Consider the following 55,621-nt stretch of genomic DNA (forward strand, 5'->3'; position numbering starts at 1 on the left):
AGCAGATCTGCGCCGAAGTGCGCGCGCTGGACATTCCCAACGAACGCGCCGCCGGCGGCCGGATCACGGTCAGCGTCGGCGGCGCCACCGCGATGCCGGCGCCGGGTACGTCCTACAAGCCCTTGCTGGAAGTCGCCGACGCCGCGCTGTACGAGGCCAAGCACGCCGGCAAGAACCGCGCGATGCACCGCCAGCACGGGTGAGCGCGCACCGCGGGGAACTCGACGACAGCCAGCCCCGGCGCCGCTGCGCTCAGTCCTCCGGCAGCACAATCTTGGCGCAGTCTGGACCGCTCAGCATCGGATCGTCGACGCAGGGCAAGCCGCCGGGCACGCGCTGCGGATAGCGCGCCGGCGCGTGGCCGCCGCCCCAGCCGGGGAAGTAGGCCGCGGTGCGCGAGGGCCGGCGGTCGATCACGGTGGTGGTCTGGACGAAGTCGCCGCCGCCGTAACGTTCGATTCGGTAGCCGTGCAGTTCGCTGTAGCCGTAGGCCGGTATCGCCGCGTCGATCCGCACCGAAGGCCGGGCGTAGTGCAGATAGACGCCGTCCCGCGCCGGCGGATACGCCCGGTAGCCATGACCGTACCGGCCGCCGCGATAGCCGTCGTCGCCGCGGTCGCGATAGCCGTCGCGGTAACCGTCGCGATAGGCGCGGCTGTCGCCGCCCGTGGAGCGATACGGCGACGCCGTGGTCCGCGGCCGCACCGTGTCGTAAGGCGCGACCGTCTGCCCCGGCCCCGGAGTGAAACCGTAGACCTGCACCGCACTGCGCGACTGCGCCGCTGCCGGCATCGCGACCGCGCACAACCAGACCGCGCCGGCCATCGCCAGAATTCGTCGTGTGCTGCTCATCGCTCGCTCCGCTGTCCGCCGCTAGGGGCCGCCACGCGGCCGGTGGCGGCGCGGCGACAGGCCGATGGTAGCGCCGCCGGCCGCGTCGATCCGCGCGACGCCTGGCGAAACCCGTCGGCATTCAGGCGCCGGTCGGCGGCGGCGCGGCCGCGCGCCGGCACGGCCCGTTCAGACTGGCAGCGAAGAACGAGTACGAAGCGACCCATGACGAGCGCAGGCAGCCGTCCGCGGCGATTCGCCGCCCCTCCTGCCTACTCGTTCCCCTCCGCTGTCTTCTCGCCCCCGGCGCTCAAGGCCTCGATCGCCGCATCCAGATCCGGATCGCGGCCGCCGCACAAATCGGCGCGGGTCCATTCGATGCGCCGGTCCGGCGTCAGCGGCCGGTCGCCCAGGTCGCGTCCGTCCGCCGCCCACAGCCCGTGCACCGGCACGGTCAGGGTCCAGCCGCCGGTCAGCTCGAAGTTCTCGCCGCTCAGCAGCTCGCCGGCGCTGTCGCGGCCGAACAGACGCGCGCCGCTGTACAGGCGCATCGCCCAGGCGAAGCCTTCGCCGGCGCTGGCGGTCTCGCCGTCGATCAGCACCACCACCGGCGCGCGGTAGCGCGGCTTGCCGGACAAGGGATCGGAGTGGAACACCGCCGCGCCGCGCTGCGCGCCGATCGCCTCGAACACCGCCGCATCGGTATAGGCGCCGAAGGTCTTCGGCCCCTGGGCGATGTCGGCCGCGCTCGGCCGCCGGCCCAGCGACTGCAGATAGGACCGCGCATACAAGGCGAACACCGGGCGTTCGCCCGGCTGCATGAAATAGCTGGCCAGGCGCAGCGCCGAGGTATTGCCGCCGCTGTTGCGGCGCAGGTCCAGGATCAGGCCCTGGGTATCGCCCAATTCGCTCATCGCGCTGTCGGCCAGGGCCGCGGCGCCGTCGTCGAAACGATCCACGCGCAGGTAGCCCAGGCTCAGGCCCTTGCGCGGCGAGTAACGGCTCCAGCGCCAGCCGGGATGTTCGGCGGCGCTGAGTCCGACTCGGGCGACCTGCAGCGCCCGGGTCTGGCCGGCGCAATGTTGCACGGTCAGCTCGGCGCGACTGCCGAGCGCCCCGGCCACCGCATCGGCCGGGCTCAGCAGGCGATCGCCCGGGCGCAGGCCTTGCCGCCAGGCGTCGCTCAGCGGCGAGACCTCGACCGCCGTGGCCGCGCCCTCGACCGTGCCGAAGCGCGCGCCGATGCCGCGCGCACGCGCGGCGCTGCCGGCCGGCGCGGACAGCGCGACATGCGAGACCTTCAGCTCGCCCAGCATTTGCCCGATCAAGGCCTGGAACGCCGCGTCGTCGCCGACATCGCCCAGGCGGCCGCGGTAACGACGCCCGACCGCGGCCCAGTCCGCACCGTGGAAACCGGGGTCGTAGAAGTTGCGTTCGACGGTGGACCAGACCTGTTCGAACAGAGGCGCATAAGCCGCGCCCTTCGGCGCGCCGGCCGCGATCCCGGTTCCCGCCAGCGCCGCCAGCCCGATCGTCGCCGCCCATGCCGTTGCCGCCCGCCGCATCCCTGCCCGCTTGCTCTTGCTTTGCCGCATCGACCGCATCCCCAGCGTCGGCGCCGTCGTGGCGCCCCGGACGATGTGATAGCCGATCGCGGCCGCCAGCGGCAATGGCGTTCGTCCCCGCGGCGGACTGCTTGGTCACAGCCCGGCGCACAACGCGGCCTTCACATCCCCGGGCCTAGGGTGAAGGCGCAGGGGGTGGTCAGCCGGAGAGTGCGTCATGCACGCTGCGCAGCTGCGTTCGCTCAGCTACTGGGCGAGCCACTACAAGCACGCCCCCTTCTACCGCGAAGGCCTGTCCTTCTCCGACTACGCCCCGGCGATCTATCTCGGCATCGCCGCCCGCGGCGACCATCCCGAGGCCTGCTTCAAGGACTTGGTGGCCGATCTCGAAGAACGCTACGCCCAGGTCCGGCAGGGCTCGCGGCTGAACTGGATCCGCGCGAGCGAGGTCGCCGAGGCGGCCTGGCTCAGCATCCACGACGAAGCCGAAGCAGCTTGAGAACTGACGGGTCGGCCGGCGCCGCTGCAGGCGCAGCGTCGCGATGCCGTGCAAGCGCGTCGCCGATCCGCGCCGACGCGAGCAGGCCGTGCCCTGAGCTGAGCCGTCCGCTCCCGCTTACAGCTGCGCCCGCAACGGCCGCACCAGCAACTCGCCGATGCGCTGGCCGAGCGGCCGTTTGCGCCACATCGCCGCGGTATAGACCGAGGAATCTTCCAGGTCGCGCTCGAACACCGCCTGCATGCGCCCGGCGAACTCGCGGTCGAACAGATTCAGGCTGGCCTCGTCGTTGAGCCGGAACGAACGGATGTCGAAGTTGGTCGAACCGACCGAGACGAATTCGCCGTCCACGATCAGCAGCTTGACGTGCATCATGGTCGGCCGGTACTCGAAGAACTCCACGCCCGCATCCAGCAAGCGCCCCCACTGCGCCTTGGAGGCGTAGCGCACCACCTCCGAGTCGGTGTGCGCGCCCGGCACCAGGATGCGGATGCGCACGCCGCGATGGCGCGCCTGCAGCAGCGCCAGCAGGATCAGCTCGTCGGGCACGAAGTAGGACGCGGCCAGGTCGACCTCGCGATCGGAGGCGGCGATCGCCATCAGATACATCAGGTGCATGCTTTCGCTGCCGCTGGCCGGCGAACTCAGGAACAACTGCGCATCGGTCGAACCGACCGGCGCGAGCGGCGGAAAGTACTCCGGCCCGCGCAGGGCCTGGCCGGTCATCTTGATCCAGTTGTCGTTGAACGCGGCCTGGAACTGGCCGACCACCGGTCCTTCGACGCGGAAATGGCTTTCGCGCCAGTGCTCGGCGTCCTGGGCGTGGCCCAGCCACTGGTCGGCGATGCCGACGCCGCCGGTGAACGCGACCCGGCCGTCGACCACCAGCAGCTTGCGGTGGGTGCGGTTGTTGAGCCGGTCCCAGGTGTACCAGCGGATCGGCCGGTATTGCTCGATGCGGACCCCGGCCTGGCGCATCTGCCGCAACAGGTCCTCATCCATCTTGGTGCTGCCTAGCCAGTCCAGGGTGACGTGCACGCGCACGCCGGCGCGCGCGCGCTCGGACAGGGCTGCGCTGAATTGCTGACCCACCCGCCCCGACCAGTAGATGTAGGTTTCGAAGGTGATCGAGCGCTGCGCCGCGGCGATCGCCTGCAGCATCGCCGGGAAGATCTCGTCGCCGTTCTGCAGCGCCTCGACCCGGTTGCCGTCGAGAATGGTCGGCCCCAACGCCACCGCCATCTCGCGGCGGAACTGCAGGTCGGTCACCGAATAAGCATGCGGCGGCAACTGGCGCAGGCGTTTTTCCGGCCCGACCAGATTGACCGACACCAGCAGCGCCAGCGCGGTCGCCAGCACCGCGATCGCCAGCGCCCACAGCACTTGCTTGCGGCTCCAGCGCTTGCGCTTGATCAGCGAGACCTCGGTCATCGGCGGGATACCTGAACAACCGGTCGCACTTTACGCCCCGGCTTGCGCCGGCCGCGTCAAGACGCGATCGGTGTTTGCCGGTGCTCGATCAAGCGCCAGTCGCGGCCGTCGCGGCGATCAGCCGGCCGCAACAGGGAACGCTATGGCGCCTCGCCCGGCCGCAGGCCGAGCGCGCGATGCGCCAGCAGCGCGATGTCCGGCCGGCCCGCCAAGGTGCGCTGCTCCCGTTCCACCGCGCTCCAGCGCTGCGCGGCGCGGCGGCGCGATCGGGCGAAACCCGCGCTGAACATCGCCGGCCGCGTTAGCGCCGTGCATAGCGATCCGCCGCTTGCATTGACGCGGCCCTAGCGAACGCTGATCTAGCTTCGACTCAAGACCGCAGGTTGCGGATGTATCGATCTGCAGTCCCGAACCGTGAGTGCGCCCCACCGACGCCAAGGAGAATCCCATGCTTCGCTATGCCGTCATCTTCTTCGTCATCGCCCTGATCGCCGCCGTGCTGGGTTTCACCGGCATCGCCGGCACCGCCAGCAGCATCGCCTGGATCCTGTTCGTAGTGTTCCTGGTCCTGGCGGTCATTTCGCTGATCCGCGGCCGCCGTCCGGTCGCCTGATCGATCCGGCCGATACAGGCGCGGCTGGAAACAGGTTCGGCCGACAACAGCTTCGGCCGCCCACCGGAGCGCAGCCGGCACGAACCGGCGCGCTCCTTCTGCATCCGGATCGAGCGGCATCTGCGCGCCGATAGCGCGCGCGTCTACGAGGCCCTGCAGGATCGGCGCGCGTCGCAGACGCAGACCTAGGTCGCGCCCGCAAGCAAGTTCCCTGCCCCAGCCGCTCGCCTGCCCGGCGCCGGCCGTGGCTGCGTTCCAGGGCGCTCGGCATCGTCCTTCTGCCTACGCTGCCGGCGACTGTACGGACAGACGCCACGGAGGCTTATAAACGCGAGCGGCCGCACTGCATCCTGGTCTGACGGCGCCCGGGGGCGGATCATGGCGGTCCGTCTGTCTCCGGCGCGGCTTGCCGCCCCGCCACGATCGAGCGTCTCATGGCTTCCCAATCTCCGGCTCGCACTCCGGCTCGCAAATCTTCCGCTCCCACTTCCTCGGCGCGCAGCCCCCACCCCGACGCCTTCGTCCGCGTCCGCGGCGCGCGCGAGCACAACCTCAAGGACGTCGACGTCGACCTGCCGCGCGACGCCCTGGTCGCGTTCTCCGGCGTGTCCGGCTCGGGCAAGTCCTCGCTGGCCTTCGGCACCCTCTACGCCGAAGCCCAACGCCGCTACCTGGAGTCGCTGTCGCCGTACGCGCGGCGCCTGATCGACCAGGTCGGCGTGCCGGACGTCGACGCGATCGAAGGCTTGCCGCCGGCGGTGGCCCTGCAGCAGCAACGCGGCAGTCCCAACGTGCGCTCCACCGTGGGCAGCGTCACCACCCTGTCCAGCCTGCTGCGCATGCTGTATTCGCGCGCCGGCCACTACCCGCCGCGGCAGCCGATGCTGTACGCCGAGGACTTCTCGCCGAACACCCCGCAGGGCGCCTGCCCGCACTGCCACGGCCTGGGCCATGTGTACGAGGTCACCGAACGCTCGATGGTGCCCGACCCGTCGCTGAGCATCCGCGAGCGCGCGATCGCCTCCTGGCCGCCGGCCTGGCACGGACAGAACCTGCGCGACATCCTGGTTACGCTCGGCTACGACATCGACAAGCCCTGGCGCGATCTGCCGAAAAAGGACCGCGACTGGATCCTGTACACCGAAGAACAGCCGGTCGCCCCGGTCTACGCCGGCTTCACCCCGGCCGAGACCCGCGCCGCGCTGCGGCGCAAGGCCGAGCCCAGCTACATGGGCACCTACATGGGGGCGCGCAAATACGTCCTGCACACCTTCGCCACCACCCAGAGCGCGCAGATGAAAAAGCGCGTGGCCCGGTTCATGACCGGCGCGCCCTGCCCGCAATGCGACGGCCGACGGCTCAAGCCGGAAGCCCTGTCGGTGACGTTCGCCGGACTCGATATCGGCCGCCTTTCGCAGTTGTCGCTGGACCGGATCGCCGAAACGCTGGCCCCGGCCGCGCAAGGCCGCTTCGAAGCCGCTAGCGACAGCGCCACCCGCAGCCGCGCCGCCGGCCGCCGCGACATCGCCAAACGCGTGGCCGCCGGCGGCCTGGCCCACACCGGCAGCTCCGACGTGCGGCGCACGCCGAACCTGTCGGAGGAAAAGCGCATCGCCGCGCAGCGCATCGCCCACGACCTGGTCGAGCGCATCGGCACGCTGCAGGCGCTGGGCCTGGGCTATCTGGCCCTGGACCGCACCACCCCGACCCTGTCGCCCGGCGAGCTGCAGCGCCTGCGGCTGGCGACCCAGGTGCGCTCGAACCTGTTCGGCGTGGTCTACGTGCTCGACGAACCCACCGCCGGCCTGCATCCGGCCGACGGCGAAGCCCTGCACGACGCGTTGAATCAACTCAAGGCCGCCGGCAACACCTTGTTCGTGGTCGAGCACGACCTGGACACCTTGCGCCGCGCCGACTGGATCGTCGATGTCGGCCCCGGCGCCGGCGAACTCGGCGGGCAGGTGCTGTACAGCGGGCCGCCGCAGGGCCTGGGCGCGGTCGCCGGCTCGCATACCGGACGCTATCTGTACGCGCCGCCGGCCGCGTCCGCACGCGCGCCGCGCGCCGTCTCGGACTGGCTGGAACTGCGCGGCGTCCGCCGCAACAACCTGCACGATCTCGATGCGCGCTTCCCGTTGCGCGCCTTCACCGCGGTCACCGGCGTGTCCGGTTCGGGCAAGTCCAGCCTGGTCAGCCAGGCCCTGGTCGATCTGGTCGGCGCCCACCTCGGCCACGAACCGGCGCCGGAGGAGAACGAGGGCGAACTGCCGTCGCTGAGTCCGGTCGCGGTCACCGGCGGTCGCCTGCACGCCGGCGCCGATTCGATCCGGCGTCTGGTCAACGTCGACCAGAAACCGATCGGCCGCACCCCGCGCTCCAATCTGGCCACCTACACCGGCCTGTTCGATCACGTGCGCAAGCTGTTCGCCGGCACCGCGCTGGCGCGAACGCGCCGCTACGGCGCCGGCCGCTTCTCGTTCAACGTCGCCCAGGGCCGCTGCGATACCTGCGAGGGCGAAGGCTTCGTCCAGGTCGAGCTGTTGTTCATGCCGACCGTGTACGCGCCCTGCCCGACCTGCCACGGCCGCCGCTACAACGACAAGACCCTGGAAGTGCAGTGGAACGGACGCGATATCGCCGAAGTATTGGCGATGACGGTCGACGAGGCGCTGGCGTTCTTCGCCGACGAGGCCGCCCTGCAGCGTCCGTTGGCGTTGCTGCACGACATCGGCCTGGGCTATCTGCGCCTGGGCCAGCCGGCGACCGAACTGTCCGGCGGCGAAGCGCAGCGGATCAAGCTCGCCACCGAACTGCAGCGGCGCCAGCGCGGCGACACCTTGTACGTGCTCGACGAACCGACCACCGGCCTGCATCCGGCCGATGTCGACAAGCTGATGGCGCAACTGCACGGCCTGGTCGACGACGGCAATACGGTGATCGTGGTCGAGCACGAAATGCGCGTGGTCGCCGACAGCGACTGGGTGATCGACGTCGGCCCGGGCGCCGGCCAGGAGGGCGGCCGCATCGTCGCCGCCGGCACCCCGGCGCAGGTGGCGCGCGCCAAGGCCAGCCGCACTGCGCCGTATCTGCGCTCGGCGATGGGCTGAGGCTCGAACCGACGCTGCGCCTGCGCGCGATCGAGCAAGCCCGGCATGCGCAAGCCGGCGGCGCGAGCGGCCATCGTCAGCCGCACCGCGCCGCACGCGCCGGGCGACGCGCACGGCGCGATCGCGGCCGCAAACACGGCCGCCGTCGCGTTCGCGGGGATCGGTTCCGCACCCGTGTTCTCAGTTTCGCCGACCCGCCGAAAGTCGAACGCCGGGCCCTGTCCCCCGGCCGCGCCTGCCGCCGTTTGTCAGGGAGCACGACGCCGGGGACGCGTCGCGAGCGCCCGCCGCGCCCGCCCGTCCAGGCCGTGTCCTTCCTCCGACGCCACAGGACCCAGGCCCCATGACCGACACGCCCGCCCCGCCGCAGACCGCCGAGCTCCAGGCCCATATCCAGCGCGTCACCGAGGCCGCCGCGCAGGCGATCGCCTCGCTGGACCGGGTGTCCGGCGATGCCGCGGGCCAGGTCGCGCAATCGGCCGCCGCCTATTTCGACAGCGTCAGCAAGCTCGCCCTGGCCAGCCACGCCGTGCTGCTCAAGCGCATGTCCGAGGAGATGGTCCAGCAGCACACCGCCCAGGCCGCCGAAGACGCGCTCGGCCTGCTCGCCAGCGATGTCCTGGCCGGCGCCGCCGCCGCAGTGGCCGCAGCGGCCGGCGCGATCGAGGCCGAATCGGCGAGCTTCGCCATCGACCACATCGATCAGAGCATCGCCCGCTACACCTCGCTGCTGCACCGGCACGGGCCTTGATCGCCCCCGCCGGCGCGACGCCGACGCCGGCCGGGCAGACAGCCAAGCGCCGCGGCCGCGTGGCGTGCCGGCGGACGTGAATCCGCGCCCCGCTGCCGCAACCGCCCGGCCGGATGCGGCAACGGCGGCGCTCGCCGATCGGCTGGCGCTGCGCTCCGGCGTGCCGGCGCTCCGATCGGCGCGCACGCCCGCGCGGCGCCTGCGGTTTCAAACAAAAACAGCCGCAAGCCTCAGGGACTGGCAAGCTCCGCGACGACGCCGGGCCATCCGGATCGATGCGCAATCCCCCCAAGATCACTCCGCCCCTTCCATCCCCATGACCCTCCTGTCCAAGCCCATCGCCGCAACCCTCCTCTCCATTGCCGCCATGACCGGCGCGCCGTCCGCGCGCAGCGCCGAGTTGCCTCCGCTCAGCATCGATCTGAGCAAGTGGCCGCGCATGACCTCGACCCAGTTCGGTTGCTACATGGAAAAGACCTTCGGCCACCGCGACCCGCGTTTCAACTGCGCGACCAAGCACTACAAGAACGACGGCGACCCGTGCCGCAACACCGAGCCCTACTACGAGGGTCCGGCTTTTCCCGACCGCGCGGCCCGCAAAGTGCACCCGCTCGCCACCCGCGTGGAGCTGGACTGGGAACACGAAGAGCTGCGCGACGTGACCGTGACCCTCAAGGGCACCTGGAACGAAGCGCAGGTGCGCAAGGTCTTCCGCCTGCCGCGCACCGATTCGTTCCGGCTTTCGGACGCCGAACGCGAGGCCCTGCCCGAACATCTGATGGACACCTCGGTGCAGTATCCGCTCAGCAACGACGATGCCGTCGGCAAGCGCGCCAGCGACCCCGCCCGCGGCGTGACCTCGGTGTCCTTCATCGGCTTCGAGCATATGGGCGCCGCCGATTTCGAATGCGGCGAGCCCGGTTAAGCGCCGGGGACCGACGCGGCTCGCGGCTTGACCTTCCCATCGTGGCAAGCCGGAGGCTGGCAGCGCCGGCGAACCGCCGGCTTACCGGAAACCGCCATGAAACTGATCGTCGAAGGAATGAGCTGCGGCCACTGCATCGTCGCCATCACCTCCGCCATCCGCCTGCTGGACGCCGCGGCCGAGGTCGAAGTCGATCTGGCCGCGGCCACGGTGTCGATCGCCAATACCGATCTCAGCCCAGCCGCCGCCAGCGATGCGCTCGGCGAAGCCGGCTATGAAGTCGTCGCGGTGCTCGATGCCGCGATCGGCAACTCGAGCGCAAAGCCGCAAAGCGCAAACGCCTGCTGCGGCGGTTGCCGCGGCTGAGCTGGCGTCGGTTTGGGTGCCGGAGCGGTAAGCGCTGAAAGCGAACCGCTAGCGACATCGGGAAATCCGACGGCGCACCGGACTCAGCTGAGCGATGCGATCAACAGGAACCATCGCATGCGGACGATCCGCATCTCGCCCAATGGTCGGCGGCGTTTTGCGACGACGCCGACGCCATCCTGGAAATCACACCGCGCTTCGGCCGGCCGCAGCTCGCGTCGCCAGGCCGCCACTTGACGTCCGCTCCACCCAGCGGCCAATCTTGAAACTGTCGAACAATACGGGCGCCCGCCACCGGCGCCCTTGCCTGGCCTGACCGCCGGGCCCAGGCGCGATAACACGCCCCATTCGCCGCTGCGCAGGATGCGCGACGAGGCCGCCGCACAGAGCAGACAAGGACCGTCCATGCCCCATCGCCACGACGCTCGCACCACCACACCGCCGCCTTCACGCGCGACGCGACGACGTCCGTCGTGCGCCGCGCCGACAACCCGTCTGCGCACGGATAAAGCGCGGCATAGGCCGGCCACTAAGCACATTCAGCGACTACCCAGAGCGACGGCTTCCTAGGACGATAGGCATGAACTCCCCCGCTTCCCTGAAACCAGCCATGGCCATCAGCCCTGAACTGCAAGCCAAGATCGATGCGCTCGACAATGAGAAGCTCAGGGACAGAATTCTGAGTGTGCTTACCGGCCCCGGGAAACGGACGGCCAGCGACGAGGATATCTATGAAAACATGGTGTCCAATCACAAGGAATTTCAGGAACAACAGGCCCGGACACGCAAGTGGCGCGACGACGAGGTAGTCGCCTTCGCCCAGTACCTGAGCGTGGTAAGCCCGGAAGACTACGCCGACTTCCTGCACCAGCAGAGAGAGTTCAACCACATCGACGCGGAACTGGGCTGGGATGTCCGTCGGTGGATATCGGTATGGGCGCCGAAGCTGGACTATTTCCTGGACGCCGGCGAGCTGTTCGGCGACTTCCGCACCTACATCGAGGCCACCTTTTGCGAGTCCGCGCTCGAAAGTCAGGCTACGGACCTGTCCATCAGCCCGGAGCTACAGGCCAGGATCGACGCACTGGAGGAAAAACCGCTCAGGGACAGATTGCGCTGGGTGCTCGCGGCACCCGCGCACCGGCGCGCCGACGATGAGGCGACCTTCCAGATCGTGCTGTCCGCCGACGCCTTGGCCAAACAGCAACTGGCCGGGGTAGAGAGCTGGAGCGAGGACGAGCTGGCGGAGTTCACTCGCTTCTTCCGCGAAACTTGGCCGGAAGACCATGCCGAACTGCTGCGGCAGCAGGATCCCAGCCTGATCGGACCCGAACTCGCCTCGAGTCTTCAATGGCTGCTGGCATGTTGGGCGCCGGTTTCGACCATGGTCGAGATCAAGGGGCTGTTCCGCCAGTACCGCAATCACCTCAAGACCGCCGCTCCGGTCGCGGACGAGACCGACCGGAGTCTTTGGGAACGAACCACGCCCGTCGATCCGGAACTGCAAGCCAAGATCGACGCCATCGAGAACGCCGAGGTCAAAGCCAGAGTCCTGCGCCTGCTTTCATGCCCCTGGCGGGGCCACACTCTCGATAGCGCGATCTACTCCCTGGTGACCTCCGAACACGAGGACGCCGAAATCGAGCGGTCCTACCTCGAGGAATGGGGCGACAAGGAGCAATGGCGCATCGACGGAGAAGTATCTTTCGCCGAATACTTCCGCAAACACCGGCCGCAAGACTATGCCGAGTTCCAGCGCCAGGCGAAGGAATCCAGCGAGATCGCCCCACAACTGCGCTGGGACGTGTCTCGCCTGCTGAGGGAATGGATCATGGATCTGAGCTCCTCCGACCACAAGATGCTGATCGGCAGGCTTCGCGATTACCTCAAGTCGCATTGATCCGATCGAGGTGGGCGAAATGGATGCACACCCCTGCTGGGCGTTCTTTTATAAACAAGAACACGACCAAATCAGTAATTCAATCCAAAAACATTTGACACATTAACCGTCAACCCTTAAAGGATCCGTGTCGTGCCCATCACTTCTGAAGTACTAGCGAAAATTGATGCATTAGAAGATGAAGGGCTCAAAGCAAAAGTTATCCAAGCCCTTACAGGCCCCGGCATTAGGCGAGCGAGCGACGAGGACATCTACGAGTTGATCGTCACCGACTCCGTATTGGCAAAGCAGGAACAGGCCCGACTGAAACAATGGAAAGACGACGAAGTACTCGCCTTCATACAGTACTTTAAAGAAAAAAAGCCGGAAGATTATGCCGAACTCCTACGACAGGAAAAGGAACTCAATGAGATTGACACAGCGCTTACCTGGGACGTTCGCCGTTTGATCTGGGATTGGATGCCCGATCTCAGCTCCGCTGACTGCAGCGGACTTTTCAGGAAGCTTCGTCATCACGCCAAGTCGTTTTTTGACTGACCAAGGAAGACCAATGTCCGCGAACGCAGTGCTCGCCTTGGAAAGCTCTCCACCTGATGGGGTAATGGATGCCAGGACTGAGATTTTCGGATTGCGACGAGCTCTTCGAATTTCGCAACCATACCCAATCGACTCGATCTCACAAAATCCCAAGGAACTGGACGATGCCTATCAGCGCTGAACTACAAGCCAAGATTGACGCACTGGAAGACGAGGACTTCAAAGCCAGAATTCTTCACTTGCTTACAAGCCCTGCCAAGAAAGACGTAAGCGATGAAGAAATATTTGCGAGCTCCGTAGCCAGCTACATGAGGGCCAAGGAGCAGCAGGACAGACTACGAAATTGGAGCGATGAAGAGGTCGTTGCCTTCGCTCGGTATTTCAATGAGAAAAAACCGGATAGCTACGTTGAATTCTTGCGACAAGAAAGGGAATTCAATGAAATTGAATCAAAGCTCGCCTGGAGCTTCCACATCCTGGCGAAACAGTGGATGCCCGACCTGGATGAGTCGGACACCACCGGCTTGTTCAGGAAATTTCGCCGTTATGTCAGGTCGCTTTCTAACTGATCACGGAAGATCAAATGTCCACGAAATATTTTCTAGCTGACACGAACAGCTTGGTTTATGCCTATCGTGCGGGCGGCGAGCAGTTACTTGATTTATACATGGAGGTTGCAAAGTCCATGGGATACGAGTTCGTCATATCCAGAACGATTGAAAGGGAGATTGCCAAAGGCCCTCTCGAAGAAGAGCTCGGCGACTACCTTAAGAGCCGAAGAATTGAAGCCATTAGCGCCCCCGAGACGATGCTGGAACTGGAGTCTGCCGTTGATGAAATAGAGCTGGAAAAGCTTTCGAAGAACGCAGGCGAGCGCTCTCTGGTCGAAATCGCCACTCGCGAGCAAGCGGAAGGACGCAACGTCGTCATCTGGTCTGATGACGGCTATTTCACATCACCGCAGATACGGCGCCAGTTGCAACGCAATTTACCTGGCCTGCAACTCACGACCACCGCTGAGACGCTCGATTGGTCGTGTGTGCATGGCTTGACCACCGAGCCCCAGTACCAACAGCACTTGGCGGGCTACCGCAGCCAGAAAGTCTTTCGAGACAGCACCCGCCTCAACTCGTTCGACCCCACCCTCTCCCCCGCCCCCGCCGATCTCCCCGAAGGCGAAGCCTCCTTGCGCGGCCCCAACGGCCAGCGCGGCTTCGCCTCCGCCCAATTGCTGATCGGCGAGGTTCCCAGAAACACCCTGATCCGCTCCGGCGGTCTGCTGGCCAGCGGGGTCGATGTGGCTGCCAGCACCCGCCGCGTCGCCGAATTGCTGGAGCAGGACAATCCCACGGCCGCGCGGTCCGAAGCCACCCATGCGGCTGCGCGCAATCTCGGCGGCTGGGTCGGCGGCAGCGCCGCGGCCTACGCGGTCGGCACCTCGGGCTATGTGCCCGCGGCCCTGGTCGTCGCCGACGCGATGCTGATGAGCAAGGCCTTCGACAAGGCCGTGGACCTGAAAGAAAACCACGACATCACCCATCAGACCGACCGGCAGGGTGTGGCGTGGGAATTCAATGGCCGCAACTGGGTGCGCGAGGGCTTGATCGACCGCAGCGCCGACGGCCGCGACAACCCGGTCGAAGGCACGCTGGGCGCGAACTACGACAAGGCGCGCGAGCTGGGAGCCCGAGCCAGCGTCACGGCGGTGGAACTGGCCCTGGGCAAGGTGCCGCGGCCGCAGGATCCGTTCGATATTCCGGCCGGCCCGCACGACCAAGGAGGCCTGGACAACCCGAACTGGCGCCGCGACCCGGCGACGGAGCAGTGGCAGCGCCAGGTCAAGACCGGCGTCGCCGGCGCCAACGATCGCGGCGTTTACGAACAACAGGTCGCCGCTCCGGAACGGGCGATGGAGCTGAACCGCGAAGCGGTCGCGCGCATCCAACACAACATCGGCAACGGCCGCGAGGCCGTCGCCGCCGCCTACCTGGAGAACTACGCCGCGCAGCGCTCGAGCGACTTCGTCGCGGTGCCGGCGGCCGTGCAATCGGCGCGGCCGCGGCCCGAGGAGGCGCTGGGCTCGGACGGCCAGCTCTATCGGCGCAGTCCGGACGGGGAATGGGCCGGTGCCGGCCGGGTGGCGCAGGGCAATCTGGCGCTGGAACTGGAGCTGACCCGCTCGGCTCGCGAGCCCTCGCTGCAGCAGCTCGATGCGCGTATCGCCGCGCTCGACGCCAGGCCTGCGCCCAGAGAAGAACAGCGCCAGCAGAACCACCTGCTGCACCAGTACCGGGTTACCGCCGACAGGACCGAACTCAGTCCCGAATGGCAGCAGGCCATCGGCCTGGCGGTGCAACGCACCCGCGACGCGCACGGCATCGACGGGCCCGGCGCGCTGCAACTGCAACGCAGCAATGGAGCCTATGGCGCCGACAGTTCCATCGCCCACTACCAGCGCGACGCCCAGGGCGTGAACCGCCTGGTCGCCGTCACCAGCCGCGAAGACATCCTGCAAGCGCGCCAGGAAGTGCTGGCCGACGCCCGCCAGGCGGCGCCGGCGCCGCTGAAGGCGCCCGAGTCCGCAGAACGGCCGGCGCCGGCCGCGCCCGACCCGCAGTCCCAGCGTGTGCCGCCGCCCACCGAGCCCGAGCCGGCTTTCGGCCTGTCGCGCTTCTCGCGCGAGGACCAGGCGATGATTGCCAAGATCCGCGCCGCCGTTCCCGCCGGCCTGTCGGACGAACACGCGGCCGCGGCGATGCTGGCGGCCAAGCGCAACGGCATCCCCGATGCGGATCGCATCGGCCCGGTCGGCCTGGTCGACGACACCCTGTGGATCGGTCGCACCGTGCCCGGCTTCCACACCGCCGTGGACCTCGCCCAGCAGGCGCCGCAACTGCGCGACACCTTGCGCGATACCCAGCAGTTCAACCAAGACCAAACCCAAAAGCAGTCGCAAGATCAGGAGCAGCAACGCCAGCAGGCGCAAGCGGCCGGGGCGATGAAGCTCTGATGCAATAAGCGACGATGCGCGCGCCTGGAAGCAGTCCAATGCGCGTCGCGATGGCTCTGACGGCCCACCCCAGACGCACGCGCGGAAGCGGCGAACGCGGGGCGGCCCCGAAGCGCAGAGGCCAGAAACGAAAAGCCCGCTCGATGGCGGGCTCTGGTGCTGCATATACAACCAAGGCGCCGCGGTCGTCGGTCTTGCTGCCTGGTTCGTGGTGCCCGGAGCCGGACTCGAACCGGCACGGCCGCGAAGCCGGCGGATTTTAAGTCCGCTGCGTCTACCGATTTCGCCATCCGGGCAGGATGCGGTGACCGGCGTAGCTTACCGCATCCGGACCTGGGGCCGGGCCGCGGGTCGCCAGGCGCCGCGCGACGGCGGCGTTCACCATTCGCGCGGGGCGATCAGTTCCTCGATGTCGGCCTCGAAGCCGTAGGCGGCGGCGATGCGGGCGAAGTCGGCTCCGATGCTTTCGCGGGCGACGGTCTCGATCTCGCTGCCGGCGGCGTCGAACGCTTCTCCCAGTGCGTTGAAGCGCTCGGTCGCGGCGTGGGTCAGCGCGTACAGCGCGGCCAGATCGGCGGGGCGATCGCGTTCGATGCTCAGGCACAGCTCGACCAGGATCGCCTGCCCGCGTTCGACCAGCTGCGGCGGAAAATAATCGTCCTGCAGCATCTCGCCGAGGAAGACGTGGCCGGCGAGAGCGGGGTTGGCGAGAGCAGGATTGGCGGTGGGCATGCGACGGTCCTTGTGTGCGTTCGTGGGCGAATGCGGCGAACACGCGGACGATAGTCGATTCGCGTCGCCGCGATTGCGACCCGCTTACGGTCCGCCGGATTCGTTGAGCCAATGGCAGGCAGCGCACACGATGGCCGCGCACGAGCGCGACGCCGCAGCTTCGCGCACCGTGCCGCAGGCCTATGCGGCAACCGCATGCGCCAGCCGATCCTGCGAACCTGACCGCAGCGAAAACCGCAGTCGCCAAGCGAAGCTTCGGCTGCTCCGCCGAGGGGACGATGCGATGCGGAAACCAGGCGCGGAGGCCGGCCCCTGACGAATCGGATTGCTGCAAAAACCATAGCCGCCAAAACGACGAAGCCCCGCATCGCGGGGCTTGGGCGTTCGCTGCCGGAGGCGGCGAAGAATATGGAGCGGGAAACGAGACTCGAACTCGCGACCCCGACCTTGGCAAGGTCGTGCTCTACCAACTGAGCTATTCCCGCTGAAACTTTGTTTTACCGTTTTTCGTTACTGCGGCGGACCGACCCTTGGTCTGATCGATGCGCCCGATTTGGAGGCCGAGGTCGGAATTGAACCGGCGTACGCGGATTTGCAGTCCGCTGCATAACCACTCTGCCACCCGGCCGGTGACTCGCCACAGCATACTGCCTGCGGTCGCGTCGGCTTGCAATCTCTGCCCGCCTTCGCTGAAAAAACAAGACCCCGCGAAGGGGTCTGGTTTCTAAACCGATTCCGTTGCCGAAACCGCTTTGAATCTGGAGCGGGAAACGAGACTCGAACTCGCGACCCCGACCTTGGCAAGGTCGTGCTCTACCAACTGAGCTATTCCCGCTGAGGAAGCGATATTTTAGGCATGGAAGCGAAAGTGTCAACACCTTTCTTCACGCCCCGGGACCGCGCCGGACCCGTTCCGGAACCGGTCAAACCGGTTTGGCCGGTTAGACCGCCCCGCGCCGCGATTCCGTGTCCGGATCCGTTGCGCGTCGACCGTTTCGTTGCCGATCAGGTCGAAGGCTTGTTCTCGTCGGCGAGCATTATAGGCCATGCCGCGCGCAAATACGCCAGCCCCGACCACAAAGTGAGCAACGCCGCCGCGGCGAGCAACCATTCGCCGATCGGAAAGATCGGCAGGCCGAAAAACGGTTCCTGATACAACAGGCAGACCAGCGCGACCATCTGCACGATGGTCTTGATCTTGCCGATCGCGGCCACTTTGACCGCGGCGCGCTGGCCCAGTTCGGCCATCCATTCGCGCAGCGCCGACACGGCGATTTCGCGGCCGACGATGACCGCGGCCCACAGCGTCATCCACACCGTCGGATGCTTCTGCACGATCAGTAGCAGCGCCACCGCCACCATCAGCTTGTCGGCGACCGGATCGAGGAAGGCGCCGAAGGCCGAGTACTGGTTGTAGCGGCGCGCGATCCAACCGTCGAGCCAGTCGGTGATCGAGGCGAAGGCGAAGATCGACGCGGCGGCGAGGTTGACCCACGGGTAGTCGAGGAAGAACACCACCACCAGCACCGGGATCAGGACGATCCGCGCCAGGGTCAGCATGGTGGGTATGGTCAACTTCATCGCTCGCTCCGCTTGCCGTCGGGCGCCGCATCGGCGGCGCCCCGTTGTTTCCTGCTCCGCCCCGCCGTCGCCGCGGCGGCCGGCTCGGCCGGCGCCTCCAGCCCGTGCAGGGCGGCGTAGATGCGCTCGGCCAGGGCCTCGTTGACGCCCTCCACCCGCGCGATCTCCTCGACGCCGGCGGCCTTGAGCCCGCCCAGTCCGCCGAAGTGCCGCAACAGATTAGCGCGCCGGCGCGGCCCGATGCCTGGGATGTCCTCCAGCCTACTGCTGTTGCGGGCCTTCTGCCGACGCCCGCGGTGGCCGGTGATGGCGAAACGGTGCGCCTCGTCGCGGACCTGCTGGACCAGTTGCAGGGCCGGCGACTCCGCGCCCGGACGCACCGTGCGCCCGTCCGGCAGCAGCAGTTCTTCGTCGCCGGGCCGGCGCGCCGGGCCCTTGGCCACGCCGACCAGGATCACGCCCTCCACGCCCAACTCGTCCAGCGCCGCGCGCGCCTGGGCCACCTGGCCGGCGCCGCCGTCGATCAGCAGGATGTCGGGCAGCACGCCGTATTCCTCGACCGCGCGCCGGAACCGGCGCGAGATCGCCTGGTTCATCGCCGCGTAATCGTCGCCCTCGGTGATGCCGGCGATGTTGTAGCGGCGGTACTGGCCGCGCACCGGGCCCTCGGCGTCGAACACCACGCACGAGGCCACGGTCGCCTCGCCCATGGTGTGGCTGATGTCGAAGCACTCGATCCGGCCCGGCAAGGCCGGCATGCGCAGCAGCTCGCGCAGCGCTTCGGCGCGGGCCAGCTGGGCGGCGTGGCTGGTCAGCTCGGTGCCGAGCGAGAGCTCGGCGTTGCGCCGCGCCATGTCCAGGTAGCCGGCGCGCTCGCCGCGCACGTTATGCCTGATCTGCACCCGCCGCTCGCCCGAGCTGGACAGCGCATGCTCGAGCAGTTCGCGCTCGGGCAGGTCGCGGTCGAGCACGATCTCGCCCGGCGGCGGCTGCTCGGCGTAGTACTGGGACACGAACGCGGTCAGCACTTCCTCGGGGTTGTCGCTGCCGCGGGTCTGCGGGAAGAACGCGCGCGTGCCCAGATTGCGGCCGTCGCGGAACGCCAGCAGCAGCACGCAGGCCGACACGCCCTGCATCGCCACCGCCAGCACGTCCAGGTCGGCGGCGCGGCCGTCGACGTACTGGCGCGCCTGCAGGCTGCGGATGCTGGCGATCAGGTCGCGCAGGCGCGCGGCGTCCTCGAAGTCCAGGCGCGCGCTGGCCGCTTCCATGTCGCGGCCGAGCTCGTCGGTGAGCTCGTCGCTGCGTCCTTCCAGGAACAGGCCGGAGCGGCGCACGCTCTCGGCGTAGTCGCGCGCCGGCACCAGGCCGACGCAGGGCGCGCTGCAGCGGCCGATCTGGTGCTGCAGGCAGGGCCGCGAGCGGTTGCGGAACACGCTGTCCTCGCAGCTGCGCAGGCGGAACAGCTTGTGCATCAGGTTGAGCGTGTCGCGCACCGCGCCGACGCTGGCGTAGGGGCCGAAGTAGCGCCCGGGCACCGCGCGCGGCCCGCGGTGCATGGCGATGCGCGGCCAGGCCTCGTTGGTCATCAGCACGTAGGGGTAGCTCTTGTCGTCGCGCAGCAGCACGTTGTAGCGCGGCTTCAGCGACTTGATGAGCTGGTTCTCGAGGATCAGCGCCTCGGCCTCGGTGCGGGTGACGGTGACTTCCATCCGCGCCGTCTGCGCCAGCATCGACATGATCCGCGCCGACTTGGGCGTGGCGTTGAAATAGCTGGAGACGCGGTTCTTCAGCGCGCCGGCCTTGCCGACGTAGAGCACGCCCTCGTCGGCGCCGATCATCCGATACACGCCCGGCGCGGTGCTGAGCTGCTTGACGAAGGCCTTGCCGTCGAACGGCGCGGGCGCGGCGGCCTGGCTCATGCGCGCGGCGCCCCCGCGGCGGGCCCGCGCAGGATGTCGTTCGGGAGCACGGCGGCGGAGAGCGTCACAGGCATCGGCGGCGGCAGGCGGCGGGCGGGAATCCGAAGCGGGTTATGGCGGGAACGGAGCATGAATTGGGTTGATTATGCGCGAGTGCAAGGGCCGCGACCGGGATGCGGCGCTGAACCTGTCAGGTGTGCGGTGCGGCGGACGGGACGGCCGTCGACCATCGACCGTAGACCGGCCCCGGGGCGTGGGCATCCAGGGCGCCGGCACCTCGGGCGGCGGGCTCGGCTCGACCGCGGACGCCCGGTTCGGCGATGTGCGGCTTCGCCCGACCCGCGTTGCGGAACCGGGCCGCGAGCGGCGCAGCCCCTCCGGCCCCCGGCGGCGCTCAGCCCAGCCGCAGTTCCTGGCGCAGGCGCGCGATCGCGCCGTCGGCGGCGCGGTCGAGCAACTGGAACACGTGCTCGAACTGGTCCGGCCCGCCGGTGTAGGGATCGGGCACTTCGCTGCCCTCGCCCAACCCGCACCAGTCCAGCAACAAGGCGCTCTGCGCGGTCGCGTCCTTGGGCGCGCGGCCGCGCACGTCGCGCAGGTTGGCGCGGTCGGCGCACAGCAGCCAATCGAAGCGGCGGTAGTCGGCGGCCTGGAGCTGGCGCGCGCGCAGGCCGGCGATGTCGATGCCGTGGCCGGCGGCGTTGGCGATCGAGCGCCGGTCGGGCGGATCGCCGATGTGCCAGTCGCCGGTGCCGGCCGAATCCAGCTCGACCCGGCCGGCGATCGAGGACGCGGCGATGCGCGCGCGCAGCACGCCCTCGGCCACCGGCGAGCGGCAGATGTTGCCCAGGCAGACCACCAGCAGGCGCATGCTCAGCCGCCCTCGCCCGCCGCGGCGCCGGCCGCCAGATGCGCCTCGGCGCGGGCCAGGTCCTCGGGGGTATCGACTCCGGGCGGGAACGGTTCCGGCGCGATCCCGACCGCGATCCGGTAGCCGGCTTCCAGCGCGCGCAGTTGTTCCAGCGACTCGATCTGCTCCAACCGGCCCGGGCGCAGCTTGGCGAACTTGCGCAGGAAACCGGCGCGGTAGCCGTAGATGCCGATGTGGCGCAGCCACTCGCCGCCGCCGGGCATGCGGCTGCGGTCCTTGGCGAAGGCGTCGCGCGGCCACGGGATCGGCGCGCGGCTGAAGTACAGCGCGTCGCCGTTGCCGGCGCGCACCAGCTTGACCGCGTTCGGGTCGAGCAGGATCTCGACCTCGTCGATCGGCGTGGCCAGGGTCGACATCTCGGCGCCGCTGTCGCGCAGGGTCGCGGCGGTCGCGGCGATGCCGGCCGCCGGCGCGAACGGCTCGTCGCCCTGCAGGTTGACCACCACCGTGTCGTCGCCCCAGCCGGCCTGGTCGGCGCATTCGGCCAGGCGGTCGGTACCGGAGGCGTGGTCGGGCGAGGTCATCGCCACCCGCACGCCCTGGCCGTCGAGGGCGCGGGCGATGCGCTCGTCGTCGGTGGCGATCCAGACCTCGCGCGCGCCGGCGGCGAGCGCGCGCCGGGCGACGTGCAGCACCAGCGGCTCGCCGCCGAGCAGGCGCAGCGGCTTGCCCGGCAGGCGCGAGGCGGCGTAACGGGCGGGGATGGCGACGACGAAGTCCTGGCTCATGTTCGGTTCCGGGGCGAAACGGTGCGGCCGCGGCGCGCAGGCGCGGGTTGCGGCGGGTAGGACGCAGTCTAGCGGCGCCGGCGCGCCGTGGCGGCGTCCGCGCTCAGCGGCGGCGGTGCGCGGCCAGCTTGTCGATCAGGGCCACCCACAGCGCCTCCGGCAGTTCGGCCCGCACCGGCACGCTGTAGTGCTGTTCGGAGACGAACGCGTCGGGGCCGTCCAGGGCCAGCTTGACCGCGTCTTTCTCGGTCATCAGCACCGGCAGCTTGCTGCCGAAATCGAAATCGCCGGCGACGTAGCGATGATGGTCGGCGAAGGCGTGCGGGACCACCGCGATGCCGAACTCGCGCAGCATGGCGAAGTAGCGCTCCGGGTCGCCGATCCCGGCCACCGCGTGCACGCGCCGGCCGGCGAAGGACGCCAGCGGCAGCGGCCGGCCGCCGAGCAGCGGCAGGGCCTGGTCGGCGATCAGCCGCATCGGCCATTCGCCGAAGCCGGCGCTCGCCGCCGGATCGCCGGCCGCGCCGGCCAGGTTGACCACGCGGAAGTCGCAGGTCGCCGCGCGCTCGGGCAGTTCGCGCAGCGGCCCGGCCGGCAGCAGCTGGCCGTTGCCGTAGCGGCGGCGGCCGTCGATCACTTCGATCTCGATGTCGCGCGCCAGCCGGTAATGCTGCAGGCCGTCGTCGCAGACCACCACGTCGCAGCCGGCCTCGGCCAGGGCGCGCGCGGCGGCGGCGCGGTCGCGGTCGACCCACACCGGCGCGCCGGTGCGGCGCGCGATCAGCACCGGTTCGTCGCCGCCCAGGCGCGGATCGGTGTCGCGCTCGACCCAGCGCGCGGTCTTGGCCTCGTCGCGGCCGTAGCCGCGGCTGGCGATGCCCGGCTTCCAGCCTTCCTGTTGCAGGCGCTGGACCAGGGCGATGCTGAGCGGGGTCTTGCCGGCGCCGCCGGCGGTGATGTTGCCGACCACCACCACCGGCACGCCGGGGTGGCGGCGGCGCAGCAGGCCCTTGCGGTACAGGCCGCGGCGCAGGCCGGTCAGCGCGCCGTACAGGCCCGACAGCAGCCGCGCGGAGACCGGCACCGGCAGGTCGTCGTACCAGAACCCGGGCACCCCGGGGCGGCGCTCGGCGCCGCTCATTCGCCGTCCCGGAACTGCATGCGGTGCAGGTGCGCGTACAAGCCGCCCTGCGCCAGCAATTCGGCATGACGGCCGCGTTCGACGATCCGGCCCTGGTCCAGCACCAGCACCTGGTCGGCATGTTCGATGGTCGACAGGCGGTGCGCGATCACCAGGGTGGTGCGGTCCGGCATCAGCCGTTCCAGTGCGTCCTGGACCAGGCGCTCGGACTCGGTGTCCAGCGCCGCGGTGGCTTCGTCGAGGATCAGGATCGGCGCGTCCTTGAGCATCGCGCGGGCGATCGCCAGGCGCTGGCGCTGGCCGCCGGAGAGCTTGCCGCCCTTGGCGCCGATCGCGGTGTTCACGCCGTCGGGCAGTTTGTCGACGAATTCGGCGGCGTTGGCGCCCTGGATCGCCTGCGCCAGCGCGGCCGGGTCGGCGTCCTGCATTTCGCCGTAGGCGACGTTGGCGGCGATGGTGCCGTCGAACAGCATCACCTGCTGGCCGACCAGGGCGATCTGCCGGCGCAGGTCGGCGAGCCGATACTCGGCCAGCGGATGACCGTCGAGCAGGATCTGCCCGGCCTCGGGATCGTAGAAACGCGGGATCAGCTTGATCAGGCTGGACTTGCCGCTGCCGGAGCGGCCGACGATCGCGGTCACCGAGCCCGGCTTGGCGACGAAGCTGATGTCCGCCAGCGCCGGCTGGGCCTGGCCCGGATAACGCGCGGTGACGGCGCGGAATTCGATCAGGCCCTGGCTGCGGGCGAGCGCGCGCTGGCCCTGGTCCGGCTCCTCGGCCGCATCCAGCACCTCGAACAGGCGCTCGGCCGAAGCGACGCCGCGCTGGAGCATGTTCTGCACGTTGGTCAGCTGACGCAGGGCCGGGATCATCGCCATCATCGACATCATCAGGGCGACGAAGCCGCCGGCGCTGAGGCGGCCGGCGGAGGCTTCGTAACCGGCGACCAGCAGCAGCAACGCCAGCCCGGTGGCGCCCATCAGCTGGACCATGGCCGAGGCGATGCTGCGGGTGGATTCGACCTTCAGGCTCAGCCGCAGGTAGTCGTTGGCGATCGCGCCGTAGCGCGCCAGCTCGGAGGTCTGCGCGCCGTAGACCTTCACTTCCTGCTGATTGGACAAGGCCTGGTCGGCCGAGACCAGCAGTTGCGCCCCGCTCTCCTGGATCCGGTGGCTGATCCGGCGGTAGCGGCGGCCGACCTTGTCCATGACCCAGGCCAGCGGCGGCGCCATCACCGCCACCGCGATCGTGACCTGCCAGTTGGTCCAGATCATCACCGCCAACAAGGCCAGGGCCTGCAGCGAGTTCTGCACCATCACCTTGAGCGCGTCGACCGCGGCCTGGGCGACCTGGTCGCTGTCCGAGCCCAGCCGCACCAGCATCGACGGCACCGGCTCGGTGTCGAAGCGCGAACCCGGCAGGCGCAGGTACTTGTCCAGCACCCGCACGCGCAGGTCGCGGGCCACGCCGCGGCCGGACTTGGCCATGTAGTAGTCGGTCAGGTACCCGGCCACGCCGCGCAGCACGAACACGCCGACGATCGCCGCCGGCAGCCACAAGGCCACCGCCATGTTCTTGGCGATGAAGGTCTCGTTGACGATCGGCTCCATCAGCTTGGTGAACGCCGCGCCGGCGCCGGCCTCGATCGCCATGCCCAGCGCCGCGATCCACAGCAGTCCGCGGTAGGGCCGCGAGAATTCCAGCAACCGGCGATACGTCTGCCAGGGCGAGGCGGCTGCCGTCACCGAGCGGCCTCCGTCGCCGGCTTGGCCGCGCTGGGTTGCGGCGGCGCGGTCGCGTTCATGATCCGGCGGAAGCCGAGCTGGCCGAGCGCGTCGTAGACGGTGACCACGGCCTGGTACGGGGTGCGCGCGTCGGCGCGCAGCATCACGGTGCGGTCGCGGTCGCTGCCGGCGACCTCGGCGATGGTGGTCTTGAGCGACTCCAGGTCGTCGCGCAGCACTTCGCGGTCGCCGACGAAGTAACGGCCTTCGGCGTTGACCAGCACGATCAGCGCCTTGCTGGCGTCGCCGGCCGGTTCGCCGGTGGCGCGCGGCAGCTCGAGCTTGAGCACCGAGCGCGCGTCGAAGGTCGCGGTGACGACGAAGAAGATGATCAGCACCAGAATCACGTCGATCAGCGGGACCAGGTTGATCTCCGGTTCGTCGTCGGCGCGGTGGTCGCGGATACGCATGCGGCGCCGCCTCAGCCGGCCTGGCCGCCGGCCAGGCGCACCGGCGGACGCGCCTCGTGCGCGCGCGCTTCGGCCGTGCCCGGGGTCAGCACGTCGACCAGGGCGATGGCCTCGTGCTCCATCGCGACGATGTACTCGGCGATGCGGCCGCGGAACCAGCGGTGGGCCATCAGCGCCGGGATCGCCACGATCATGCCGGCGGCGGTGCAGACCAGCGCCTTGCCGATGCCGCCGGCGAGCTGGTTGACGTCGCCGATGCCGTGGTCGTTGATGACCAGGAACATCTGGATCATGCCGACCACGGTGCCGAACAGGCCCAGCAGCGGGCCGGCCGCGGAAATCGTGCCGAGCGTGTTCAGGTAACGCTCCATGCGGTGGACCAGATGGCGGCCGACGTCCTCGATCCGCTCGCGGATTTCCTCGCGCGGGCGATGGCGCACGTCCAGCGCGGCGGCGAGCAAGGCGCCCAGCGGCGCGGTCGCGCGCAGCGACTCGATGTGCGCCGGGTCGAGCTTGCCGGAGGCCGCCCAGGTGCGTACTTCCTGGCCCAGATTCGGCGGCAGCACGGCGCGCCGGCGCAGGGTCCACAGGCGTTCGACGATGATCGCCAGCGCCACCGCCGACAACATCAACAACGGAATCATCGGCCAACCGCCGGCCTTGACCAGTTCCAGCACTCGCGAACCTCCGGCCCGTGGCCGACTTCAATCCGGGCGATAGGATAGCCCAGGGTCCGTGCGCCGGGTCGCATCCCACAGGCGCGGGTGTGTCTGGCGTCGCGTTTCCACGGCGATGCCGGCGGCGCCCAGCCGGACCCGCAGCGCGCCCTGCTCGGCGGTCAGCCAGGTGCGCGCTCCGGCCTCGCGCCAGCGCTGCAGCACCGGCTTGCGCGGATGGCCGAAGCGGTTGCCGTGGCCGGCCGAGACCAAGGCGTGGCGGGCGCCGGTGGCGGCGACGAAGGCCGGGTCGGAGGAGCCGCCGCTGCCGTGGTGGGCGACCAGGACCACGTCGGCGCGCAGGCGCTCGTCGGCCGATTGCGCCGCGCGCCGGACCAGGTCGCGTTCGACCACTTCGCCGATGTCGCCGGTCAGCAACACGCTGCCGTGGGCGCTGTCGATCCGCAGCACGCAGCTGGATTCGTTGCCCAGGTAGGGAAAGTCGGCCGGCGGGTGCAGGAAACGCAGGCGCACGCCGTCCCAGGCCCAGCTCTGCCCGGCCCGGCACGCAACGCTGCGCAGCCCGCGCATCGCCTCCCCGGCCACCTCCGGCGGCGCGGTCAGCGGCGCGGCGAACTCGGCCAGCACCGCGCCCAGGCCGCCGGCGTGGTCGTTGTCGCCGTGGCTGGCGACGACCCGGTCCAGGCGGCGTACGCCGAGCGCGCGCAGGCTCGGCAGCACCGCGCGCTCGCCGGCGTCGTAGCCGTCGCGCACCGCCGGGCCGGCGTCGTACAGCAGGCTGTGGCCGGCAGTGCGCACCAGCACCGACAGCCCCTGGCCGACGTCGATCGCGACCACTTCGACCTCGCCATGGCGCGGCAGTTGCCGGTCCGGCCATAACAACGGCAGCCACAGCAGCGCGGCCAAGGCCTTGCCCGGGGTGCCGCGCGGCAGCAGCAGCCAGAACGCGCCGGCCAGGGCCAGCGGCAGGGCGTACCAGCGCGGTTCCGGCAGCCACCACAGCGCCAGGCCGCTGTCGGCCAGGGCGGCGAACCAGGGCCAGCCGGGCTCGAAACAGGCCGCCGCAACCCGCCACAGCGGTGCGCCGGCGCCCGGGTACAGGCACTCCAGACCGGTGCCGAGCAAGGCCAGCGGTACCACCAGCAAGCTCCACCAAGGCACCGCCAGCAGGTTGGCGAAGGGGCCGGCCAGCGAGGCCTGGCCGAACAGCCAGGCCGCCACCGGCAACAGCCCCAGGCTGGCCACGCCCTGGGCGCCGAGGAAGCCGCCCAGGCGCGCGCGCCAGCCGCTGGCCCCGCCTGTCGCCGGCAGGCACCACATCAGCCAGGCCACGCCGAGGAAACTGAGCCAGAACCCGGCCCCGAGCAGGGCCAGCGGATCGGCCAGGGCGAGCGCGAGCGCCGCCACCGCCAGGGCGTCGAAGCCGCGCCAGCGCCGGCGCGACAGGCTCAGGCCGGCGACCACCGCGATCATCAGCCAGGTGCGCACGGTCGGCAGAGCGAAGCCGACCGCGGCGGCGTAGGCGCCGGCGCCGAGCATCGCCGCGACCGCCGCCGCGGCCGCCGCCGGCCAGCGCCGTCCCAGGCCCGGCCACAACCACCACAGGGCCCGCGCCAGCCAGGCCGCGGCGCCGGCGACCAGGCCGACGTGGAAGCCGGAAATCGCGATCAGATGGGTCAGGCCGTTGGCGCGCAGCACGCTCCAGTCGCGTTGCTCCAGGCCGCGGGTGTCGCCGAGCGCCAGCGCGCGCACGAAGCGCGCGCCGGGCGTGGGCACGGCGGCGGCGATGCGGTCGGACATGGCTTCGCGCCAGGCCTGCAGCCCTTGCGCTTCGCCCAGGCGCCGCGCCTGCTCGGGCTTGCGCAGATAGCCGGTGGCGGCGAGCCGGTCGATCAGCGCATAGCGCTCGGCGTCCGGCGCGCCCGGGTTGCGCAGCCCGCGCGGCGCGCGCAGGCGCGCCCGCAGTTGCCAGCGCTGGCCGGCGCGCAGCAGCGAACGCGGCTGCGGGTCCTGGTCGTACCACGACAGGCGCAACAGCCGGCCGCGCAAAGGTTCCGGTTGCGCCGCATCGTCGTCGACGCGGAAATCGAAGCGGGTGCGGCGCGGCTCGTGCAGCGGCAACTCGACGATCCGGCCGCGCAGCGAGAGTTCGCGCTTCTCCCAGTCCGGCGGCAGTTGCAGGCTCAACGCCCAGGCCGCATGCAGGCCGGCCCAGGCGAAACCGAATACGAACGCGGCCGGCGGACGCCAGCGCGGCGCCCGCCACCACAGCGCGGCGGCCAGGGCCGCCAGCAGCGCGGCGGCGATCCAGGGGCAAACGCGCGGCAGGGCCAGGCCGGCGCCGATGCCGGCCAACAATGCGATCGCTACGCGTTTTCCGAACGGCGGCGTCCTTGCCGCATCGAACATGGCTACACCTCGGCGGCGTCCAGTTGCCGCAGTTTGCCCTCGTGCAGTTCCAGCACGCGGTCCAGGCGCCGCGCCAGGCGGCGGTCGTGGGTCACCAGCACCAGGCTGGTGCCCTGGTCGCGGTTCAGCGCGAGCATCAGCTCGAACACCGTCGCCGCGGTCTTTTCGTCGAGATTGCCGGTCGGCTCGTCGCCGAGCACGCAGGCCGGCCGGTTGACCAGCGCGCGCGCGACCGCGGCGCGCTGGCGCTCGCCGCCGGACAGCTCGCCGGGCTTGTGGTCGAGGCGATGGCCCAGGCCGACCGCTTCGAGCAATTCGCGCGCGCGCTGCTTGGCTTGCGCGGTGGTGGCCGAGCGGCTGCGTCCGTCGAGCAGCACCGGCAGCATCACGTTCTCCAGCGCGGTGAACTCGGGCAACAGGTGATGGAACTGGTAGACGAAGCCCAACGCCTGGTTGCGCAACAGGCCGCGGGCGCGGTCGGACAGCGCGCTCATGCGCTCGCCGGCGACGTAAACCTCGCCCGCGGTCGGCGTGTCGAGGCCGCCGAGCAGGTGCAACAGGGTGCTCTTGCCGGCGCCGGACGCGCCGAGGATGGCCACGGTCTCGCCCTTGCGCACGCTCAGGTCCAGGTCGTGGAACACCGGCGTGCGCAGCTTGCCTTCGGCATAGGTCATCGCCAGGCCCTGGCACTGCAGGACCACGTCGGCGCCGTTGGAATTGGAATGCATCGGCGCCTCACTCATAGCGCAAGGCCTCCGCCGGCGCGGTGCGCGCGGCGCGCCAGGCCGGGTAGATGGTGGCCAGGAAGGCCATCGCCAAAGCCACGCCGGCGATGATCACCACGTCGCTGGTCTGCAGGTCGGTCGGCAGGCCGGTGATGTAGTAGACGTCCTCCGGCAGCAGTTGCACCTTCAGCACACGCTCGATCGCCTTGAGGATGTGCTCCAGGTTGAGGGTCAGGACGATGCCGCCGACCACGCCGAGCACGGTGCCGATGATGCCGATCAGGGTGCCCTGGACGACGAAGATCCGCATCACGCTCATCGGGGTCAGGCCCAGGGTGCGCTGGATGGCGATGTCGGCCTGCTTGTCGGTGACCAGCATGACCTGCGAGGAGACCAGGTTGAACGCGCCCATGGCGATGATCAGCGACAGCAGGATCGCCATCACCGTCTTTTCCATTTTCAGCGCGCGGAACATGTTGGCGTTGTCGCTGCTCCAGTCGCTGACCCGGTACGGGCCGCCCAGGCTCACCGCCAGGTCGCGCGCCACGTTCCAGGCCTGGTCCATGTCGTGCAGTCGCAGGCGCACCCCGGTCACGCCCTCGCCCATCCGCAGCACGCGCTGGACGTCGTGCATGTTGACCACCGCCAGGCCCTTGTCGAACTCGTTGTAGCCGGCCTCGAAGATGCCGCTGACGGTGAAGCGCTTGAGTTGCGGCATCGCGCCCATCGGCGTGCTGCGGCCGTCGGCGGTCATCACCACCACGCTGTCGCCGACCTGCGCGCCCATCCACAGCGCCAGCTCCTTGCCGAGCACGATGTTGAAGCTGCCCGGAGTGAGCGAATCGAGCTTGCCTTCGACCATCTTGTCGGCCAGCACCGAGACCTTGCGCTCCTGGGCCGGATCGACGCCGCGGATGATCGCCGGCTGCTGGCGGGTGGCGGACAACAGCGCTTCCTTCTCGATGTAGGGCGCGGCGCCGGCCACGCGCGGATCGGCCTGGGCCTTGTCCACCGCCAGCCGCCACTCGGTCAACGGCTCGCCGTAGGCGCTGACCGTGGCGTGCGCGGCCATCTGCAGCATGCGATCGCGGATCTCGCGCTGGAACCCGCTCATCACCGCCAGGGTGGTGATCAACGCGGTCACCCCCAGCGCGATGCCGGCGATCGAGGCCAGCGAGATGAAGGAGATGAAGCCGTTGCGGCGCTTGGCGCGCAGATAGCGCAGGCCGATGGCTACTGAGATGGGTTTGAACATCAGGTGCCGGGATTGGGGATGAGGGATTGGTTCGAAACTGGGACTCGGGACTCGGGATTCGGGACTCGTTGAATCAAGCTGCGCGGCAACCTGCTCTTACGAATCCCGAGTCCCGAATCCCGAATCCCGAGTCCCGACTCATGGTGCCACCGATCGCGGCCGAGCCGCAGGCGGTGAGACCGCGGCGGCCAGCCGCAGTTCACGCCGCTGCGCGGACGCCAGGGTGTCGGGCCACCACAGCAGGCGGCCTTGGCGGCCGTCGGCGTCGCGGTAGTCCAGCCGCGCCAGCCAGCCGCGCCAATGCACCTGCCAGTGGCTCAGCGGGCGGCCGTCGAGCCAGGCGCGGCCGCCGCGCAACAGCAGGCGGTGCGGCGGCCGGCGCAGTTCGCGTCGGGCCGAGTGCGCGGCCCAGGCCAGGGCCGCGGCCGACAGCGGCCAGGCCCACGCCGCCGGCAGCTCGCTGCCGAGGCAGGCCGCGGCGGCGGCGGGGCCCAGGACGATCAGGCCGGCCGCGAGCAGGCGCGAGGGGCGCCACGCCAGGCCGTCTTCGCCCTGCCCGTCGCTCGCCGCCGATGCGGCCGGGCCTCGCGCTCCGGGGCCGATCGCGGCGCGGGCGGCCTGCGCCCTGCCCGGCTGGGCCAACGAGTGCGCCGCCGGCGCGCCGCGCTCAGGGCGGCAGCTTGCCGATCGATTCGACGAGTCGCTGCAGTTCGGCATCGCTGGAAGTCTCGTGGCCCATGAACCAGTGCCAGAGCTTATCGTCCTCGGTTTCCAGCAACCGTAGGAAAACGCCGCGCTCGGCGTCGGAAGCTTGCCGCCATGCGCGGTCGAGATAACGGCCGAACAACTGGTCCAGTTCGCGCATGCCGCGTCGGCAGCGCCAGCGCAGGCGGCGCAGTTCCAGTTCGTCGTTCCGTTCGCGTTCGTCGGCGCCGATCTCGTCGTTCATGAGCTCCTCGTTGCGTTCACGGCTTCGCCGGCGCGCTTTCCAGCGCGTCGCACAGGCCGCCGGGGTTACGCTCGCAGTGCGCGGCGGCGTCCTTGGCCAGGGCCGGGTCGTTCTCGACCGCCAGGCGCGCCGCGGTGCGGAAATCCTCCTCCGACGCGCCGCTCGCCATGACATCGCCGAGCTTGTCTTCGATCGAGGTCTCGGCGAAGGCCCGGTGCGCCTGGTACTGCGCTTCGCCGCCGCGCTCGCGAATGCAGTCCGGCACGCCGGGCGTGCCGAGCGCGGCGCGGATGCAGGCCAGTTCGGTGCGGCCGGCGTCGCTACGGAAATAGGCCACGCCCTGCGCCAGTTCGGCCGCGCTGCTCGCGGCCGCCAGGCGGCTGGCGGCGCCGTCCACGAACGGCGCCATCGGCATCGCCGCGGTCCAGCGCCGGACCAGCTCGCGCTCGGCCTCGCTGCGCGAATCGTCCGGACCGCTCGGCCCTTGCCCGGCGGTGAGCTGCAGGATCTGCCGCATCAGCGCGGGATAGTCGATGGCCTCGAGCAGGCTGCGCGCGTCGGCGAGTCCGCTTTGCCCGGCGGCGGCGTCGGTGGCGGGCGTTGCGGCCAGCGCCGGCGACACCATGACCGCGGCCAGCAGCGCGGCAGCGTAGCGGTGCGCCGGCCGGGGCAGGCATCGATGGAATATTCGGGTCATGAGCGGAGCAATCCGATTGCGAGGTGGATCCACAACGCCCACAGCGCGACCGCGCCGGCGATGTAGACGATGAAACGGTGCATGACCCGGTTGTAGCCGCAGTGGATCAGGCTGTGCAGCACGCGCAGGGCGACGAAGGCCCAGGCCAGCGCCAGCGTCGCCGCGTTCGCCAGGCCGCTCAGCGCCGCCACCGTCAGCGCCAGGTAGAACAGCACCGGCAGTTCGAACAGATTGCGGAAGTTGTCCGCCGCCGCGCTGTCGGTCAGTTTCGCCGCGGCCTGTGAGGACGTCGCCACCGCCTGCGGATGGATGCGCTCGCGGCGCATCTGGCCGATCCGCACCACGTACAGGCGGATCCACACCGCGCAGGTCAGCGCGACCATCGCCAGTGCGGGCAGGAAGATCGCCTTCGACGTCATGTTCGACCCCGTTTGCGGCGCGCGGCCGCCGATTGCGGTGGGCGTAACGGCACGACGGCGCCACCGGGCGCCGTCGTGAGTCGGTGCTGGAGGGCCGCGGCGCCGCAACGACGGCGGCGCGGCCGGCCGCGCATCAGACGCGGCGCGCCAGCATCAGCTTCTTGATCTCGCCGATCGCCCGCGCCGGGTTCAGACCCTTCGGGCAGGTGCGGGCGCAGTTCATGATGGTGTGGCAGCGGTACAGCTTGAACGGGTCTTCCAGATCGTCCAGGCGCGCGCCGGTGTCCTCGTCGCGCGAATCGATGATCCAGCGATAGGCCTGCAGCAGGATCGCCGGGCCGAGATAGCGGTCGCCGTTCCACCAGTAGCTCGGGCAGCTGGTCGAGCAGCACGCGCACAGGATGCACTCGTACAGGCCGTCGAGCTTCTCGCGGTCGGCCGGCGACTGCAGGCGCTCGCGGTCCGACGGCGCCGGGCTCTGGGTGCGCAGCCAGGGCTTGATCGAGGCGTACTGGGCGTAGAAGTGGGTCAGGTCCGGCACCAGGTCCTTGACCACTTCCATGTGCGGCAGCGGATAGATCGGCAGCTCGCCGTTGCCGCCGCAGTCGCTGATCGCCTTGGTGCAGGCCAGCGTGTTGGTGCCGTCGATGTTCATCGCGCACGAACCGCAGATGCCTTCGCGGCAGGACCGGCGGAAGGTCAGGGTCGGGTCGATCTCGTTCTTGATCTTGATCAGCGCGTCCAGAACCATCGGACCGCACGCGGCCAGGTCGACCTCGTAGGTGTCGACGCGCGGGTTCATGCCGTCGTCCGGGTTCCAGCGGTAGACCTTGAAGGTGCGCGGCTGCTTGGCGCCGGGAGACGCCCAGTGGCGGCCCTTCTGGATCTGCGAGTTCTTGGGTAGGGAAAATTCAGCCACGGTGCTCGCTCCGGATCAGTAGACGCGCTTGGCCGGCGGGATCGAAGCGACCTCGCCCGTCATCGGCTGCATGTGGACGGGACGGTAGTCGATCCGGGTCTCGCCCTTGTCGTCCACCCAGCACAGCGTGTGCTTCTGCCAGTTGGCGTCGTCGCGTTCCGGGAAGTCCTCGTGCGCATGCGCGCCGCGCGACTCCTTGCGGTTCTCGGCCGAAACGATCGTGACCAGGGCCTGGTCGAGCAGGTTGGACAGCTCGAAGGTTTCGATCAGATCCGAATTCCACACCAGCGAACGGTCGGTGACCTTGACGTCGGCGAACGAGGCGTGGATCTCGCGCATCTTGGCCACGCCCTCGGCCAAGGTCTGGCTGGTGCGGAACACCGCCGCGTCGGCCTGCATGGTGCGCTGCATCTTGTCGCGGATCACCGCGGTCGGAGTGCCGCCGTTGGCGTTGCGCAGCTTGTCCAGGCGCGCCAGCGCGGTGTCGCAGGCGTCGCCGGCGAGCGGCGCCTGCTTGCCGTTCGGGACGATGGTCTCGGCGCAGCGGTTGGCCACCGCGCGGCCGAACACGACCAGGTCGAGCAGCGAGTTCGAGCCCAGGCGGTTGGCGCCGTGCACCGACACGCAGGCGGCTTCGCCGATCGCGTACAGGCCCGGAACCACCGCGTCGGGGTTGCCGTCGCGCAGCTGCACCACTTCGCCGTGGTAGTTGGTCGGGATGCCGCCCATGTTGTAGTGCACGGTCGGCAGCACCGGGATCGGCTCCTTCTCGACGTCGACGCCGGCGAAGATGCGCGCCGATTCGGCGATGCCCGGCAGCTTCTTGTGGATGACGTCGGGGCCGAGGTGGGTCAGGTCGAGCAGGATGTGGTCCTTGTGCTCGCCGACGCCGCGGCCTTCGCGGATTTCGATGGTCATCGAACGGCTGACCATGTCGCGCGGCGCCAGGTCCTTCACGCTCGGCGCGTAGCGCTCCATGAAGCGCTCGCCGTTGCTGTTGCGCAGGATGCCGCCTTCGCCGCGCACGCCCTCGGTGATCAGGCAGCCGGCGCCGTAGATGCCGGTCGGGTGGAACTGGACGAATTCCATGTCCTGCATGCCCAGGCCGGCGCGCAGGGCCATGCCGCCGCCGTCGCCGGTGCAGGTATGGGCCGAGGTGGCGCTGAAGTAGGCGCGGCCGTAGCCGCCGGTGGCCAGCACGGTGCCCTGGGCCTTGAACAGGTGCAGGGTGCCCTCGGCCATGTCCAGGGCGAGCACGCCGCGGCAGACGCCGTGCTGGTCCATGATCAGGTCGAGCGCGAAGTACTCGATGAAGAACTGCGCGTCGTGCGCCAGCGACTGCTGGTACAGGGTGTGCAGGATGGCGTGGCCGGTGCGGTCGGCGGCGGCGCAGGTGCGCTGCGCCGGCGGGCCCTTGCCGAACTGGGTGGTCATGCCGCCGAACGGGCGCTGGTAGATCTTGCCGTCGTCGGTGCGCGAGAACGGCACGCCGTAGTGCTCGAGCTCGATGATCGCCGGGATCGCCTCGCGGCACATGTACTCGATCGCGTCCTGGTCGCCGAGCCAGTCGGAGCCCTTGACGGTGTCGTAGAAGTGGTACTGCCAGTTGTCGTCGCCCATGTTGGCCAACGCCGCGGCCACGCCGCCCTGCGCCGCCACGGTGTGCGAACGGGTCGGGAAGACCTTGGTGATGCAGGCGGTCTTCAGGCCCTTCTGGGCCAGGCCGAAGGTGGCGCGCAGGCCGGCGCCGCCGGCGCCGACCACGATCATGTCGAAGGTGTGTTCTTGGATCTTGTAGGCAGAGGCCACGGCTCAGGCTCCCAACGCGATGCGGATGATGGCGAGCACGCTGGCGAGGGCCGCGAGTACGCAAACGAAAACGACCGCGAGCTGCGATGCGATCGCCAGCCCCGGGGTATGGACGTAGTCCTCGATGACCACCTGCAGGCCGAGCTTGGCGTGCCAGAACATCGCGATCAGGAACGCGCTCAGCAGCACCGCGTTGCAGGGGTTAGCGACCGAGGCGCGCACCGCAACGTAATCGGCGCCGATCCACGACACGATCAGGCCGACCACGTACAGCACCAGCGGGATCATCGCGATCGCGGTGACGCGCTGGACCACGAAGTGCTGGGTGCCGTCCTTCGCCGAGCCCAGGCCGCGCGCGGTCTTGAGCGGGTTGCGCAGGCGCTTGGAATCCTGAGTGCTCATGCGCCACCTCGCGACATCATGGCGACGATCCAGACCAGGGCGGTCAGGACCAGACTGCCGATCACGCTGATCCAGCTGTTGCGGACGAAGGCTTCGATCTTGTAGGCGTAGCCGGCGTCCTGGACCAGATGGCGGATGCCGTTGATCAGGTGGTAGCACAGCGCCCAGGTCCAGCCGAACAGGACCAGGAAGCCGAGCGGCGAGCGCGCGCAGGCGACGAACTTGGCCCACGACTCCGGACCGCCGGCCAGGGCCAGCAGCGCCCAGGCGATCAGCAACGCGCCGATGGAAAGGATGACACCGGTGGCCCGGTGCAGGATCGAGGTCACCATCTGCACCTGCCAGCGGTAAACCTGCAGGTGGGGTGACAAGGGTCGTTCGCGGTTCGCCATGAGCGATGGCAATCTCGGCTGGGCGGCGGCGCCGCGTGGCGGGAAGCGTGGGAGCGCTGTGTGGGGGTGTGCTTGAAAAGCGGGCTGTCGGATCTCAGTTCCAGCGGACTAGAAGTCGATGCAACGGCCGTTCTTTTCCCAGTCGCCGTAGCGGGTCGGTTCGAGACCCTCGCGACCACCGTGCTCACGCGGAGCTCGCTCCGTCGGAGCGTCCTTGGCGGAAGGCGAGTGGCCTCCCGTGTCGGGCACGGGAGTCGCCGGGATCTCGGACGTCGGGTCCGAACGTGCTTCCGGGGTGGTTTCGCCTATCATCACAGCGTTAAATATTAATTCCCGGCCCCCATGCCTGACAACCCGCAAGCCTTGCCCGGACAGGCCTTCGCCCTGCCCGGCCATACCGTTATCGCCCTGGAGGGCCGCGACGCCGCGGTCTTCGCCCAGGCGCAGTTCATGAACGACGTGAAGCCGCTCGGCGAGGGCCAGTGGCAATGGAACGGCTGGCTGACCCCCAAGGGCCGGGTGATCGCGCTGTTCGCTTTGCTGCATCTGTCCGACCAGCAGCTGCGCCTGGTCGTGCCCGACGCCGACGCCGCGGCGCTGGCCGAGCGGCTGCGTCGCTTCGTGTTCCGCAGCAAGGTCGCCATCGCGGTGCGCGAGGACCTGCACGCCGCCGGCCGCTGGGGCCGCCCGGCGCAGGCCCGGGACGCGGCCCTGGCCGGCGACGAGGACGCCGGGCTGGAACTGGACTACAGCGGCGACGGCGAGGCCCGCAGCCTGATCCTGGCGCCGGCCCCCGCCCCGGCCGACGCCGAGGCGGCGGCGCGCTGGGCTCTGGCCGACCTGCGCCACGGCCTGCCGCGGCTGGCCGCGGCCCAGGCCGAGCATTGGACGCCGCAGCAGCTGTCGCTGGAACGCTTGCGCGCCTTCAGCGTCAAGAAGGGCTGCTATCCGGGCCAGGAAATCGTCGCCCGCACCCACTTCCTCGGCAAGGCCAAGCGCGGCCTGGTCCTGTTCGCCGCCGCCGCGCCGATCGCCGAGGGCGCCGAAGTGCGCTGCGCCGAGGCGGTGCTGGGCACGGTCGCGGCCAGTGCCGGCAGCGGCGACACCCACCTGGCGCTGGCGGTGCTGCCGCTGGAGCGCGAGGCGCAACCGGCGAGCATCGACGGCCAGCCGGTGAGCGAGCAGCCCTTGCTCGACGGCCTGGCGCGCTGAGCCAGGCCGCCTATCGCAGGCCACTCCTTCCTGCAGGAGCGGCGTAAGCCGCGACCACCGAAGCGACGCACGCAAGCGCAGACGCCGAAGCCCGGCGAAACCGGGCTCGCGTGCCGATTCACCCGATGGCGCAGCCCGCGCGCCGGGTCCCCGCTTCGATCGGTTGCACCGACCTTGGTTTTTCCACGCGTCCCAGTCGCGGCTTATGACCGGAAGGACATCCCGTCGGACGCCGCGCCCGCAGCAGCCGCGGCGTCGCGCTGCGCGCGCCAGTGCGCATGCCAGGCCTGGAACATCAGCACGTTCCACAGATGGGTATGCCAGCGCCGTTCGCCGGCCTGGAATTGCCGCCACAGCCCGTGCACCAGGTCGGCGTCGAGATAGCCTTCGCGGCGCAGCCGCGCCGGATCCAGCAATTCCTCGGCCCAGCCGCGCAGATCGCCGCGCAGCCATTGGGTGACCGGCGCGCCGAAGCCGCGCTTGCCGCGGTCGACCATCGCATCGGGCAGATAACGCTTGAGCACCCGCTTGAGCAGGCGCTTGCTGCCGCCGTCGCGCTTGTAGGCCAAGGGCAAGGACCAGGCGAACTCGGCGACCCGCGTGTCCAGCAACGGCGCGCGCGCCTCCAGGCTCACCGCCATGCTGGCGCGGTCGACCTTGCACAGCAGATCGTCGGGCAGATACACCGCGTAATCGGCCAGCATCATCGCATCGGCCGGCGTGCCCAGGCCGTCCAGCGGCTCGGCCCGGTCGTACAGGGTCGGCGGCAGCTTCGCGCCCGGCACCGCGGCCTGCGGGAAGCGCCAGCGCACGATCCGGTTGCGGTAAACGTCGCCGATGCCGCGCGCGCCCATCTCGGCCGCGAACGCGGCGAAGCCGCCGGCGCGCGAGGTCTCGCCATGCCCGCGCGCGCTCGCCGCCAGCCAGCGCCGCAACGGCGCCGGCACCTGGCCGAGCAGGCGCAGATTGCGCAAGGCGCGCTCGTAGCGGGTGTAACCGAAGAACAATTCGTCGCCGCCGTCGCCGGACAGGGCCACGGTGACCTGGCTGCGCGCCAGCCGGCAGACCAGCGCGGTCGGCACCTGCGAGGCGTCGGCGAAGGGTTCGTCGAACATCGTCGGCAGTTGCGGCACCACCGCCAGGGCATCGGCGCCGCTGACGTAGAGCTCGGTGTGGTCGGTACCCAGGTGGCGCGCGACTTCCAGCGCCAGCGGCGCCTCGTCGTGGTGCGAGTCCTGGAAGCCGATGGTGAAGCTGCGTACCGGCTTGGCGCTGAGGGTCTGCATCAGCGAGGTGACCACCGACGAATCGGTGCCGCCGGACAGGAACACCCCGACCGGCACGTCGGCGACCATGCGCAGGCCGACCGCATCGCGCAGCAGTTCGTCCAGCCGCTCCTCGGCGGCGTCGATGTCGCCGTCGAAGGGGGCGCGGATCGCCGCCGACATGCGCTCGCGCGCATCCCAATAGCGGCGCTGGTCGCGGTGCGGGTCGTGCCCGGCCGCGCCGCGCGCCACCGTCTGCGCGTCCAGCCGCAGCAGCGCGCCCGGCATCAGCTTGTAGGTGTCCTGGTGGATCGCGTACGGCGACGGCACGTAGTCGTAGCGCAGCAGCAGCGCCAACGCGTCGCGGTCGACGCCGTTGTCGAAATCGGGATGGCGCCACAGCGCCTTGAGCTCGGAGCCGAACACCAGGGTGTCGCCGGCCCAGCCGTAGTACAGCGGTTTCTTGCCGACCCGGTCGCGGGCCAGCCACAGGGCGTGCTGCTCGCGGTCCCACAATGCGATCGCGAACATGCCGTTGCAGCGCGCCAGCGCCGCTTCCACGCCCCACTCCACCACCGCCGCCAGCAACACCTCGGTGTCGGAATGGCCGCGGAAGGCGTGGCCGCGCCCGACCAGGGCCTCGCGCAGTTCGGCGAAGTTGTACACCTCGCCGTTGTAGGCGATCACGTAGCGTCCGTCGGCCGAGGCCATCGGCTGATGGCCCAGCGGCGACAGGTCGAGGATGCTCAAGCGCCGGTGCGCCAGGGCGACGCCGTGGGCGGGATCGGCCCAGACCCCGTCATCGTCGGGGCCGCGGTGGGCGAGCGCTTCGCCCATCGCCGCCGCCAGGCGCCGCAGCGCGTCTTCCGGCTGCCGCGCCGCTGCCTGCCACATGCCCGCCAGACCGCACATTCGATTCCCCCTACGTCGCCGCGGCCATTATGCCGCCGGCGCCGTGATCGCGTCCTGATGCGCCGATCCGGCGCGACGGAAGGCCCGATCGCGGCGACCGCGGCAACGGGCCGCGTTCGCGGCACGGCCGGGCGGCGATCGCCCGGACCGTACCGCGACGCCGGCTCAGGCCAGCCGGTCGGCCGCGGCGACGATGTCCTCGTCGCCCGGAATCACCAGGAAGGCCGCGCCGGCCAGCGGGGTGTAGGTGTCGACGCCGACCACGCGCTGCATCGGCACGCCGCCCAGTCCGGCCTCGGCCAGCGCGGTGATCACGCCCTCTCCGACGCCGGCGCTGCGCCGGCCTTCGTCGACCACGACGATGCGCTTGGCGCCGCGCGCCTGCTCGGCGATGTAGGCATCGTTGAGCGGCACCAGCCAGCGCAGGTCGACGACCTTGGTCTTCCAGCCGTGCTTGCCTTCGATCGCCCGCGCCGCGCGCAGGCTCATCGGCACGCCGTTGCCGTAGCTGAAGATCACCAGGTCCTCGCCCTCGCCGTAAGTGCGGCCCTCGCCCAGCGGCATGGCCTGGTCCGGCGCCGGGTAGGCGGTCAGCCATTGGCCGTCGCCGGCCTCGTACAGGTCCTTGGTCATGTACAGCGCGATCGGCTCCAGGAACACCGCGACCCGGCCGTCGACCTTGGCCAGCGCGGTCAGGGTGCGCAGCATGGTCGCCGCATCGTCGCCGCGCGACGGGCAGCCGACCACCAGGCCGGGGATGTCGCGCAACGCGGTGATCGAGTTGTCGTTGTGGAAGTGGCCGCCGAAACCGCGCTGGTAGCCCAGGCCGGCGATACGCACCACCATCGGGTTGCGGTACTGGTTGTTGCTGAAGAACTGCAGCGAAGCCGCTTCGCCGCGGATCTGGTCGCAGGCGTTGTGGAAATACGCCAGGTACTGGATTTCCGGGATCGGCAGCAGGCCGACGTTGGCGAAGCCCTGGGCCATGCCCAGGATCATGGTCTCGTCGAGCAGGGTGTTGAACACCCGGCGCGGGCCGAATGCCTTCTGCAGACCCTTGGTGACGGTGTAGACGCCGCCCTTCTGCGCCACGTCTTCGCCGAACAGCAAGGTCTCGGGGTACTTGGCGAACAAGTCGTGCAGGGCGTTGTTGATCTGGATCGCCAGATGGCGCGGCGCCTGCGCTTCCGGCAGCTTGGCCTCGCCGCCGAACACCTCCAGGCGCCGAGCCTGGTAATCGGCGCGCGCGGCCTCCGCGGCGACCGCGTCGGGCGAGTACGGCGCCAGCGGCGCGATCACCTCGTCGAGCCGGTCCAGCTTGGGCCGGCGGTCGGCCTCTTCGGCTGCGGCGAAGCACTTGGCGCGGGTGGCTTCGTACAGCCCCAGCACTTCGTCCTTGGACATCAGCCCGGATTCCAAGGCGATCGCCGCCGAGCGCAACAGCGGGTCGCTGGCCTCGACCGCGCACAGCTCTTCGACCGAACGCCATTCGATCTCGAAGTCGGTGCCGGCGTGGCCCATGATCCGGGTCGTGCGCAGGTGCAGGAAGGTCGGCCGGCGGGTGCGGCGGCAATGCTCGACCGCGCGCTGCACGTCGCCGTAGCCGCCGGCCAGGTCGAGGCCGTCGGCGGCGAAGTAATCCAGGCCGTCCATGTTGCGGAAGCGGTTGCCGATCCAGCCGCCCGGGGTCTTGACCGAGATGCCGATGCCGTTGTCCTCACACACGAACAACACCGGCGCCGGCAGCTTCTGGTAGGCGGTCCAGGCCGCGGCGTTGAACGCGGTCTGGGCGGTGGCGTGGTTGGCCGAAGCGTCGCCGAAGGAGCAGATCGCGATGCTGTCGTCGGGGATCGGCAGCGCATGGCCGAGCCGGCGCGCGGTCTCGATCGCCACCGCCGTGCCCAGGGCCTTGGGCAGGTGGGAGGCGATCGTCGAGGTCTGCGGCAGCACCCACAAGGGCTTGCTGCCCCAGACCTTGTGCCGGCCGCCGGAGGCCGGGTCGTCCTTGCTCGCCGCGAACGACAGCGCCGAGTCCATCACCGGGTCCATGCCCGGCAGCTTGCGGAAGCGTTCGGCCATGAAGCCGCCGCTGCGGTAGTGCAGGAAGGCCGGATCGGTGTGGCGCGCGAGCCGCGCGACCATCGCATTGCCTTCGTGACCGCTGGAGCCGATGGTGTAGAAGACCTTGTTCTGGACCCGCAGCACGCGCGCCATCAGGTCCAGGTGGCGGCTGATCAGCTGGGATTCGAACAGCTCGCGGAAACCGCGCGCGTCCAGCGCGCTGCCGTCGAGCACGGCCTCGTCGGCGGCCGGGCGCACATCGGCGCGGCCGTTCCAGCCGCGCACGAACTCGACGAAGTTGACGTCGCAGATTTCGGCCCGGTTGAGGCCTTTCATGCGCGCCGGGATCGGGCTCGGCACCGGGTTGAAGTTCGGCACGCCCTGGAAGATCGGAGACTGCGGTTGCGCTGACATCGGAAACTCCGCCGCCCGCATGCGGGCCGGCTCAACAGTGAGGAATCGGGGGAAGAAATCGGGCTTGGAGGCGGTTTCAGGCGGTCTGCGCGATCCGCTGCGCGGCCTGCTCGTCCGGCTCGGGCAAGGCGACGAAACCCTCGGTCGCGCGCACCCGCGCCAGCCAGGCGCGCAACGCCGGGTAGCCGTCCAGGCCGATGCCGCCGTGGCCGGCGACGTCGGTGTAGGCGAACAAAGCGATGTCGGCGATGCCGTAGTCCGCGCCGCTGAACCAGTCGTGGGACTGCAGATGCCGCTCCATCACCGCCAACGCGCGATGGCCGCGTTCGCGCAGCGCCGGCAGTTCGGCCCGGCGCGGCGAATCCAGCGGGGTCCAGCCGGCGATGAAGCGCGCCACCGCGATGTACGGTTCGTGGCTGTACTGCTCGAAATTCATCCAGCTCAGGGCTTGCGCGCGCTGCCAGCGATCGCTCGGCAGGAAGCGGCTGCCGTCGGCCAGGTAGTACAGGATCGCGTTCGACTCGCTGAGCGTGCGCCCGTCGTCGAGCTCGATCACCGGCACCTTGCCGTTGGGATTGAGGGCGAGGAATTGCGCGCTACGGGTCTGGCCCTGGCTGCTGTCGACCTCGACCCAGCGATACGGCTCGCCGAGTTGTTCCAACAGCAGGCGCAGCTTGTGGCAGTTGCCCGAGGGCGAAAAGCCGTGGACGGTGATCATGCGGCCTGCCCCTGGCGGCGTGCGCGCCATTCCTCGCGGCTCTGGCCCCACACTTCGACTTCCATGTCGACCGGCGCCGGCAAGCGGTCCTGGCGCAGGTAACGCGAACCGAGCTTGCGCGCCACGCCCTTGGAGGCGGCGTTGTCGGCGTCGATGGTGTGGATCACCTCGGTCCAGCCCAGGTGGTCGAAGGCCCAGTCGATCGCGGCGGTCGCGCCCTCGGTCCCGTAGCCCTTGCCGCCTTCGCTTTCGACGATGCCCCACCCCACCTCGGTGCCCGGCCAGCCTTCCGGCTGCCAGGGGCCGAGCCGGCCGACCCAGCGCCCGGAGGCTTTTTCGTAGACCGAGAAGAAGCCGTAGCCGAGCGCGGCCCAGGAGCCGATCACCGACATCAGGCCGCGCCAGGCCACCGAGCGCGGTTGCGGCCCGCCGATGTAGCGCAGGTAGTCGCCGGCATCCATGAAGGCGGCCCAGTCGTCGAAATCGTCCAGGCACGGCGGGCGCAGGATCAGGCGCGGGGTTTCCAGTTCGATGTCGGGAATCGTCATCACGGCTGGGGCTCTCCGATTGCGCATGCATCGCGATTGAAAGCCCCTCTCCCGCATCCGGGAGAGGGGTTGGGGTGAGGAGCTCCAGCCTGCGCCGCGGCGGCGCGCCCTCATCCGGCCCTTCGGGCCACCTTCTCCCGCGAGCGGGAGCAGGGAAATTCGCGGCTCCCGCACACGGCGGGAGCGAAACTCAGAACGCGTTGATGCCGGTCAGTTCGCGGCCGACGACCAGCTGGTGCACGGTCTCGGTGCCCTCGTAGGTGATCACCGATTCCAGGTTCAGCGCGTGGCGGATCGCGGCGTGCTCGGTGGTGATGCCGGCGCCGCCGAGCAGGTCGCGGCATTCGCGCGCGATGTCGATCGCCATGCGGCAGTTGTTCCACTTCGCCAGCGACACCTGGGTCGGCTGCATGTTGCCGGCGTCCTTGAGCCGGCCGAGCTGCACCACCAGCAGTTGGGCCAGGGTGATCCGGCGCGCCATCTCGGCCATCTTGATCTGCGCCGACTGGGTGGCCGCGACCGGACGGTCGAACAGGATGCGTTCCTTGGTGTAGCCCAGCGCCTCGTCCAGGCAGGCGATGGCGGCGCCGATCGGGCCCCAGGTGATGCCGTAGCGGGCCTGGGTCAGGCAGCCCAGCGGGCCCTTGAGGCCCTTCACGTTCGGCAGGCGGTTGGCTTCCGGCACGCGCACGTTGTCGAAGAACAGCGACGAGGTCACCGACGCGCGCAGGCTCATCTTGTGCTTGATTTCCTGCGCGGCGAAACCGGGCATGCCCTTTTCGACCACGAAGCCCTGGATGCCGTCCTCGGTCTGCGCCCAGACGATGGCGATGTCGGCCAGGTTGCCGTTGGTGATCCACATCTTGGAGCCGTTGAGGATCCAGTCGCCGCCGTCGCGCTTGGCGTTGGTCTTCATGTTGGCCGGGTCGGAACCGCCGTGCGGCTCGGTCAGGCCGAAGCAGCCGATGATCTGGCCCTTGGCCATGCCCGGCAGCCAGCGCTGGCGCTGCTCTTCGGTGCCGTAGGCGTAGATCGGGTACATGCACAGCGAGGACTGCACGCTGACGAAGCTGCGGATGCCGCTGTCGCCGCGTTCCAGTTCCTGGCAGATCAGGCCGTAGCTGACCGCGTTGAGGCCGGCGCAGCCGTACTGTTCCGGCAGCGAGGAGCCGAGCAGGCCGAGTTCGGCGATCTCCGGCACCAGTTCCTTGGGGAAACGGCCCTGGTCGAAGGCATCGCCGATGATCGGAATGACGCGTTCGTCGGTGAAGCGGGCCACGGTGTCCTGTACGGCGCGCTCCTCTTCGCTGAGCAAGGAACGGACGTCGTAGAGATCGTAAGGATGCAGGGCCATGGCGTGCTCAGGAGACCTGTTTGGGCAGAAAGACGGCCATTGTAATGGCCGGCTGCGGCCCGGGTAAGGCCAAAAACCGCTGGACGTAGCGCTCTGCGCGCGATACGGGGAATTCTTGCGCGAGCCGCGGCGATAGCGGGCGGGTTTATCGCCGGCCGCCGCGGTACGGCAGCGAATCCAATCCCGTCGCCGCGCTCGCCCGGCCGCAGGGCCGCACGCAGCCGGCCTGGCCGCGCTCGCCGACGCGCCGCGCGCCCTGCCCGGCCGGCGCGCGGCGGCGGCATAAAAAAACGGGGCCGGACAAGCCGGCCCCGTTTCGGGTGTCGCGCTCGGGCGCCGATCAGCCGCGGCTGGGCGTCGCCGCCGAAGCGGTCTGGGTCACGACTTCGCCGTTGATCACCGGCAGGCGCTGGGTCGGACGCTCGTCCATGCGGATGGTCTGCTCCTGGCCCTGGTAACGGTAGGTCACGTCGTAGCCGACCACCTTGTCTTCGCTGCCCAGGGCGATGCGGCTGCCCGGCTTGCTCTCGGTGCGCATGGTGCCGGTGGTGCCGTCCGGGTTGCGGTAGGTGACGTTGTAAGCCACCACGCGCGAGGACTGCGAGGTATCCGACACGGTGCGGCACTGGCGCTCGGTGCGGTTCACCACCCGGCCGCCGACATGGTTGCGGTCGACCCGGTTGCCGATGAAGCCGCCGGCCACGGCGCCGGCCGCGGTCGCGGCCTTCTTGCCGTTGCCGCCGCCGACCTGGTTGCCGAGCAGGCCGCCGATGACCGCGCCGGCCACGGTGCCGCCGACGTTGCCGTCGCGCTCGGGCAGGCGCTCCTGCACGACCACGTCTTCGCAGACTTCGCGCGGGGTGGAGACGGTGTTGGTCTCGCGCACCGGATCGGTGCCGATCACGGTCGCGTACAGCTTTTCCTTCTCGTTGATCGGCGCGACCTTGACCACGTCGGCGTACTCGACCTGCGGGGTGGCGTCGATCGCGCCGCTGGCGGCGATGTCGCCGCCAGCGCCGTTGCCCGGCTGCAGCTGCTGGCCGGCCGGGGTCAGCGCGGCATCGGCGGCGGCCGGGCCGCGGAAGCTCTGGAAGGCTGCGACGGCGACGCCGCCGACCAGCAGCGACGCGATCGCGACAGCAATCATGTTCTTGTTCATATGGAGCCTCCAGCGGGGGACCTGAGTGCAGCGTGGTTGGATGCGTCCCGCCGGGGCATGGCGGGCCGCGCGTTGTGTGTGTGCCAATTCCACCACCGGAAAGCTGAACCGGTGCCTATTGATTTTCGCCAGTCTGTCCCCGGCATGAACCCCGCCGCGCACGCGTGCTAGCGTGTTCGCGAACGCCGTCACATCCCACCGTTACCCCGACGAGTTGCCCGACGACCGCCATGACCAATCCGCTGCTCGCCCCCCTGATGGGCTTCCTCGGCCGCCTGAGTTATCCCCGGCTGTTCATGGTCGCCGCGACGCTGTTCGCGCTGGACGTGGTGGTGCCGGACTTCATCCCCTTCGCCGACGAGTTGCTGCTCGGCCTGGGCACCTTGCTGCTGGCCAACTGGAAGAACCGCAAGAGCCCGGCGCCGCCGCTGAAGCCGCCGGCGCCTGGCGCTCGCTGAACGTGGGCCTGACCGACAGTCATTGCCACCTCGACGCGGCCGAGTTCGACCGCGACCGTGCGCAGGTGGTCGCGCGCGCGGCCGCCGCCGGGGTGACCCGGCAAATCGTCCCGGCGGTCGACGCCGCCGGCTGGCCCAAGCTGCGCGAGGTCTGCGCGGCCGCGCCCGGCCTGCATCCGGCCTACGGCCTGCATCCGATGTACCTGGATGCGCACCGCCCCGAACACCTGCGCGAACTGCGCGACTGGATCGAGCGCGAGCGCCCTTGCGCGGTCGGCGAATGCGGCCTGGATTTCTTCGTCGACGGGCTGGCCCCGGAGCGTCAGGCACTGTATTTCGACGGCCAACTGGCCCTGGCGCGCGAGTACGACCTGCCGGTGATCGTGCACGCACGGCACGCGGTGGAGGCCACGATCGCCGCGATCCGCCGCGTCGGCGGGCTGCGCGGCGTGATCCACAGCTACTCCGGCAGCGAGGAGCAGGCCGCGCAGTTGCACAAGCTCGGCTTCCTGCTCGGCCTCGGCGGCCCGCTGACCTACGAGCGGGCCAAGCGCCTGCGCCGGATCGTCGCGAGCATGCCGCTGGAGCAGTTGCTGCTGGAAACCGATGCCCCCGACCAGCCCGACGCCGCGATTCGCGGCCAGCGCAACGAGCCGGCGCGGTTGGCGACGATCTGCGCCAGCGTCGCCGAGCTGCGCGGCGAGCCGCCGGAACGCATCGCCGCTGCGACCAGCGCCAATGCGGCGCGGTTGTTCGGCTTGAGCGAGGAGTGAGCACAGAGAAGCGAGAAGTGAGCCGGCAATACCTCGGCTTACTCGCTCCTCACTTCTCTGCGCTCACTCCTGTTTCCAGGCTCATTCCTGCTTCTTCAGCAGCAGCTCCAGCGCCCGCCCCACCGCCGCGAACGCGAACACCCCGGTGATGTGGGTGGCCGCGCCCAGGCCGGCGCCGCAATCGAGCTTGAGCGCGGCGTCGCCGTCGAGCTTGGGCCGCAGGCCGCAGACCGTGCCGTCCGGCTGCGGGTACTTGACGTTTTCCAGCGAGTAGATCGCCGACACGCCGAAGTAGCGGTCCGGATTCTTGGGGAAATTGAACTCGCCGCGCAGCTTCTTGCGGATCAGCGCCAGCATCGCGTCGTGCTCGGTGCGCGAGAGATCGCGCACCCGCACCAGGGTCGGGTCGGTGCGGCCGCCGGCCGAGCCGACCACGATCACCGGCAGCTTGCGCCGGCGGCACCAGGCGATCAACTCGACCTTGCTGCGGAAGCTGTCGCAGGCGTCCAGCACCAGGTCGTAGCCGCGGTCGAGCAGCTCGTCGAGGTTGGCCGGGGTCAGGAAGCTCTGCACCGCGTCGACCTCGATCGCCGGGTTGATCGCGCGGCAGCGCTCGGCCATGGCCTCGACCTTGGCCCGGCCGTACTGGCCGGCCAGCGCCGGCAGTTGGCGGTTGGTGTTGGACACGCACAGGTCGTCGGCGTCGATCAGGGTCAGGTGGCCGATGCCGGTGCGCGCCAGCGCCTCCACCGCCCAGGATCCGACCCCGCCCATGCCGACCACGGCGATCCGGCAGCGGCGAAAGCGCGCGACCGTGCCGCGGCCGTAAAGCCGGTCGACGCCGGCGAAGCGTTCCTGCCAGACGGTGTCGGCGGAGGGGTCGGAGAGAGCTGCGTTCATCCGCATAGTGTAGTCGCCGGCGCACCGCGGGTCGGCGCCGGCGATGGAATGCTGCGGGCGGCCGCGGCCCCTCGACGGGCCATGGCACATACCGCCCCCGGGCGAGCGGATCGACCTGGCATAGCCGCGCCCCGTCCGGCCCGGCGCCGACCCCGGCCTCACGCGGTCGCATGCTATGTTCGCGGGCAATTGGACGGAGGCCAGGCAATGAGCAATACCCAGCCCACTGACGCAGCACCCAAGCGCAAAGGCAATGGTTCGAAATATCTGTTCCTGTTCCTGATCGGCCTGGTCGGCGGCGTGGTCGCCACGGTCATGGCGGTGCGCGCGCTCGACCAGCGCAAGGACCATTTCCCCGACAGCGTCATGCACGTGCAGCAGTGGCACCTGGGCCAGCTCAAGAGCCGGGTCGAGCAGAACCGCTGCGCCGCCACCGACACCCTGCCGCACGTGAAGGCGCTGCGGACGATGGCCGACGACCTCGAACCGGCCTTCCCCGACCTCAAGGACGACCAGCGCTTCGGCCAGCACGCCAGCAAGCTGCGCGCGGCGCTCGACGGCGCACTGGCCAGTCCGCCGCTCAACTGCGCCGGGGTCAGCGCCGTGTCCGAGCAGATCGGCGAAGCCTGCAAGGCCTGCCATCAGGACTTCCGCGGCTGAAAGGCGGCAACGAGTGGAGAGAAAACAGTAGCGGACACGACACGGCTCCGGCCGCTTTCATTCCTCGCTCTCCACTCGTTCCTCTTCACTTGTTCCTAGCGGTCCCGTCGCCTTCCCCGACGCTAGCTGAACGCAGCGGCGCGCGGTGCCGGAACGGGCGTAAAAATTGAACACGTGTTCACGCAAGGCTGGCTAGCGTGGCAGGCGCGTGGCGATGCCCGCCACATGCCTCTAGCGCAGGAGCCTCGAATGAACACCAATCAATTCCGACTGCTGGGCCTTGCCGCGACGGCCACCCTGGCGCTCGCCGGCTGCGCGACCTCGCCGGGCTACAGCGGCGGCGGCTACAACAGCTATCCGCCGCCCTCGCAGCCGAGCTACAACCAGAGCAACTGCTACGACTGCGGCGTAGTCACCCGGATCGAGCAGATCAGCACCGCCAGCACCGCTCCGCGCGCTACCGGCGCCGTACTCGGCGGCTTGGTCGGCGCCGTCGCCGGCCGCGAGATCGCCGACGACCACACCGACAGCAAGGGCCGCAGGAACACCGCCACGGTGGCCGGCGCGGTCGCCGGCGCGGTGGCCGGCAACGCGATCCAGAACCGGGTCGGCGCGCCGAGCTACAACGTCTATGTGCGCATGAACGACGGCCGCACCGTGGTGATCACCCAGAAGGACATCGGCGGTATCCGCGAGAACACCTACGTCCGCGTCGCCAACGGCCGCGTGTATCTGCGCTGAGCGTATCTGCGTTGAGCCGCGCCTTCGCCGCCGCTCGCGCGGCGGCGATGAAACAAAGTAACGAAATCACCAGGACAACAACGGCCCGCATCGCGGGCCGTTTTTTTGTGCAGTTCTTTGCTGCGTTTTCACCGCGCTGGCGCTGCGATCCGCGTTCCCGACCCGCGTCACGGTTGGGCGCGGAACTGGCGCACTTCTGCCGGTCTTCATGAGCGCCGCGTTGCGCTAGGGTCGTTTGCGTCCGCCCTGCGGACGCCAGCCAACGCAACTCAGCCAACGCAAGCTCAGGAGATCGTGGAATGAAACTTCGCTTCCTGCCCGTGGTGTCCGCCGGCGCCGTCCTCACCGGCGCCATCGCCGCCGCCGTCGCCGCGCCGGGCGCGGCCCAGAACAATCCGCTGCGCGTGGGCCTGGTCGCGGTGACCGGCGCCGCCGACGATTTCCTCGGCGCGGTCGAAATCAGCATCACCAACACCGGCCGCAAGGCGGTGCGCCTGCCCAAGTGGCAGTTGCCTTCGGACGAGTTCGACGCGCGCCTGTTCGACATCAGCTACGGCGGCAAGCCGGTCGCCTACGAGGGCGCCCTGGTCAAGCGCGGCCTGCCCGCCGCCGAAGACTTCGCGATCCTGCAGCCGGGCGAGACTTATCGCCGCACCATCGATCTGTCGGCCGGCTACGACCTGTCGCGCACCGGCCAGTACGTGGTTCGCTTCAATGCGCCGCTGCAACACGCCTCGACCTCCGACCGCACCATGCTGCGCCAGGGCAACGGCCTGGCGATGAGCGCGCAGAGCGTGCCGCTGAGCCTGTGGGTGGACGGCCTGGACCAGCTCGGCGGCAGCAAGGTCGCCGCGGCGGCGAAGAAGCCGATCGGCCCGACCGCGGTGGTCAACGGCGTCAACTACGTCGGCTGCACCACGTCGCGCATCAGCGCCGCCGGCCAGGCGGTGGTGTCGGCGCGCGGCTATTCCGAGAACGCCAAGGGGTATCTCGTCGGCGGCTCGTTCGGCCCGCGCTACACCAGCTGGTTCGGCGCCTACACCGACAGCCGCTACGCCACCGCGCGCCAGCACTTCGTTTCGATCGACCAGGCGATGGACCAGAACAGCGGCCAGATCACCATCAACTGCGGCTGCAGCAGCAGCGCCTACGCCTACGTGTACCCGAACCAGCCGTACCAGATCTATGTCTGCAACGCGTTCTGGAGCGCGCCGCAGACCGGCACCGATTCCAAGGCCGGCACCCTGATCCACGAGATGAGCCACTTCACCGTGGTCGCCGGCACCGACGATCACGCCTACGGCCAGGGCGCGGCGCAGAACCTGGCCAACACCAACCCCGCCGCGGCGCTGGACAACGCCGACAACCACGAGTATTTCGCCGAAAACACGCCGTTCCAGAACTGAGCAAGGGCCGCCGATGCCCGGGCATCGGCGGCGGCTCGAGAGCCGCGCATCGCTTCGCACGAAGTCGAAGATGCGAATCGGCGCACGAGGGATTTGCTTGGACTAGAGGTAAAGCAAATCCCCCTGCCCCCCTCTCCAAAGGGGGGAAGCGGTAGGCGGTTGCGATGGGGGCCGGATCGAACGGCTTCGGGCGGACGGTGCAAGGCCGACTCCGCGTTCCAGGTCGCAGCCCGCGGCACTCAGGCCAGATTCCCCAGCCTATTGGCTACTGCCCCCCAGCTTCCGGCCGCCAATCCCGATTCCCGATTCCCCATTCCCGCCCCCCCACACCAACCCCACTGCCGCCGCCGGCGCGTTAGCAAACATCGAGCCCGGCGGCAGGACGCCGTAGCGATCGGCAGGGACGCAGGCGGCGCAGCGGAAGACGAGGCCGCGGCGCCGCGGTCGGGGTTCGACGCGGCCGGGACGGCCGCGCTGCGTGCGCAGGGCGGAACATCGGGAACGCACGCGATCGGGCAAGGAAGCGCCGGCCCTGGCGGCCGGTCGGCGGGTCGGGGGCCTCGCGCCCCCGGCTCGACCGAGTCGCTGCGGCGGCCTGCGGGCCAGTCGCTCGCCGGCGAAACCCCGGGGCAACGGATTCAACGCAACCGATTCAACGCAACGGTTTCAAGCGGACGAGATTCGCGGACGGCGAAAGGGGGCGAGGACGACGCCAGCGTCGACTCGCAGCGTGGCCGCTGCGGCGGAAAATCCCGCGCCAGGCTTGGATCGAGTCAAACGCGATGACGGTCGGAGTTTCCGGCGCCGCTCCGATGACTGCGCGCACGCTTTGGACATTTCGTATGACCGGCGCGGCGGCAATTGGCGATTTTGTGACGATTATCGAACTTTCGCACAAGAAAAACCCGGCCGTAGCCGGGTCTTTCCGATGCGTTCGCGGCGCCGACGGCGCCGCGGCGGATCTCAGTACCGGGTCAGATCGGCTCGACCGCGTCGGCCTGCAGGCCCTTCTGGCCCTGGACGACGGTGAACGAGACCTTCTGGCCTTCCTTCAGGCTCTTGAAGCCCTGGGTCTGGATCGCGCGGAAATGCACGAATACGTCTTCGCCGTTTTCACGGCTGATAAAGCCAAAACCCTTGGCGTCGTTGAACCACTTGACGGTTCCGGTTTCTTTCGCGGACATCGCTACTCTCTCCTTGAAACGTGGTGTTGTTAACGCGACTGGCTCGCGTGCTGGTTGCAAGGAGGAAGCGAGGTGCAACGATGTAGCGGATCGACGGATCAACCGCATCGGGCCACGATTCACGGTGACCCTTGGCAAACGCAGCGCCCGCAACGTACCCCGACATCGGTGAAAATGCAAACCGGCCGGACACCCCGTCCGGACAGGGAATAAGCATGGATTTGCAGACACTTTATTACATATTGGCCGGCGTCCTGGTGGTGATCGGAATCGTCGGCACGGTACTCCCCGCCCTGCCCGGCCTGCCGCTGGTGTTCGGCGGCATGGTCCTGGCCGCCTGGGCCTCGGATTTCGAGAAAGTCGGCTGGGTCACCCTGGTCGTGCTGGGCCTGCTGACCGCGCTGTCCCTGGGGATCGACTTCCTGGCCACGGCGATGGGGGCCAAACGGGTCGGCGCCAGCAAGCTGGCCCTGATCGGCTCGGTGATCGGCACCTTCGCCGGCCTGGCCTTCGGCCTGATCGGGGTGTTCGTCGGTCCCTTCGTCGGCGCGCTGGTCGGCGAACTGATCCACACCCGCGAGTTGTCCAAGGCGACCCAGGTCGGGGTCGGCACCTGGGTCGGCATCGTCGTCGGCACCGTGCTCAAGTTCGGCCTGGCCTTCGCCATGGTCGGCCTGTTCGCGCTGGCGTGGTTCTTCTGAACGGGCCTCGCCGCTGCGGGTTCATCTGAACCGACCGGCCGCGCCGACGCGGCCGGTTCACCTCTCGTTCGCACGCCGATGCAAGACTGCAGCGGTTTGCCGTCCGTAGACCCTTATCGCCATGACCCCTGCCTTGCCCCGAACCCGCCTGCTGCCCTGCCTGCTGCTGACCGTCCTGCCCGCCGCGGCCGGCGCGCAGGAAATCAAGCCGCAGCCGGCCACGCCCGAAGCTTGCGTGGCGATCGCCAACGGCGCCGACCGGCTGGCCTGCTACGACACCGCCCTGGGCCGCGGCGCCGATGGCGTACGCGCGGCCGATATCGCCGCCAAGGAAGCCAAGGCGATCCAGCGCAACCTGGAGCTGGGCGACCAGATCGAAGCCGCGCCCTCGCCGGGCCTGGCCGAACCGGCCCGGCGCAAGGCCGGCAGCAGCGACCTTTTCAGTCACGAAGAGGAGGCGCTGGACAGCGCGATCGCCAACGCCGGCAAGGGCGGCCTGCTCGACAGCCGCTGGGAACTGGCCAAGGACTCCAAGCTGGGCGTGTTCAACTTCCGCGCCTACAAGCCGGTGTACCTGCTGCCGGCGTTCTGGAGCAGCAAGCCCAACGTGCTGCCGCATTCGCCGAACCCGCGCAACACGGTGACCGATCCGCAATCGCTGAAGGACGTCGAGGCCAAGTTCCAGGTCAGCTTCAAGACCAAGGCGGTGGAGAACCTGTTCGGCGACAACGGCGATATCTGGATGGGCTATACCCAATCCTCGCGCTGGCAGGTCTACAACGGCGAGGACTCGCGCCCGTTCCGCGAGACCAATTACGAACCGGAAGTGATGCTGGTGTTCCGCAACAACTACCGCATCGGCGGCTGGAACGGGCGCATGGCCGGGATCGGCATCAACCACCAGTCCAACGGCCGCGCCGACCCGTTCTCGCGCAGCTGGAACCGGGTGATCGGCCAGGTCGGCTGGGACCGCGAGAACTGGGCGGTGATCGCGCGGCCGTGGTGGCGCCTGTCGGACGGCAACGACGACGACAATCCGGACATCGAGGATTACATCGGCCGCGGCGATCTCACCATCGTCCATACCCGCGGCGGCCATGAGTTCTCGCTGATGGCCCGGCATTCGCTGCGCGGCGGCGACCGCTCGCACGGCGCGCTGCAGTTCGACTGGGGATTCCCGATCCACAACCAGCTACGCGGCCACCTGCAGATCTTCGACGGTTACGGCGAGAGCCTGATCGACTACAACCATCGCGCGACCTACGTCGGCCTGGGCATCTCCTTGCTGGAGTGGTACTGAGCAGCCGATTTTTGTAGGAGCGGCGTGAGCCGCGACCGCCGAAGCGGTGTACGCAAGCGCTGCCCACGAAGCCGGGCATCCGGATGCATGCTTCGCCTCGCTGCAGGGTTTCGGGTCGAACCGTGGTATTCCACCGCTTCGGTCGTCGCGGCTCACGCCGCTCCTACAGGGGCGGGCGGCGGCGCCGATAACGAAACGCCCGGCGCGAGGCCGGGCGTTTTCGCAAGCAGGTACGGCGGCCGGTCAGGCCTATTCGACCACCACCGGGATCTTGCCGAGCCTTCCGCCCGAAATCCGCGCCTGCCATTCCTTCGGGCCGGTCTTGTGCACCGACTCGCCGGCGCTGTCGACCGCGACCGTCACCGGCATGTCCTGCACGGTGAATTCGTAGATCGCCTCCATGCCGAGGTCGGCGAAGCCGACCACGCGCGAGGCCTTGATCGCCTTCGACACCAGGTAAGCCGCGCCGCCGACCGCCATCAGATAGACCGACTTGTGCTTCTGGATCGCCTCGATCGCGGTCGGGCCGCGCTCGGCCTTGCCGACCATGCCGAGCAGGCCGGTCTGCGCCAGCACCTGTTCGGTGAACTTGTCCATGCGCGTGGCGGTGGTCGGGCCGGCCGGGCCGACGACTTCGTCGCGCACCGGATCGACCGGGCCGACGTAGTAGATGAAGCGGCCCTTGAAGTCGACCGGCAGCGGCTCGCCCTTGTTGAGCATATCGACGATGCGCTTGTGCGCGGCATCGCGGCCGGTCAGCAGCTTGCCGTTGAGCAACAGCACTTCGCCGGGCTTCCAGCTCGCGACATCCTCGGCGGTGACGGTGTCGAGATCGACGCGACGGCCCTTGGACGAGTCGTAGGTCAGCTTCGGCCAATCTTCCAGCGACGGCGGGTCGAGCATGACCGGGCCGCTGCCGTCGAGGGTGAAATGCGCGTGGCGGGTGGCGGCGCAGTTCGGGATCATCGCCACCGGCAGGTTGGCGGCGTGGGTCGGATAGTCCTTGACCTTGATGTCGAGCACCGTGGTCAGGCCGCCCAGGCCCTGCGCGCCGATGCCGAGCGCGTTGACCTTCTCGTACAGCTCCAGGCGCAGTTCTTCGGCGCGATTGCTGGCGCCGCGCGCTTGCAGGTCAGTGATGTCGATCGGCTCCATAAGCGATTCCTTGGCCAGCAGCATCGCCTTCTCGGCGGTGCCGCCGATGCCGATGCCGAGCATGCCCGGCGGGCACCAGCCCGCGCCCATGGTCGGCACGGTCTTGAGCACCCAGTCGACGATCGAGTCGGACGGGTTGAGCATGGCGAACTTGGACTTGGCCTCCGAGCCGCCGCCCTTGGCGGCGACGATCACGTCCACCGTATTGCCCGGCACGACCTTGACGTTGACCACCGCGGGCGTGTTGTCTTTCGTGTTGGCGCGCTTGCCGGCCGGATCGGCCAGCACGCTGGCGCGCAGCTTGTTGTCGGGGTGGTTGTAGGCGCGGCGCACGCCTTCGTTGACCATGTCCTCCACGCCCATGGTGGCGCTGCCTCCATCGGCACCGCTCCAGCGCACGTCCATGCCGATCCCCAGGAACACGGTGACGATGCCGGTGTCCTGGCAGATCGGCCGGTGGCCTTCGGCGCACATGCGCGAATTGATCAGAATCTGCGCGATCGCGTCCTTGGCCGCAGGCGATTCCTCGCGCTCGTAGGCGGCGGCGAGGTTCTTGATGTAGTCGACCGGGTGGTAGTAGCTGATGTACTGCAGGGCGTCGGCGACGGACTGGATCAGGTCGTCCTGGCGGACGACGACCGGGCCCGACACGGCGGGAGCGGCGGAAGACGAAGAAGCGGTCACGGCGGGCGTAAGGCTGGCGGTGGGGCGATTATTCTACCTGTCCCGGCCGGTCCGGGCCCGCCGCCCCAGGCAGCGGCCCGGTTCGGCCAAGGCCCCCACCCGCCCCGGCCGATCGCCCATGACTGCGTCCTCCGCGCCGCCCGCAACGCCGTTCAATCCCGTATTGCCGTCCCTGGGCGTGCTGGTCAGCCTGCTGTGCGGTTTAGCGCCGGTGTTCGCCGTGCCGCAGTTCGCCCCGGTCTACGCCGCCTTCGGCGCCGATCTGCCCTGGCCGACCCGGCTGCTGCTGGACTACCCCTGGGCCCTGTGCCTGCTGCCGCTGTCGACCGTCGCGGTCTGGGGCCTGAGCCCGGCGCGGCGGCGCGATCTGGCGGCCTGCCTGTTCGGCATCGGCGCCGGGCTCGCCGGGCTGGCGGCGACGCTGGTCGCGCTGTATCTGCCGATCTACCGACTCGGCGCGGCCCTGTGAGCCGCGGCGCAACGGCCCGCCGCCTCGTGGCAGCGGGCCGCGGTGCGGCTTACTGCGGGCAGGCGTCGAGCACGCAGGAGCGCCAGAACACATCGCACATCGACGGGCTGCCGCCGCCGTCCAGGCAGGG

53 protein-coding genes, 4 tRNA genes and 1 pseudogene (2 of these 58 running past the window's edge) are annotated in these 55,621 nt (G+C 69.6%); 20 read left to right on the forward strand and 38 right to left on the reverse strand.

The annotated features are described in order from the left end of the window. Window positions 1-203, forward strand: the 3' portion of a protein-coding gene (locus K4L06_RS19640; protein ID WP_221672992.1) for a diguanylate cyclase. The gene continues 808 nt to the left of window position 1, outside the view; the window shows 203 of its 1,011 coding nt (coding positions 809-1,011); its start codon lies off the left edge, out of view; the stop codon is at window positions 201-203. Between the two features lie 49 nt (window positions 204-252). On the opposite strand, the gene K4L06_RS19645 is transcribed toward K4L06_RS19640, so the two are convergent. Together K4L06_RS19645 and K4L06_RS19650 are read right to left on the reverse strand one after the other, a co-directional pair. After that, on the reverse strand, window positions 253-852 hold the full coding sequence (locus K4L06_RS19645; RefSeq protein WP_221672993.1) for a hypothetical protein: 600 nt from the start codon (window positions 850-852) through the stop codon (window positions 253-255). A gap of 251 nt (window positions 853-1,103) precedes the next feature. Then, window positions 1,104-2,396: a S41 family peptidase gene (locus tag K4L06_RS19650; RefSeq protein WP_221672994.1), complete on the reverse strand. Its 1,293-nt coding sequence runs from the start codon at window positions 2,394-2,396 to the stop codon at window positions 1,104-1,106. Window positions 2,397-2,613: 217 nt separating this feature from the next. Here K4L06_RS19650 and K4L06_RS19655 point away from each other — a divergent pair, with 217 nt between their 5' ends. After that, entirely contained in the window at window positions 2,614-2,895 is a 282-nt protein-coding gene (locus K4L06_RS19655; protein WP_221672995.1) for a hypothetical protein, read from the forward strand. Between the two features lie 117 nt (window positions 2,896-3,012). Here K4L06_RS19655 and K4L06_RS19660 read toward each other — a convergent pair whose 3' ends face one another. Continuing rightward, the gene (locus tag K4L06_RS19660) at window positions 3,013-4,326 is read right to left on the reverse strand and encodes a phospholipase D-like domain-containing protein (RefSeq protein ID WP_221672996.1); all 1,314 of its coding nucleotides are present in this window, start codon (window positions 4,324-4,326) and stop codon (window positions 3,013-3,015) included. Between the two features lie 448 nt (window positions 4,327-4,774). Here K4L06_RS19660 and K4L06_RS19665 point away from each other — a divergent pair, with 448 nt between their 5' ends. From K4L06_RS19665 to K4L06_RS19705, 9 genes are all read left to right on the forward strand, one after another. Continuing rightward, a complete protein-coding gene (locus K4L06_RS19665) occupies window positions 4,775-4,939 on the forward strand; it encodes a DUF1328 domain-containing protein (RefSeq protein ID WP_221672997.1) in 165 nt (54 codons plus the stop codon). Window positions 4,940-5,373: 434 nt separating this feature from the next. Further along, window positions 5,374-8,046 (forward strand): excinuclease ABC subunit UvrA, encoded by a 2,673-nt coding sequence (locus tag K4L06_RS19670; protein WP_221672998.1) that lies wholly within the window; start codon window positions 5,374-5,376, stop codon window positions 8,044-8,046. A 343-nt stretch (window positions 8,047-8,389) separates the two neighbouring features. Beyond that, complete coding sequence (locus K4L06_RS19675; protein ID WP_221672999.1) at window positions 8,390-8,797, forward strand: hypothetical protein; 408 nt, start codon at window positions 8,390-8,392, stop codon at window positions 8,795-8,797. Between the two features lie 76 nt (window positions 8,798-8,873). Further along, complete coding sequence (locus tag K4L06_RS19680) at window positions 8,874-9,722, forward strand: hypothetical protein (protein WP_221673000.1); 849 nt, start codon at window positions 8,874-8,876, stop codon at window positions 9,720-9,722. 96 nt (window positions 9,723-9,818) lie between these two features. After that, complete coding sequence (locus K4L06_RS19685) at window positions 9,819-10,088, forward strand: cation transporter (RefSeq protein WP_221673001.1); 270 nt, start codon at window positions 9,819-9,821, stop codon at window positions 10,086-10,088. A 580-nt stretch (window positions 10,089-10,668) separates the two neighbouring features. Next, window positions 10,669-11,988 carry a hypothetical protein gene (locus tag K4L06_RS19690; RefSeq protein WP_221673002.1) on the forward strand — a complete coding sequence of 440 codons (1,320 nt, stop codon included), beginning with the start codon at window positions 10,669-10,671 and terminating at the stop codon, window positions 11,986-11,988. A 132-nt stretch (window positions 11,989-12,120) separates the two neighbouring features. Further along, window positions 12,121-12,525, forward strand: coding sequence for a hypothetical protein (locus K4L06_RS19695; RefSeq protein WP_221673003.1), 405 nt, complete (start codon window positions 12,121-12,123; stop codon window positions 12,523-12,525). A 164-nt stretch (window positions 12,526-12,689) separates the two neighbouring features. Next, complete coding sequence (locus tag K4L06_RS19700) at window positions 12,690-13,094, forward strand: hypothetical protein (RefSeq protein WP_221673004.1); 405 nt, start codon at window positions 12,690-12,692, stop codon at window positions 13,092-13,094. Window positions 13,095-13,108: 14 nt separating this feature from the next. Beyond that, complete coding sequence (locus tag K4L06_RS19705; protein ID WP_221673005.1) at window positions 13,109-15,535, forward strand: hypothetical protein; 2,427 nt, start codon at window positions 13,109-13,111, stop codon at window positions 15,533-15,535. Window positions 15,536-15,744: 209 nt separating this feature from the next. Here K4L06_RS19705 and K4L06_RS19710 read toward each other — a convergent pair. From K4L06_RS19710 to K4L06_RS19830, 25 genes and pseudogenes are all read right to left on the reverse strand, one after another. Then, window positions 15,745-15,831 (reverse strand) — tRNA-Leu (locus tag K4L06_RS19710). 82 nt (window positions 15,832-15,913) lie between these two features. Then, window positions 15,914-16,267 (reverse strand): DUF5713 family protein, encoded by a 354-nt coding sequence (locus K4L06_RS19715; RefSeq protein ID WP_221673006.1) that lies wholly within the window; start codon window positions 16,265-16,267, stop codon window positions 15,914-15,916. Window positions 16,268-16,676: 409 nt separating this feature from the next. Next, window positions 16,677-16,752: transfer RNA gene (locus K4L06_RS19720), tRNA-Gly, on the reverse strand. Window positions 16,753-16,821: 69 nt separating this feature from the next. Further along, window positions 16,822-16,895 (reverse strand) — tRNA-Cys (locus K4L06_RS19725). Between the two features lie 131 nt (window positions 16,896-17,026). Continuing rightward, window positions 17,027-17,102, reverse strand: a tRNA-Gly gene (locus K4L06_RS19730). Window positions 17,103-17,272: 170 nt separating this feature from the next. After that, window positions 17,273-17,848 carry a CDP-diacylglycerol--glycerol-3-phosphate 3-phosphatidyltransferase gene (pgsA, locus tag K4L06_RS19735; protein WP_221673007.1) on the reverse strand — a complete coding sequence of 192 codons (576 nt, stop codon included), beginning with the start codon at window positions 17,846-17,848 and terminating at the stop codon, window positions 17,273-17,275. Window positions 17,849-17,946: 98 nt separating this feature from the next. Then, window positions 17,947-19,770: pseudogene (uvrC, locus tag K4L06_RS19740) on the reverse strand (excinuclease ABC subunit UvrC); the annotation flags it as partial. A gap of 394 nt (window positions 19,771-20,164) precedes the next feature. Then, entirely contained in the window at window positions 20,165-20,641 is a 477-nt protein-coding gene (locus K4L06_RS19745; RefSeq protein ID WP_221673009.1) for a low molecular weight protein-tyrosine-phosphatase, read from the reverse strand. A 2-nt stretch (window positions 20,642-20,643) separates the two neighbouring features. Further along, entirely contained in the window at window positions 20,644-21,429 is a 786-nt protein-coding gene (gene kdsB, locus K4L06_RS19750) for a 3-deoxy-manno-octulosonate cytidylyltransferase (protein WP_221673010.1), read from the reverse strand. 103 nt (window positions 21,430-21,532) lie between these two features. Continuing rightward, window positions 21,533-22,570, reverse strand: a complete 1,038-nt coding sequence (gene lpxK / locus K4L06_RS19755) for a tetraacyldisaccharide 4'-kinase (RefSeq protein WP_221673011.1) — start codon at window positions 22,568-22,570, stop codon at window positions 21,533-21,535. After that, window positions 22,567-24,315 (reverse strand): lipid A export permease/ATP-binding protein MsbA, encoded by a 1,749-nt coding sequence (gene msbA, locus K4L06_RS19760; protein WP_343225789.1) that lies wholly within the window; start codon window positions 24,313-24,315, stop codon window positions 22,567-22,569. Before msbA ends, lpxK begins: the two co-directional genes overlap by 4 nt. Further along, window positions 24,312-24,764: a biopolymer transporter ExbD gene (locus K4L06_RS19765; protein WP_221673012.1), complete on the reverse strand. Its 453-nt coding sequence runs from the start codon at window positions 24,762-24,764 to the stop codon at window positions 24,312-24,314. The genes msbA and K4L06_RS19765 overlap by 4 nt, the downstream gene beginning before the upstream one ends. Window positions 24,765-24,775: 11 nt before the next feature. Next, on the reverse strand, window positions 24,776-25,441 hold the full coding sequence (locus K4L06_RS19770) for a MotA/TolQ/ExbB proton channel family protein (protein WP_221673013.1): 666 nt from the start codon (window positions 25,439-25,441) through the stop codon (window positions 24,776-24,778). A 27-nt stretch (window positions 25,442-25,468) separates the two neighbouring features. After that, window positions 25,469-27,850 carry a ComEC/Rec2 family competence protein gene (locus tag K4L06_RS19775; protein ID WP_221673014.1) on the reverse strand — a complete coding sequence of 794 codons (2,382 nt, stop codon included), beginning with the start codon at window positions 27,848-27,850 and terminating at the stop codon, window positions 25,469-25,471. Window positions 27,851-27,852: 2 nt separating this feature from the next. Continuing rightward, on the reverse strand, window positions 27,853-28,593 hold the full coding sequence (gene lolD, locus K4L06_RS19780) for a lipoprotein-releasing ABC transporter ATP-binding protein LolD (protein ID WP_221673015.1): 741 nt from the start codon (window positions 28,591-28,593) through the stop codon (window positions 27,853-27,855). Further along, a complete protein-coding gene (locus K4L06_RS19785; protein WP_221673016.1) occupies window positions 28,586-29,830 on the reverse strand; it encodes a lipoprotein-releasing ABC transporter permease subunit in 1,245 nt (414 codons plus the stop codon). The genes lolD and K4L06_RS19785 overlap by 8 nt, the downstream gene beginning before the upstream one ends. A 138-nt stretch (window positions 29,831-29,968) precedes the next feature. Next, the gene (locus K4L06_RS19790; RefSeq protein ID WP_255595791.1) at window positions 29,969-30,472 is read right to left on the reverse strand and encodes a hypothetical protein; all 504 of its coding nucleotides are present in this window, start codon (window positions 30,470-30,472) and stop codon (window positions 29,969-29,971) included. A gap of 25 nt (window positions 30,473-30,497) precedes the next feature. Beyond that, a complete protein-coding gene (locus K4L06_RS19795) occupies window positions 30,498-30,779 on the reverse strand; it encodes a succinate dehydrogenase assembly factor 2 (RefSeq protein ID WP_221673017.1) in 282 nt (93 codons plus the stop codon). Between the two features lie 16 nt (window positions 30,780-30,795). Continuing rightward, window positions 30,796-31,476, reverse strand: a complete 681-nt coding sequence (locus tag K4L06_RS19800; protein ID WP_221673018.1) for a hypothetical protein — start codon at window positions 31,474-31,476, stop codon at window positions 30,796-30,798. Further along, complete coding sequence (locus K4L06_RS19805; protein ID WP_221673019.1) at window positions 31,473-31,895, reverse strand: MAPEG family protein; 423 nt, start codon at window positions 31,893-31,895, stop codon at window positions 31,473-31,475. The genes K4L06_RS19800 and K4L06_RS19805 overlap by 4 nt, the downstream gene beginning before the upstream one ends. Before the next feature lie 133 nt (window positions 31,896-32,028). Next, window positions 32,029-32,814, reverse strand: a complete 786-nt coding sequence (locus tag K4L06_RS19810) for a succinate dehydrogenase iron-sulfur subunit (RefSeq protein WP_064747567.1) — start codon at window positions 32,812-32,814, stop codon at window positions 32,029-32,031. A gap of 15 nt (window positions 32,815-32,829) precedes the next feature. After that, entirely contained in the window at window positions 32,830-34,584 is a 1,755-nt protein-coding gene (sdhA, locus tag K4L06_RS19815; RefSeq protein ID WP_221673707.1) for a succinate dehydrogenase flavoprotein subunit, read from the reverse strand. 42 nt (window positions 34,585-34,626) lie between these two features. Continuing rightward, entirely contained in the window at window positions 34,627-35,025 is a 399-nt protein-coding gene (gene sdhD / locus K4L06_RS19820; protein ID WP_221673020.1) for a succinate dehydrogenase, hydrophobic membrane anchor protein, read from the reverse strand. Then, window positions 35,022-35,417 carry a succinate dehydrogenase, cytochrome b556 subunit gene (sdhC, locus tag K4L06_RS19825; RefSeq protein ID WP_221673021.1) on the reverse strand — a complete coding sequence of 132 codons (396 nt, stop codon included), beginning with the start codon at window positions 35,415-35,417 and terminating at the stop codon, window positions 35,022-35,024. Before sdhC ends, sdhD begins: the two co-directional genes overlap by 4 nt. 108 nt (window positions 35,418-35,525) lie before the next feature. Further along, window positions 35,526-35,813 carry a DUF1674 domain-containing protein gene (locus K4L06_RS19830; RefSeq protein ID WP_343225790.1) on the reverse strand — a complete coding sequence of 96 codons (288 nt, stop codon included), beginning with the start codon at window positions 35,811-35,813 and terminating at the stop codon, window positions 35,526-35,528. Between K4L06_RS19830 and K4L06_RS19835 the strand changes: the two genes are divergently transcribed. Then, window positions 35,760-36,629 (forward strand): folate-binding protein, encoded by an 870-nt coding sequence (locus K4L06_RS19835; RefSeq protein ID WP_221673022.1) that lies wholly within the window; start codon window positions 35,760-35,762, stop codon window positions 36,627-36,629. The genes K4L06_RS19830 and K4L06_RS19835 overlap by 54 nt on opposite strands. Before the next feature lie 203 nt (window positions 36,630-36,832). Here K4L06_RS19835 and asnB read toward each other — a convergent pair whose 3' ends face one another. From asnB to K4L06_RS19865, 6 genes are all read right to left on the reverse strand, one after another. After that, window positions 36,833-38,806 carry an asparagine synthase (glutamine-hydrolyzing) gene (asnB, locus tag K4L06_RS19840; RefSeq protein WP_221673023.1) on the reverse strand — a complete coding sequence of 658 codons (1,974 nt, stop codon included), beginning with the start codon at window positions 38,804-38,806 and terminating at the stop codon, window positions 36,833-36,835. Window positions 38,807-38,971: 165 nt separating this feature from the next. Beyond that, entirely contained in the window at window positions 38,972-41,281 is a 2,310-nt protein-coding gene (locus K4L06_RS19845) for a thiamine pyrophosphate-dependent enzyme (RefSeq protein ID WP_221673024.1), read from the reverse strand. Window positions 41,282-41,357: 76 nt separating this feature from the next. Beyond that, window positions 41,358-41,999, reverse strand: a complete 642-nt coding sequence (locus K4L06_RS19850; RefSeq protein WP_221673025.1) for a glutathione S-transferase family protein — start codon at window positions 41,997-41,999, stop codon at window positions 41,358-41,360. Further along, window positions 41,996-42,547 (reverse strand): GNAT family N-acetyltransferase, encoded by a 552-nt coding sequence (locus K4L06_RS19855; RefSeq protein WP_221673026.1) that lies wholly within the window; start codon window positions 42,545-42,547, stop codon window positions 41,996-41,998. The genes K4L06_RS19850 and K4L06_RS19855 overlap by 4 nt, the downstream gene beginning before the upstream one ends. Window positions 42,548-42,737: 190 nt before the next feature. Beyond that, window positions 42,738-43,901 carry an acyl-CoA dehydrogenase family protein gene (locus K4L06_RS19860; protein ID WP_221673027.1) on the reverse strand — a complete coding sequence of 388 codons (1,164 nt, stop codon included), beginning with the start codon at window positions 43,899-43,901 and terminating at the stop codon, window positions 42,738-42,740. Between the two features lie 340 nt (window positions 43,902-44,241). After that, window positions 44,242-45,060, reverse strand: a complete 819-nt coding sequence (locus K4L06_RS19865; RefSeq protein ID WP_305068581.1) for a glycine zipper 2TM domain-containing protein — start codon at window positions 45,058-45,060, stop codon at window positions 44,242-44,244. Window positions 45,061-45,290: 230 nt separating this feature from the next. Between K4L06_RS19865 and K4L06_RS19870 the strand changes: the two genes are divergently transcribed. Both K4L06_RS19870 and K4L06_RS19875 read left to right on the forward strand, forming a co-directional pair. Beyond that, on the forward strand, window positions 45,291-45,518 hold the full coding sequence (locus K4L06_RS19870) for a DUF6116 family protein (protein ID WP_221673710.1): 228 nt from the start codon (window positions 45,291-45,293) through the stop codon (window positions 45,516-45,518). After that, window positions 45,515-46,291 carry a TatD family hydrolase gene (locus K4L06_RS19875; RefSeq protein WP_221673711.1) on the forward strand — a complete coding sequence of 259 codons (777 nt, stop codon included), beginning with the start codon at window positions 45,515-45,517 and terminating at the stop codon, window positions 46,289-46,291. Before K4L06_RS19870 ends, K4L06_RS19875 begins: the two co-directional genes overlap by 4 nt. An 81-nt stretch (window positions 46,292-46,372) precedes the next feature. Here K4L06_RS19875 and K4L06_RS19880 read toward each other — a convergent pair whose 3' ends face one another. Continuing rightward, window positions 46,373-47,191 (reverse strand): tRNA threonylcarbamoyladenosine dehydratase, encoded by an 819-nt coding sequence (locus tag K4L06_RS19880; RefSeq protein WP_221673028.1) that lies wholly within the window; start codon window positions 47,189-47,191, stop codon window positions 46,373-46,375. A gap of 207 nt (window positions 47,192-47,398) precedes the next feature. Here K4L06_RS19880 and K4L06_RS19885 point away from each other — a divergent pair, with 207 nt between their 5' ends. The 3 genes from K4L06_RS19885 to K4L06_RS19895 all read left to right on the forward strand — a co-directional run bounded on the left by K4L06_RS19885 (window position 47,399) and on the right by K4L06_RS19895 (window position 49,998). Further along, the gene (locus tag K4L06_RS19885) at window positions 47,399-47,851 is read left to right on the forward strand and encodes a hypothetical protein (protein WP_221673029.1); all 453 of its coding nucleotides are present in this window, start codon (window positions 47,399-47,401) and stop codon (window positions 47,849-47,851) included. 249 nt (window positions 47,852-48,100) lie between these two features. Beyond that, complete coding sequence (locus K4L06_RS19890) at window positions 48,101-48,592, forward strand: glycine zipper 2TM domain-containing protein (RefSeq protein WP_221673030.1); 492 nt, start codon at window positions 48,101-48,103, stop codon at window positions 48,590-48,592. 299 nt (window positions 48,593-48,891) lie between these two features. Further along, window positions 48,892-49,998, forward strand: a complete 1,107-nt coding sequence (locus K4L06_RS19895; RefSeq protein WP_221673031.1) for a M35 family metallo-endopeptidase — start codon at window positions 48,892-48,894, stop codon at window positions 49,996-49,998. A 974-nt stretch (window positions 49,999-50,972) separates the two neighbouring features. Here the strand turns inward: K4L06_RS19895 and K4L06_RS19900 are convergent. Continuing rightward, window positions 50,973-51,182 carry a cold-shock protein gene (locus K4L06_RS19900; protein WP_221673032.1) on the reverse strand — a complete coding sequence of 70 codons (210 nt, stop codon included), beginning with the start codon at window positions 51,180-51,182 and terminating at the stop codon, window positions 50,973-50,975. A 215-nt stretch (window positions 51,183-51,397) separates the two neighbouring features. Between K4L06_RS19900 and K4L06_RS19905 the strand changes: the two genes are divergently transcribed. Further along, window positions 51,398-51,883, forward strand: coding sequence for a DUF456 domain-containing protein (locus K4L06_RS19905; RefSeq protein WP_221673033.1), 486 nt, complete (start codon window positions 51,398-51,400; stop codon window positions 51,881-51,883). Between the two features lie 121 nt (window positions 51,884-52,004). Continuing rightward, window positions 52,005-53,183 carry a phospholipase A gene (locus K4L06_RS19910; protein WP_221673034.1) on the forward strand — a complete coding sequence of 393 codons (1,179 nt, stop codon included), beginning with the start codon at window positions 52,005-52,007 and terminating at the stop codon, window positions 53,181-53,183. A gap of 249 nt (window positions 53,184-53,432) precedes the next feature. On the opposite strand, the gene K4L06_RS19915 is transcribed toward K4L06_RS19910, so the two are convergent. Next, window positions 53,433-54,989 carry a fumarate hydratase gene (locus K4L06_RS19915; protein ID WP_221673035.1) on the reverse strand — a complete coding sequence of 519 codons (1,557 nt, stop codon included), beginning with the start codon at window positions 54,987-54,989 and terminating at the stop codon, window positions 53,433-53,435. A 151-nt stretch (window positions 54,990-55,140) separates the two neighbouring features. Here K4L06_RS19915 and K4L06_RS19920 point away from each other — a divergent pair, with 151 nt between their 5' ends. After that, entirely contained in the window at window positions 55,141-55,491 is a 351-nt protein-coding gene (locus K4L06_RS19920) for a hypothetical protein (protein ID WP_221673036.1), read from the forward strand. Window positions 55,492-55,540: 49 nt separating this feature from the next. Here the strand turns inward: K4L06_RS19920 and K4L06_RS19925 are convergent, their stop codons facing one another. Next, window positions 55,541-55,621: the final stretch of a hypothetical protein gene (locus K4L06_RS19925; RefSeq protein WP_221673037.1), read on the reverse strand. It continues 123 nt past the right edge of the window; only the last 81 of its 204 coding nucleotides appear in the window; its start codon lies off the right edge, out of view; the stop codon is at window positions 55,541-55,543.

Source organism: Lysobacter sp. BMK333-48F3 (assembly GCF_019733395.1).
In the GTDB taxonomy this organism is placed as follows: Bacteria; Pseudomonadota; Gammaproteobacteria; order Xanthomonadales; family Xanthomonadaceae; genus Lysobacter.

Excerpts from the sequence above, each read along its gene's own strand:
- K4L06_RS19645 (WP_221672993.1), bottom strand. The coding sequence starts at position 852 with ATGAGCAGCACACGACGAATTCTGGCGATGGCCGGCGCGGTCTGGTTG.
- K4L06_RS19650 (WP_221672994.1), bottom strand. The coding sequence starts at position 2,396 with ATGCGGCGGGCGGCAACGGCATGGGCGGCGACGATCGGGCTGGCGGCG.
- K4L06_RS19655 (WP_221672995.1), top strand. The coding sequence starts at position 2,614 with ATGCACGCTGCGCAGCTGCGTTCGCTCAGCTACTGGGCGAGCCACTAC.
- K4L06_RS19660 (WP_221672996.1), bottom strand. The coding sequence starts at position 4,326 with ATGACCGAGGTCTCGCTGATCAAGCGCAAGCGCTGGAGCCGCAAGCAA.
- K4L06_RS19665 (WP_221672997.1), top strand. The coding sequence starts at position 4,775 with ATGCTTCGCTATGCCGTCATCTTCTTCGTCATCGCCCTGATCGCCGCC.
- K4L06_RS19670 (WP_221672998.1), top strand. The coding sequence starts at position 5,374 with ATGGCTTCCCAATCTCCGGCTCGCACTCCGGCTCGCAAATCTTCCGCT.
- K4L06_RS19675 (WP_221672999.1), top strand. The coding sequence starts at position 8,390 with ATGACCGACACGCCCGCCCCGCCGCAGACCGCCGAGCTCCAGGCCCAT.
- K4L06_RS19685 (WP_221673001.1), top strand. The coding sequence starts at position 9,819 with ATGAAACTGATCGTCGAAGGAATGAGCTGCGGCCACTGCATCGTCGCC.
- K4L06_RS19690 (WP_221673002.1), top strand. The coding sequence starts at position 10,669 with ATGAACTCCCCCGCTTCCCTGAAACCAGCCATGGCCATCAGCCCTGAA.
- K4L06_RS19700 (WP_221673004.1), top strand. The coding sequence starts at position 12,690 with ATGCCTATCAGCGCTGAACTACAAGCCAAGATTGACGCACTGGAAGAC.
- K4L06_RS19705 (WP_221673005.1), top strand. The coding sequence starts at position 13,109 with ATGTCCACGAAATATTTTCTAGCTGACACGAACAGCTTGGTTTATGCC.
- K4L06_RS19715 (WP_221673006.1), bottom strand. The coding sequence starts at position 16,267 with ATGCCCACCGCCAATCCTGCTCTCGCCAACCCCGCTCTCGCCGGCCAC.
- pgsA (WP_221673007.1), bottom strand. The coding sequence starts at position 17,848 with ATGAAGTTGACCATACCCACCATGCTGACCCTGGCGCGGATCGTCCTG.
- K4L06_RS19745 (WP_221673009.1), bottom strand. The coding sequence starts at position 20,641 with ATGCGCCTGCTGGTGGTCTGCCTGGGCAACATCTGCCGCTCGCCGGTG.
- kdsB (WP_221673010.1), bottom strand. The coding sequence starts at position 21,429 with ATGAGCCAGGACTTCGTCGTCGCCATCCCCGCCCGTTACGCCGCCTCG.
- lpxK (WP_221673011.1), bottom strand. The coding sequence starts at position 22,570 with ATGAGCGGCGCCGAGCGCCGCCCCGGGGTGCCCGGGTTCTGGTACGAC.
- K4L06_RS19765 (WP_221673012.1), bottom strand. The coding sequence starts at position 24,764 with ATGCGTATCCGCGACCACCGCGCCGACGACGAACCGGAGATCAACCTG.
- K4L06_RS19775 (WP_221673014.1), bottom strand. The coding sequence starts at position 27,850 with ATGTTCGATGCGGCAAGGACGCCGCCGTTCGGAAAACGCGTAGCGATC.
- lolD (WP_221673015.1), bottom strand. The coding sequence starts at position 28,593 with ATGAGTGAGGCGCCGATGCATTCCAATTCCAACGGCGCCGACGTGGTC.
- K4L06_RS19785 (WP_221673016.1), bottom strand. The coding sequence starts at position 29,830 with ATGTTCAAACCCATCTCAGTAGCCATCGGCCTGCGCTATCTGCGCGCC.
- K4L06_RS19795 (WP_221673017.1), bottom strand. The coding sequence starts at position 30,779 with ATGAACGACGAGATCGGCGCCGACGAACGCGAACGGAACGACGAACTG.
- K4L06_RS19800 (WP_221673018.1), bottom strand. The coding sequence starts at position 31,476 with ATGACCCGAATATTCCATCGATGCCTGCCCCGGCCGGCGCACCGCTAC.
- K4L06_RS19805 (WP_221673019.1), bottom strand. The coding sequence starts at position 31,895 with ATGACGTCGAAGGCGATCTTCCTGCCCGCACTGGCGATGGTCGCGCTG.
- sdhA (WP_221673707.1), bottom strand. The coding sequence starts at position 34,584 with ATGATCGTGGTCGGCGCCGGCGGCGCCGGCCTGCGCGCCACCTTCGGC.
- sdhD (WP_221673020.1), bottom strand. The coding sequence starts at position 35,025 with ATGAGCACTCAGGATTCCAAGCGCCTGCGCAACCCGCTCAAGACCGCG.
- sdhC (WP_221673021.1), bottom strand. The coding sequence starts at position 35,417 with ATGGCGAACCGCGAACGACCCTTGTCACCCCACCTGCAGGTTTACCGC.
- K4L06_RS19835 (WP_221673022.1), top strand. The coding sequence starts at position 35,760 with ATGCCTGACAACCCGCAAGCCTTGCCCGGACAGGCCTTCGCCCTGCCC.
- K4L06_RS19830 (WP_343225790.1), bottom strand. The coding sequence starts at position 35,813 with ATGGCCGGGCAGGGCGAAGGCCTGTCCGGGCAAGGCTTGCGGGTTGTC.
- asnB (WP_221673023.1), bottom strand. The coding sequence starts at position 38,806 with ATGTGCGGTCTGGCGGGCATGTGGCAGGCAGCGGCGCGGCAGCCGGAA.
- K4L06_RS19845 (WP_221673024.1), bottom strand. The coding sequence starts at position 41,281 with ATGTCAGCGCAACCGCAGTCTCCGATCTTCCAGGGCGTGCCGAACTTC.
- K4L06_RS19850 (WP_221673025.1), bottom strand. The coding sequence starts at position 41,999 with ATGATCACCGTCCACGGCTTTTCGCCCTCGGGCAACTGCCACAAGCTG.
- K4L06_RS19855 (WP_221673026.1), bottom strand. The coding sequence starts at position 42,547 with ATGACGATTCCCGACATCGAACTGGAAACCCCGCGCCTGATCCTGCGC.
- K4L06_RS19860 (WP_221673027.1), bottom strand. The coding sequence starts at position 43,901 with ATGGCCCTGCATCCTTACGATCTCTACGACGTCCGTTCCTTGCTCAGC.
- K4L06_RS19865 (WP_305068581.1), bottom strand. The coding sequence starts at position 45,060 with ATGAACAAGAACATGATTGCTGTCGCGATCGCGTCGCTGCTGGTCGGC.
- K4L06_RS19870 (WP_221673710.1), top strand. The coding sequence starts at position 45,291 with ATGACCAATCCGCTGCTCGCCCCCCTGATGGGCTTCCTCGGCCGCCTG.
- K4L06_RS19880 (WP_221673028.1), bottom strand. The coding sequence starts at position 47,191 with ATGAACGCAGCTCTCTCCGACCCCTCCGCCGACACCGTCTGGCAGGAA.
- K4L06_RS19885 (WP_221673029.1), top strand. The coding sequence starts at position 47,399 with ATGAGCAATACCCAGCCCACTGACGCAGCACCCAAGCGCAAAGGCAAT.
- K4L06_RS19890 (WP_221673030.1), top strand. The coding sequence starts at position 48,101 with ATGAACACCAATCAATTCCGACTGCTGGGCCTTGCCGCGACGGCCACC.
- K4L06_RS19895 (WP_221673031.1), top strand. The coding sequence starts at position 48,892 with ATGAAACTTCGCTTCCTGCCCGTGGTGTCCGCCGGCGCCGTCCTCACC.
- K4L06_RS19900 (WP_221673032.1), bottom strand. The coding sequence starts at position 51,182 with ATGTCCGCGAAAGAAACCGGAACCGTCAAGTGGTTCAACGACGCCAAG.
- K4L06_RS19905 (WP_221673033.1), top strand. The coding sequence starts at position 51,398 with ATGGATTTGCAGACACTTTATTACATATTGGCCGGCGTCCTGGTGGTG.
- K4L06_RS19910 (WP_221673034.1), top strand. The coding sequence starts at position 52,005 with ATGACCCCTGCCTTGCCCCGAACCCGCCTGCTGCCCTGCCTGCTGCTG.
- K4L06_RS19920 (WP_221673036.1), top strand. The coding sequence starts at position 55,141 with ATGACTGCGTCCTCCGCGCCGCCCGCAACGCCGTTCAATCCCGTATTG.